The sequence below is a fragment of the Fodinicola acaciae genome, from assembly GCF_010993745.1.
Lineage (GTDB): Bacteria > Actinomycetota > Actinomycetes > Mycobacteriales > HKI-0501 > Fodinicola > Fodinicola acaciae.
In genome coordinates this window covers 2,529,211-2,584,178 of record NZ_WOTN01000001.1, presented here as the reverse complement: position 1 = coordinate 2,584,178, position 54,968 = coordinate 2,529,211, and the positions used below count along the sequence as shown (strand labels likewise).

At 67.9% G+C, this 54,968-nt stretch carries 59 protein-coding genes and 1 pseudogene (2 of these 60 only partly in view); 40 read left to right on the top strand and 20 right to left on the bottom strand.

Features of this window, described 5'->3' with window-relative positions:
• A protein-coding gene (ppsA, locus tag GNX95_RS12050; RefSeq protein WP_163507175.1) for a phosphoenolpyruvate synthase crosses the window boundary here: on the bottom strand, positions 1-1,663 show its 5' portion. The gene continues 608 nt to the left of window position 1, outside the view; the window shows 1,663 of its 2,271 coding nt (coding positions 1-1,663); the start codon lies at positions 1,661-1,663; the stop codon falls past the left edge of the window.
• A 191-nt stretch (positions 1,664-1,854) separates the two neighbouring features.
• Here ppsA and GNX95_RS12045 point away from each other — a divergent pair, with 191 nt between their 5' ends.
• The 13 genes from GNX95_RS12045 (at position 1,855) to GNX95_RS11985 (ending at position 12,206) form a co-directional block, all read left to right on the top strand.
• Positions 1,855-2,445, top strand: coding sequence for a 2-oxoacid:acceptor oxidoreductase family protein (locus tag GNX95_RS12045; RefSeq protein WP_163507174.1), 591 nt, complete (start codon positions 1,855-1,857; stop codon positions 2,443-2,445).
• Complete coding sequence (locus GNX95_RS12040; RefSeq protein WP_163507173.1) at positions 2,429-3,679, top strand: transketolase C-terminal domain-containing protein; 1,251 nt, start codon at positions 2,429-2,431, stop codon at positions 3,677-3,679. The genes GNX95_RS12045 and GNX95_RS12040 overlap by 17 nt, the downstream gene beginning before the upstream one ends.
• A 4-nt stretch (positions 3,680-3,683) precedes the next feature.
• Positions 3,684-4,685, top strand: a complete 1,002-nt coding sequence (locus GNX95_RS12035) for a thiamine pyrophosphate-dependent enzyme (RefSeq protein WP_163507172.1) — start codon at positions 3,684-3,686, stop codon at positions 4,683-4,685.
• The gene (locus GNX95_RS12030) at positions 4,682-6,310 is read left to right on the top strand and encodes an NAD(P)-binding protein (protein ID WP_163507171.1); all 1,629 of its coding nucleotides are present in this window, start codon (positions 4,682-4,684) and stop codon (positions 6,308-6,310) included. The genes GNX95_RS12035 and GNX95_RS12030 overlap by 4 nt, the downstream gene beginning before the upstream one ends.
• A 10-nt stretch (positions 6,311-6,320) precedes the next feature.
• Positions 6,321-6,953: a CBS domain-containing protein gene (locus tag GNX95_RS12025; protein ID WP_163507170.1), complete on the top strand. Its 633-nt coding sequence runs from the start codon at positions 6,321-6,323 to the stop codon at positions 6,951-6,953.
• A gap of 123 nt (positions 6,954-7,076) precedes the next feature.
• Positions 7,077-8,315 (top strand): type III sulfide quinone reductase, selenoprotein subtype, encoded by a 1,239-nt coding sequence (gene sqr / locus GNX95_RS12020; protein WP_163507169.1) that lies wholly within the window; start codon positions 7,077-7,079, stop codon positions 8,313-8,315.
• Between the two features lie 2 nt (positions 8,316-8,317).
• A complete protein-coding gene (locus GNX95_RS12015) occupies positions 8,318-8,632 on the top strand; it encodes a TusE/DsrC/DsvC family sulfur relay protein (RefSeq protein WP_163507168.1) in 315 nt (104 codons plus the stop codon).
• A 14-nt stretch (positions 8,633-8,646) separates the two neighbouring features.
• Positions 8,647-9,165, top strand: coding sequence for a DsrE/DsrF/DrsH-like family protein (locus GNX95_RS12010; RefSeq protein WP_163507167.1), 519 nt, complete (start codon positions 8,647-8,649; stop codon positions 9,163-9,165).
• 70 nt (positions 9,166-9,235) lie between these two features.
• Positions 9,236-10,423 carry a site-2 protease family protein gene (locus tag GNX95_RS12005; protein WP_163507166.1) on the top strand — a complete coding sequence of 396 codons (1,188 nt, stop codon included), beginning with the start codon at positions 9,236-9,238 and terminating at the stop codon, positions 10,421-10,423.
• A gap of 6 nt (positions 10,424-10,429) precedes the next feature.
• A complete protein-coding gene (locus GNX95_RS12000; protein ID WP_163507165.1) occupies positions 10,430-10,765 on the top strand; it encodes a polyphosphate kinase 2 family protein in 336 nt (111 codons plus the stop codon).
• 10 nt (positions 10,766-10,775) lie between these two features.
• Positions 10,776-11,240, top strand: a complete 465-nt coding sequence (locus tag GNX95_RS11995) for a TIR domain-containing protein (RefSeq protein WP_163507164.1) — start codon at positions 10,776-10,778, stop codon at positions 11,238-11,240.
• A gap of 9 nt (positions 11,241-11,249) precedes the next feature.
• Positions 11,250-11,669 (top strand): DUF2267 domain-containing protein, encoded by a 420-nt coding sequence (locus GNX95_RS11990; protein WP_163507163.1) that lies wholly within the window; start codon positions 11,250-11,252, stop codon positions 11,667-11,669.
• A gap of 15 nt (positions 11,670-11,684) precedes the next feature.
• Complete coding sequence (locus GNX95_RS11985) at positions 11,685-12,206, top strand: flavodoxin family protein (protein WP_163507162.1); 522 nt, start codon at positions 11,685-11,687, stop codon at positions 12,204-12,206.
• 495 nt (positions 12,207-12,701) lie between these two features.
• Here GNX95_RS11985 and GNX95_RS11980 read toward each other — a convergent pair whose 3' ends face one another.
• Complete coding sequence (locus tag GNX95_RS11980) at positions 12,702-13,346, bottom strand: CBS domain-containing protein (RefSeq protein WP_222853531.1); 645 nt, start codon at positions 13,344-13,346, stop codon at positions 12,702-12,704.
• Positions 13,347-13,395: 49 nt separating this feature from the next.
• Positions 13,396-14,274, bottom strand: a complete 879-nt coding sequence (locus GNX95_RS11975) for a universal stress protein (RefSeq protein WP_163507160.1) — start codon at positions 14,272-14,274, stop codon at positions 13,396-13,398.
• 183 nt (positions 14,275-14,457) lie between these two features.
• On the opposite strand from GNX95_RS11975, the gene GNX95_RS11970 reads away from it, so the two are divergent.
• The 3 genes from GNX95_RS11970 to GNX95_RS11960 are packed head-to-tail and all read left to right on the top strand — an operon-like array spanning position 14,458 to position 16,545.
• A complete protein-coding gene (locus GNX95_RS11970; protein WP_163507159.1) occupies positions 14,458-15,168 on the top strand; it encodes a DUF4389 domain-containing protein in 711 nt (236 codons plus the stop codon).
• Positions 15,146-15,640, top strand: coding sequence for a universal stress protein (locus GNX95_RS11965; protein WP_163507158.1), 495 nt, complete (start codon positions 15,146-15,148; stop codon positions 15,638-15,640). The genes GNX95_RS11970 and GNX95_RS11965 overlap by 23 nt, the downstream gene beginning before the upstream one ends.
• Before the next feature lie 11 nt (positions 15,641-15,651).
• Positions 15,652-16,545, top strand: a complete 894-nt coding sequence (locus GNX95_RS11960; RefSeq protein WP_163507157.1) for a class I fructose-bisphosphate aldolase — start codon at positions 15,652-15,654, stop codon at positions 16,543-16,545.
• Positions 16,546-16,575: 30 nt separating this feature from the next.
• On the opposite strand, the gene GNX95_RS11955 is transcribed toward GNX95_RS11960, so the two are convergent.
• From GNX95_RS11955 to GNX95_RS11945, 3 genes are all read right to left on the bottom strand, one after another.
• Positions 16,576-17,106, bottom strand: a complete 531-nt coding sequence (locus GNX95_RS11955; RefSeq protein ID WP_163507156.1) for a DUF2231 domain-containing protein — start codon at positions 17,104-17,106, stop codon at positions 16,576-16,578.
• A gap of 127 nt (positions 17,107-17,233) precedes the next feature.
• Complete coding sequence (locus GNX95_RS11950; protein WP_163507155.1) at positions 17,234-18,439, bottom strand: sensor histidine kinase; 1,206 nt, start codon at positions 18,437-18,439, stop codon at positions 17,234-17,236.
• Positions 18,436-19,104: a response regulator transcription factor gene (locus GNX95_RS11945; RefSeq protein WP_163507154.1), complete on the bottom strand. Its 669-nt coding sequence runs from the start codon at positions 19,102-19,104 to the stop codon at positions 18,436-18,438. The genes GNX95_RS11950 and GNX95_RS11945 overlap by 4 nt, the downstream gene beginning before the upstream one ends.
• 114 nt (positions 19,105-19,218) lie before the next feature.
• On the opposite strand from GNX95_RS11945, the gene GNX95_RS11940 reads away from it, so the two are divergent.
• Genes GNX95_RS11940 through GNX95_RS11920 form a run of 5 tightly spaced genes read left to right on the top strand, consistent with a single transcriptional unit; the run spans position 19,219 to position 22,427 of the window.
• A complete protein-coding gene (locus tag GNX95_RS11940; protein ID WP_163507153.1) occupies positions 19,219-19,509 on the top strand; it encodes a hypothetical protein in 291 nt (96 codons plus the stop codon).
• Complete coding sequence (locus GNX95_RS11935; RefSeq protein WP_163507152.1) at positions 19,506-20,423, top strand: FAD:protein FMN transferase; 918 nt, start codon at positions 19,506-19,508, stop codon at positions 20,421-20,423. The genes GNX95_RS11940 and GNX95_RS11935 overlap by 4 nt, the downstream gene beginning before the upstream one ends.
• The gene (locus GNX95_RS11930; RefSeq protein WP_163507151.1) at positions 20,420-20,986 is read left to right on the top strand and encodes a ferric reductase-like transmembrane domain-containing protein; all 567 of its coding nucleotides are present in this window, start codon (positions 20,420-20,422) and stop codon (positions 20,984-20,986) included. The genes GNX95_RS11935 and GNX95_RS11930 overlap by 4 nt, the downstream gene beginning before the upstream one ends.
• Positions 20,983-22,227 carry an NADH-ubiquinone oxidoreductase-F iron-sulfur binding region domain-containing protein gene (locus GNX95_RS11925; protein ID WP_222853530.1) on the top strand — a complete coding sequence of 415 codons (1,245 nt, stop codon included), beginning with the start codon at positions 20,983-20,985 and terminating at the stop codon, positions 22,225-22,227. The genes GNX95_RS11930 and GNX95_RS11925 overlap by 4 nt, the downstream gene beginning before the upstream one ends.
• On the top strand, positions 22,224-22,427 hold the full coding sequence (locus tag GNX95_RS11920) for a ferredoxin (RefSeq protein WP_163507149.1): 204 nt from the start codon (positions 22,224-22,226) through the stop codon (positions 22,425-22,427). The genes GNX95_RS11925 and GNX95_RS11920 overlap by 4 nt, the downstream gene beginning before the upstream one ends.
• Positions 22,428-22,474: 47 nt before the next feature.
• Here the strand turns inward: GNX95_RS11920 and GNX95_RS11915 are convergent, their stop codons facing one another.
• Positions 22,475-23,467 (bottom strand): Acg family FMN-binding oxidoreductase, encoded by a 993-nt coding sequence (locus GNX95_RS11915; protein WP_163507148.1) that lies wholly within the window; start codon positions 23,465-23,467, stop codon positions 22,475-22,477.
• A gap of 255 nt (positions 23,468-23,722) precedes the next feature.
• Here GNX95_RS11915 and GNX95_RS11910 point away from each other — a divergent pair, with 255 nt between their 5' ends.
• Positions 23,723-24,142: a tautomerase family protein gene (locus GNX95_RS11910; protein ID WP_163507147.1), complete on the top strand. Its 420-nt coding sequence runs from the start codon at positions 23,723-23,725 to the stop codon at positions 24,140-24,142.
• Between the two features lie 49 nt (positions 24,143-24,191).
• Here GNX95_RS11910 and GNX95_RS11905 read toward each other — a convergent pair whose 3' ends face one another.
• Positions 24,192-24,836, bottom strand: coding sequence for a TetR/AcrR family transcriptional regulator (locus GNX95_RS11905; protein ID WP_163507146.1), 645 nt, complete (start codon positions 24,834-24,836; stop codon positions 24,192-24,194).
• A gap of 92 nt (positions 24,837-24,928) precedes the next feature.
• On the opposite strand from GNX95_RS11905, the gene GNX95_RS44015 reads away from it, so the two are divergent.
• From GNX95_RS44015 to GNX95_RS11865, 8 genes are all read left to right on the top strand, one after another.
• On the top strand, positions 24,929-26,011 hold the full coding sequence (locus GNX95_RS44015; RefSeq protein WP_163507145.1) for an FAD-dependent monooxygenase: 1,083 nt from the start codon (positions 24,929-24,931) through the stop codon (positions 26,009-26,011).
• Positions 26,008-26,925, top strand: coding sequence for an ATP-binding cassette domain-containing protein (locus GNX95_RS11895; protein ID WP_222853529.1), 918 nt, complete (start codon positions 26,008-26,010; stop codon positions 26,923-26,925). The genes GNX95_RS44015 and GNX95_RS11895 overlap by 4 nt, the downstream gene beginning before the upstream one ends.
• The gene (locus tag GNX95_RS11890; RefSeq protein WP_163507144.1) at positions 26,922-27,680 is read left to right on the top strand and encodes a hypothetical protein; all 759 of its coding nucleotides are present in this window, start codon (positions 26,922-26,924) and stop codon (positions 27,678-27,680) included. The genes GNX95_RS11895 and GNX95_RS11890 overlap by 4 nt, the downstream gene beginning before the upstream one ends.
• A gap of 312 nt (positions 27,681-27,992) precedes the next feature.
• Positions 27,993-28,433 carry a signal peptidase I gene (lepB, locus tag GNX95_RS11885; protein WP_163507143.1) on the top strand — a complete coding sequence of 147 codons (441 nt, stop codon included), beginning with the start codon at positions 27,993-27,995 and terminating at the stop codon, positions 28,431-28,433.
• Positions 28,434-28,610: 177 nt separating this feature from the next.
• Positions 28,611-28,799 (top strand): hypothetical protein, encoded by a 189-nt coding sequence (locus tag GNX95_RS11880; RefSeq protein ID WP_163507142.1) that lies wholly within the window; start codon positions 28,611-28,613, stop codon positions 28,797-28,799.
• A gap of 70 nt (positions 28,800-28,869) precedes the next feature.
• Entirely contained in the window at positions 28,870-29,370 is a 501-nt protein-coding gene (locus GNX95_RS11875) for a TlpA family protein disulfide reductase (RefSeq protein ID WP_163507141.1), read from the top strand.
• Positions 29,367-31,277: an ABC transporter ATP-binding protein gene (locus GNX95_RS11870; protein WP_222853528.1), complete on the top strand. Its 1,911-nt coding sequence runs from the start codon at positions 29,367-29,369 to the stop codon at positions 31,275-31,277. The genes GNX95_RS11875 and GNX95_RS11870 overlap by 4 nt, the downstream gene beginning before the upstream one ends.
• 200 nt (positions 31,278-31,477) lie before the next feature.
• Positions 31,478-31,714: a hypothetical protein gene (locus GNX95_RS11865; RefSeq protein ID WP_163507140.1), complete on the top strand. Its 237-nt coding sequence runs from the start codon at positions 31,478-31,480 to the stop codon at positions 31,712-31,714.
• 488 nt (positions 31,715-32,202) lie between these two features.
• On the opposite strand, the gene GNX95_RS11860 is transcribed toward GNX95_RS11865, so the two are convergent.
• The 4 genes from GNX95_RS11860 to GNX95_RS11845 all read right to left on the bottom strand — a co-directional run bounded on the left by GNX95_RS11860 (position 32,203) and on the right by GNX95_RS11845 (position 35,328).
• The gene (locus tag GNX95_RS11860) at positions 32,203-32,418 is read right to left on the bottom strand and encodes a dihydrofolate reductase family protein (RefSeq protein WP_163507139.1); all 216 of its coding nucleotides are present in this window, start codon (positions 32,416-32,418) and stop codon (positions 32,203-32,205) included.
• 66 nt (positions 32,419-32,484) lie between these two features.
• Positions 32,485-33,915, bottom strand: a complete 1,431-nt coding sequence (locus GNX95_RS11855; protein WP_163507138.1) for a M1 family metallopeptidase — start codon at positions 33,913-33,915, stop codon at positions 32,485-32,487.
• Between the two features lie 73 nt (positions 33,916-33,988).
• Complete coding sequence (locus GNX95_RS11850) at positions 33,989-34,567, bottom strand: methyltransferase family protein (protein WP_163507137.1); 579 nt, start codon at positions 34,565-34,567, stop codon at positions 33,989-33,991.
• Between the two features lie 131 nt (positions 34,568-34,698).
• The gene (locus GNX95_RS11845; RefSeq protein ID WP_163507136.1) at positions 34,699-35,328 is read right to left on the bottom strand and encodes a hypothetical protein; all 630 of its coding nucleotides are present in this window, start codon (positions 35,326-35,328) and stop codon (positions 34,699-34,701) included.
• An 87-nt stretch (positions 35,329-35,415) separates the two neighbouring features.
• Between GNX95_RS11845 and GNX95_RS43110 the strand changes: the two are divergent.
• From GNX95_RS43110 to GNX95_RS11830, 3 genes and pseudogenes are all read left to right on the top strand, one after another.
• Positions 35,416-35,553, top strand: a pseudogene (locus tag GNX95_RS43110) (hypothetical protein); the annotation flags it as partial.
• A 34-nt stretch (positions 35,554-35,587) separates the two neighbouring features.
• Positions 35,588-36,151: a histidine kinase gene (locus GNX95_RS11835; RefSeq protein WP_246281575.1), complete on the top strand. Its 564-nt coding sequence runs from the start codon at positions 35,588-35,590 to the stop codon at positions 36,149-36,151.
• 272 nt (positions 36,152-36,423) lie between these two features.
• Positions 36,424-37,539, top strand: coding sequence for an alpha/beta hydrolase (locus tag GNX95_RS11830; protein ID WP_163507133.1), 1,116 nt, complete (start codon positions 36,424-36,426; stop codon positions 37,537-37,539).
• Here GNX95_RS11830 and GNX95_RS11825 read toward each other — a convergent pair.
• The 5 genes from GNX95_RS11825 to GNX95_RS11805 all read right to left on the bottom strand — a co-directional run bounded on the left by GNX95_RS11825 (position 37,529) and on the right by GNX95_RS11805 (position 43,707).
• On the bottom strand, positions 37,529-37,726 hold the full coding sequence (locus GNX95_RS11825) for a hypothetical protein (protein WP_222853527.1): 198 nt from the start codon (positions 37,724-37,726) through the stop codon (positions 37,529-37,531). The genes GNX95_RS11830 and GNX95_RS11825 overlap by 11 nt on opposite strands.
• A 116-nt stretch (positions 37,727-37,842) precedes the next feature.
• Complete coding sequence (locus tag GNX95_RS11820) at positions 37,843-39,099, bottom strand: HNH endonuclease signature motif containing protein (RefSeq protein WP_163507132.1); 1,257 nt, start codon at positions 39,097-39,099, stop codon at positions 37,843-37,845.
• Positions 39,100-40,694: 1,595 nt separating this feature from the next.
• Positions 40,695-41,282: a hypothetical protein gene (locus GNX95_RS42470; protein WP_222853526.1), complete on the bottom strand. Its 588-nt coding sequence runs from the start codon at positions 41,280-41,282 to the stop codon at positions 40,695-40,697.
• Positions 41,283-41,310: 28 nt separating this feature from the next.
• The gene (locus tag GNX95_RS11810) at positions 41,311-42,525 is read right to left on the bottom strand and encodes an aminopeptidase (protein WP_163507131.1); all 1,215 of its coding nucleotides are present in this window, start codon (positions 42,523-42,525) and stop codon (positions 41,311-41,313) included.
• 12 nt (positions 42,526-42,537) lie between these two features.
• On the bottom strand, positions 42,538-43,707 hold the full coding sequence (locus GNX95_RS11805; protein WP_163507130.1) for an MFS transporter: 1,170 nt from the start codon (positions 43,705-43,707) through the stop codon (positions 42,538-42,540).
• A 70-nt stretch (positions 43,708-43,777) separates the two neighbouring features.
• Here GNX95_RS11805 and GNX95_RS11800 point away from each other — a divergent pair, with 70 nt between their 5' ends.
• Both GNX95_RS11800 and GNX95_RS11795 read left to right on the top strand, forming a co-directional pair.
• On the top strand, positions 43,778-44,734 hold the full coding sequence (locus GNX95_RS11800) for an ArsR/SmtB family transcription factor (protein WP_222853525.1): 957 nt from the start codon (positions 43,778-43,780) through the stop codon (positions 44,732-44,734).
• A gap of 173 nt (positions 44,735-44,907) precedes the next feature.
• A complete protein-coding gene (locus tag GNX95_RS11795) occupies positions 44,908-46,389 on the top strand; it encodes an amino acid permease (protein ID WP_163507128.1) in 1,482 nt (493 codons plus the stop codon).
• A 49-nt stretch (positions 46,390-46,438) separates the two neighbouring features.
• Here GNX95_RS11795 and GNX95_RS11790 read toward each other — a convergent pair whose 3' ends face one another.
• Positions 46,439-47,119 carry an iron-dependent transcriptional repressor DtxR gene (locus GNX95_RS11790; RefSeq protein ID WP_163507127.1) on the bottom strand — a complete coding sequence of 227 codons (681 nt, stop codon included), beginning with the start codon at positions 47,117-47,119 and terminating at the stop codon, positions 46,439-46,441.
• Between the two features lie 59 nt (positions 47,120-47,178).
• On the opposite strand from GNX95_RS11790, the gene GNX95_RS11785 reads away from it, so the two are divergent.
• The 4 genes from GNX95_RS11785 to GNX95_RS11770 all read left to right on the top strand — a co-directional run bounded on the left by GNX95_RS11785 (position 47,179) and on the right by GNX95_RS11770 (position 52,689).
• Positions 47,179-48,015 (top strand): sulfurtransferase, encoded by an 837-nt coding sequence (locus tag GNX95_RS11785; RefSeq protein ID WP_163507126.1) that lies wholly within the window; start codon positions 47,179-47,181, stop codon positions 48,013-48,015.
• A 94-nt stretch (positions 48,016-48,109) separates the two neighbouring features.
• Positions 48,110-49,279, top strand: a complete 1,170-nt coding sequence (locus GNX95_RS11780) for an acetoin utilization protein AcuC (RefSeq protein WP_163507125.1) — start codon at positions 48,110-48,112, stop codon at positions 49,277-49,279.
• A gap of 7 nt (positions 49,280-49,286) precedes the next feature.
• Entirely contained in the window at positions 49,287-51,950 is a 2,664-nt protein-coding gene (locus GNX95_RS11775) for a bifunctional acetate--CoA ligase family protein/GNAT family N-acetyltransferase (protein ID WP_163507124.1), read from the top strand.
• A 199-nt stretch (positions 51,951-52,149) separates the two neighbouring features.
• Positions 52,150-52,689: a hypothetical protein gene (locus GNX95_RS11770; protein ID WP_163507123.1), complete on the top strand. Its 540-nt coding sequence runs from the start codon at positions 52,150-52,152 to the stop codon at positions 52,687-52,689.
• Between the two features lie 42 nt (positions 52,690-52,731).
• Here the strand turns inward: GNX95_RS11770 and GNX95_RS11765 are convergent, their stop codons facing one another.
• A complete protein-coding gene (locus GNX95_RS11765; RefSeq protein WP_163507122.1) occupies positions 52,732-53,118 on the bottom strand; it encodes a RidA family protein in 387 nt (128 codons plus the stop codon).
• 27 nt (positions 53,119-53,145) lie between these two features.
• Here GNX95_RS11765 and GNX95_RS11760 point away from each other — a divergent pair, with 27 nt between their 5' ends.
• Positions 53,146-54,033: an NAD-dependent epimerase/dehydratase family protein gene (locus GNX95_RS11760; protein WP_163507121.1), complete on the top strand. Its 888-nt coding sequence runs from the start codon at positions 53,146-53,148 to the stop codon at positions 54,031-54,033.
• A 62-nt stretch (positions 54,034-54,095) separates the two neighbouring features.
• Here the strand turns inward: GNX95_RS11760 and sigB are convergent, their stop codons facing one another.
• Positions 54,096-54,968, bottom strand: the 3' portion of a protein-coding gene (gene sigB / locus GNX95_RS11755; protein ID WP_163507120.1) for an RNA polymerase sigma factor SigB. 81 nt of this gene lie beyond the right edge of the window; the window shows 873 of its 954 coding nt (coding positions 82-954); its start codon lies beyond the right edge, outside the window; the stop codon is at positions 54,096-54,098.

Genomic DNA, 54,968 nt, shown 5'->3' with positions numbered 1-54,968 from the left:
GCTCGTAGTCGGCTCCGCCGGTCAGGCCGCGGAACTCGTTGGTGCGAAAGTCCATCGTCCGGTAGATCACCGGCCGCGGCGCGAACGGCCGGGTGATCCGCAGGATCGACTCGACCATGGCCGAGACGAACTTGTCCCGGCCGCCGTGCGCGAGGACGTATCGCGGATGCTGTCCACCGAGGGCCTCGGTCAGCATGAACTCGGCACGCAGCAGGCCGACGCCGTCCACCGGCATCGCCGCGGCCTCCACGGCGTGCTCCGGGATGGCGAGGTTCACGTACAACCGAGTGCCGAGCGTCTCCGGTGCGGCCTGGATCGTCGGCTCCGGCGTGCGTTCGCGGGTACGCACCGGCGCCGTTCCGCTGAGGACGCGGCCGCCGGTGCCGTCGACAGTGATCAGCTCGCCGTCGCGAAGCACCGTCGTGGCGTTGCGCGTACCGACGACACACGGCACACCAAGCTCGCGTGCCACGATCGCGGCATGGCAGGTCATGCCGCCGCCGTCGGTGACCAGCGCGGCGGCGCGGCGGATCGTCGGCACCCAGTCGGGGTTGGTCATGGTGGCGACGAGTACGTCGCCGTCGCGCAGCCGTGGGCCGTCGGCCGGTGACTCCAGGATCGCCGCCGCGCCGCCGGCCGTACCGGGTGAGGCCGACAGCCCCTGCACCAACACCTCGCCGGCCGGCTCGTCGGCCGGCGGCGCGATCCGCTCGAGAGTGGTGATCGGCCGCGACTGCACCAGCCAGGTTTTTCCTTCCGCCACGGCCCATTCCAGGTCCTGCGGCGAGCCGTAGTGCTGCTCCACCCGGATCGCGAGGCGGGCCAGGTCGAGAGCCTCATCGTCGGTGAGGACACGCTCGCCGCCGGTCTGCGGATCCAGGCGTACGGTCTGGTTGCCGCCGCTCGGCGCTCGTACGATCTTGTGCGTCTGGTGGCCGATCCGCGTCTGGAGCAGTCGCGGGCCGGCCTTGTCGATCACGTACGTGTCCGGTTCGACCGCGCCGCTGACGACGACCTCGCCGAGGCCGAACGCCGCCTCGATCACGATGTGACCGCGGTCGCCGGTCGAGGGGTCGGCGGTGAAGGCCACGCCGGAGCGCTCCGAGTCGACCATTTTCTGGACGACCACGGCGATCGCCGGTTCGGCGCTGATGCCTTTGCCGGCGCGGTAGGACACCACTCGCGGCGTGAACAGCGAGGCCCAGCAGTCCACCAGCCGCTCAAGGATGTCGTCGGTGCCGGCGACGTTCGTGAAGGTCGAGTTCATGCCGGCGAACGACGCACCGGCGGTGTCCTCCAGCGTGGCCGACGACCGGACCGCGACCGTCACGTTGGAGCCGAGTTCGTGGTAGGCGTGCACGATCGACTTCGCCACCTCCGGCGCCACACCGGCTGCGCGTACGGCCGTCTGCATGCGTTCGCACAGCGATGCCAGCTCGTCCGGCCGGTCCACGGCCTCGGTCGCCGATTCCAGCGTTTTCCGTATCTCCTCGCGCATTCCGCCGCGGTCCATGGAGTCCAGGTAGGCGCCGGCGAGCAGCACGAAACCGCTCGGCACCGGCAGGCCGGCCCCGGTCAGCTCACCGAGGTTGGCACCTTTTCCGCCGGCGGTTTCGGTGTCGTCCTTGCCAAGTTCGCCGAAGCGGCGGGTGTAGCGGTCCATGGTGGCTCCGGGGGTCGGGTCGGATCGGTGATCCCACCTTCGAATTGGCGGCCGGCCGCCAGGTAGGGACCAAAGGCCTTGCCGGGGCCGGCAAAAGCCTGCGCACCCGGCGGCTACCGACCTACGGCGTACGCACCTCGGGACCTCCGTCCCTGTCCAGCCGCCGGGGTGCTGCGCCGAGGATTGGTCACATGTTCGAGATACGGTTGCACGGCCGCGGCGGCCAAGGCGTCGTGACGACCGCCGAGTTGTTGTCGGTGGCCGCGTTCCGCGACGGCCGGCACGCTCAGGCGTTTCCGAGTTTCGGGCCGGAACGCACCGGTGCGCCGGTCACCGCGTTCTGCCGGATCGGTGAGCGGCCCATCCGCGGCCGGGATCCGGTGACCCATCCGGACGCGCTGATCGTCCAGGACGCCAGCCTGCTTCACCAGGTGGACCTGTTCGCCGGCCTGGAAGACGACGCGTACCTGCTGATCAACTCCAGCCGCGGCCTCGGTGACCTTGGCCTGGCCGACTTCGCCGCCGGTCGCCGGCCTGACCGGCTGCTGGTCGTGCCGGCGACGACCATCGCGTTGGACACCCTCGGCCGGCCGTTGCCCGGCACCGCGCTGCTCGGTGGTTTCACCGCCGTTACCGGCGAAATCTCGTTGTCGGCCGTACACGCGGCGATCGCCGACCGGTTCGCCGGCGCGGTCGCCGAGGCCAATCACGCGGCCGCGGAACGCGCGTACGCGTTCGGATGCGAGGAACAGGAGAAACTGCGTCATGTTGCGGCAGATTGAGGGGTCCCGGGCCGTCGCCGACACGGTCGCGCTGTGCCGGCCGGAAGTCATCTGCGCCTATCCGATCTCGCCGCAGACCCACATCGTCGAGGCGTTGAGCGCGCACGTGAAGGAAAAGGCGCTGACGCCCTGCGAGTTTGTCAACGTGGAGTCGGAATTCGCCGCGATGTCGGTGGCGATCGGTGCTTCGGCCGCCGGTGCGCGTGCATACACGGCGACTGCCAGCCAGGGCCTGCTCTACATGGCCGAGGCGCTGTTCAACGCCTCCGGCCTCGGCCTGCCGATCGTGATGACGGTGGCCAACCGCGCCATCGGAGCGCCTATCAACATCTGGAACGACCACAGCGACTCCATGTCGCAGCGCGACTCCGGCTGGATCCAGTTGTACGCGGCGACCAACCAGGAGGCGGCCGACCTGCACGTGCAGGCGTTCCGGATCGCCGAGGACCTGTCCACGCCGGTGATGGTGTGCATGGACGGCTTCGTCCTCACGCACGCGTACGAGGAGGTCGATCTGCTCGACCAGCCGGCGGTCGACGGTTTCCTGCCACCGTACGAGCCGCGGCAGATCCTCGATCCGGCCGAGCCGGTCTCCATCGGCGCGATGGTCGGGCCGGAGGCCTTCACCGAGGTCCGTTATCTGGCTCATCTCAAGCAAATCCAGGCGCTGGAGCTGATTCCCGCGGTCGCCGATGAATTCCGCACCTCGTTCGGCCGCGATGCCGGCGGTCTGGTCCGGCCGTACCGGACCGAGGACGCCGAGACGATCGTCGTCGCACTCGGATCCGTGCTCGGCACCATCCAGGACGCGATCGACGATCTGCGAGCCGAAGGCCAGAGAATCGGCGCGCTCGGCCTCACCACTTTCCGGCCTTTTCCGGCTGAGCGGCTGCGCCAGCAGGTCCGTGGTGCGCGACGCCTGATCGTGCTGGAGAAGGCGTTTTCGGTCGGCGTCGGGGGAGCGGTGACCGCCGACGTCGTGACAGCGCTGAATGGCGCGGTCCCGGTCCAGACGGTGGTCGCCGGTCTCGGTGGCCGCGCCGTCACCCGAGCCTCCGTGCGCGGGATGTTGCTGGACGCGGCCGCCGGACGGCTCGATCCGCTCACGTTCCTGGATCTGGACGACAGTCTCATCGAACGCGAACTGGCGCGGCTGGCGCGCCGCCGCAGATCCGGTCCCACCGCGGAAAACCTGCTCCGCGACCTCGGCGTCGTGGCCTCCCGGATCGGATGAACAGATGGCCAGCCAGGAAATAAAGTTCTACCAGGTCGGCAGCCACGCGGTCGGCAACCGGCTGCTGGACATGTCGCGCCGGTCGATCCAGGCCGACATGCACCGGACGAACTCGCTGAACAGCGGCCATCGCGCGTGCCGCGGCTGCGGCGAGGCGCTCGGCGCGCGATACGCGTTGGACGCCGCGATGCGCGCCGCCGCCGGCCGGGTCGTCGCGGTGAACGCAACCGGCTGTCTGGAGGTCTTTTCCACCCCGTATCCGGAAACCTCCTGGCAGATTCCGTGGCTGCACTCGCTGTTCGGCAACTCCGCCGCGGTCGCCACCGGCGTCGCGGCGGCACTGCGCGCCAAGGGTCGCGAGGACGTACGGGTGGTCGCACAAGGTGGCGACGGCGGCACCGTCGACATTGGACTTTCCTGTCTTTCCGGGATGTTCGAGCGAAACGACGACGTGCTCTACATCTGCTACGACAACGAGGCGTATATGAACACCGGAGTCCAGCGCTCCGGCTCGACGCCACCGGCGGCGCGTACGTCCACCACACCGGCGGTCGGTGACGAGCCGGGAAACGCCTTCGGACAGGGGAAAAACCTGCCGATGATCGCGATGGCGCACGAGATCCCATACGTCGCAACCGCGACCGTCGCGCAGTTGCGCGACCTCGAAGACAAGGTGCGGCGGGCGATGGAGTTTCGCGGCGCGCGTTACCTGCACATCCTGGTGCCGTGTCCGTTGGGCTGGGTCAGCGCGGCCGAGCACACCGTACGCGTCGCTCGCCTCGCCGTGGAGAGCGGACTTTTTCCCGTCTTCGAGGCCAAACATGGCGAGATCACGGACGTGACGAGGATCCGCCGCCAGGTGCCGGTGGAGGACTATCTCAAGCTGCAGGGCCGCTACGCGCATCTGTTCAAGCCGCAGCCGCGGACCAACACCATCGCGCGCATCCAGGCCATCGCCGACCGCAACATCCGCAGGTTCGGCCTGTTGACAGGGGACACGCGATGAGAGAGAAACCGTTCGCGATCACTCTGGACGTCGGTTCCAGCAAGGCCAACCACACCGGCTCGTGGCGCACCGAACGGCCCGTCTATCACGACTTTCTGCCGCCGTGCAACGACGCCTGCCCGGCCGGCGAGAACATCCAGCAGTGGCTGTATCACGCGGAGGCCGGCGGCTACGAGGCCGCGTGGCGGCAGATCATGGCCGACAACCCGTTTCCCGCTGTGATGGGGCGCGTCTGTTACCGGCCCTGCGAGACGGCTTGCAATCGCGCGCAGCTGGACCAGGCGGTCGGCATCAACTCGGTCGAGAGGTTTCTCGGTGACGAGGCGATCCGGGAAAACTGGAGAGTCGAGGTGCCGTCGCCGCCGTCCGGCCGCCGGGTCCTGGTCGTCGGCTCCGGACCGGCCGGCCTGTCCGCCGCCTACCAGCTGACGTTACTCGGCCACCAGGTGACGGTTCACGACGCGAACCCGTTGCCTGGCGGCATGATGCGCTATGGCATTCCGGAATACCGGCTGCCGCGTACGGTGCTGGACGCGGAGATCCAGCGGATTGTCGATCTCGGCGTGGAAATGCGGATGGCGGAGGCGATCTTCGACATCGGCGGTGCGATGTCCGACGGCCAATACGACGCGGCATTCCTTGCGCTCGGCGCACAACTCGGCCGCCGCACCTATCTCCCGGCTGGCGACTCGGCGCGGATCCTCGATGCCATCTCGATGTTGCGTGACGTCGAAACGCACCACCCGCCTGAGCTCGGCCGCCGAGTTGTCGTGTACGGCGGCGGAAACACGGCGATGGACGCGGCGCGTACGGCTCGGCGGCTTGGCGCCGCCGACGCGGTCGTCGTCTATCGGCGTACGCGTGATCGGATGCCGGCCGAACCGGCCGAAATCGAGGACGCGGTGGCCGAAGGCGTGCAGCTGCGCTGGCTGTCCACGATCGCTCAGGCCGACGAAGGCAGGGTCGTGGTGGAGAAGATGCGGCTGGACGATTCCGGATTCCCGCAGCCGACCGGCGAATACGACGAACTCGGCGCGGACACGGTCATCCTGGCCATCGGCCAGCGCGCGGACCTGTCACTGGTCGAGCGGCTGGCCGACGTGGAATGGAAAAACGACCAGCTGACCGTCGGAGCCGACCTGATGACCGGCCACCCCGGAGTGTTCGCCGGTGGCGACGTCGTGCCGACGAGTCGCACCGTCACCAGCGCCATCGGACACGGCAAGAAGGCCGCACGGCACATCGATGCGTGGTTGCGTGGCCAGCGGTTGGAGCTGTCGGCGCGGCATCCGATCGCCGCGTCCGAGCGGATCAACTCCTGGTATTTCTCCGACGCGCCGGCCACCGTACGACCGAAGCTGGACCTGGCCCGCCGGATCTCGACCTTCGACGAGGTCGTCGGCGGTCTGGACACCGAAAGCGCGCTTTTCGAGGCGCGCAGGTGCCTGTCCTGCGGCAACTGCTTCGAATGCGACAACTGCTACGGCGTGTGTCCGGACAACGCGGTCGTCAAGCTCGGACCGGGCAGCCGCTACACGATCGATCTCGACTACTGCAAGGGCTGCGGAATCTGCGTCGAGGAATGTCCGTGTGGCGCTATTTCCATGGAACCGGAGGAAAACTGAGGAGGCAGTCATGCGCGGTCCAACCGTGGCGCAGCTGATGACCCGCGGTCCGGTGACGGTACGGCCGGACACGCCTGTCAAGGCGATCGTCGTTCTGCTGGTAGAGCGTGAAATCGGCGCGGTCGCCGTGCTTGACGACTCCGGTTCGCCGGTCGGCGTCGTCGCCGAGGGCGATCTGATTCCACGGCGAGAAAAGCGCCGGCGGCACCGGCGGCCGAGCGAGCCCGCGGTCGTACGGACGGCGGCGGACCTCATGACGACCCCGGTCGACACGATCACCGCCGACGTTTCGTACGCGGCCGCGGCACGGGAGTTGTGCCGCACCGGACGGCGCCGGCTTTTCGTAACGGACGACGAAAACCGGCTGATCGGCGTGCTCTCACGCGGCGATCTGTTGCGACTCTACGATCGCACCGACGAAGATGTCCGCGCCAATGTGCTGCACGAAGTCTTCGAGCGGACGCTGTGGGCCGATCTGCGCGACGTCCATGTCGCCGTTGTCGATGGCCTGGTGACGCTGGAAGGACACCTGGACCGCGAAAGCGAGGTCGAGATCGCCGGCCGGCTGACGGCCGCCGTTCCAGGTGTTGTCGCCGTACGCAACAAGTTGCGTTATCTGTCCGGCCGGGCGTCCGCCAGCTGACGATGCGCCGTGCGACCAGCGTCACCGACCGTCGGCCTTGGCGGCCGGGGACCTCCGTCCCTGCGCGGCGTGTCCGTCGCGCAATAGCGTCGGAAACACAGGACAGAGCGCGAGGAGACGACGATGAAACGGCTGCTCATCCTCGGCGCCGGCACGGCCGGCACGATGGCCGCGAACAAGCTCCGGCGGCGTCTGCATCCGGACGAGTGGCGGCTGTCGGTCGTCGACCAGAGCGAGACCCACTTCTACCAGCCGGGTTATTTGTTCATCCCATTCGGCCGGTATCGGCCCGACGAGGTTTCCAGGCCGAGCCGCCGGCTGCTTCGTGACGACGTGGATCTGATCCACGGCGAGATCGCGTTGGTCGAGCCGGACCATAACCGCGTGCTGCTGACCGACGGCCGCGCGTTGGCGTACGACTACCTGGTCATCGCGACCGGGACGACGCCGCGACCGGACCAGACACCTGGAATGGCCGACGGGCGGCTGTGGCGCAGCAGCGTTTTCGACTTCTACACCTACGATGGCGCCGTCGCGCTGGCATCGGCGTTGGGTGACTTCCGCGGCGGCCGGATGGTGGTGCATGTCGTGGACATGCCGATCAAATGTCCGGTGGCGCCGCTGGAATTCACCTTTCTCGCGGACGCGTACTTCCGCGAGTGCGGCATTCGCGACGACGTCGAGCTCGTCTACGTCACGCCGTTGCCCGGAGCGTTCACCAAACCGATCGCGTCCCACCGGCTCGGTTCGATGCTGGAGGAACGCAAGATCGTGCTGGAAACCGACTTCATGGTCGAGAGCGTCGACCCGGACACCAAGACGCTGGTTTCCTATGACGAACGCGAAATACCGTTCGATCTGTTGGTCACCGTGCCGCTGAACATGGGAGCTGACTACGTCGCGAAGTCCGGCCTGGGAAACGAGCTCAATTACGTCGCGGTGGACAAGCACACCATGCTTTCCAAGCAGTTCCCCAACATCTTCGCGATCGGCGACGCCAACGACCTGCCGGCTTCCAAGGCCGGCTCGGTCGCGCACTTCTCGGTGGAGGTGTTCGCCGACAACTTCGTACGGTATGTCGGCGGCAAGCCGATGCTGAGGCGGTTCGACGGCCACGCCAACTGCTTTGTCGAGTCCGGCGCCGGAAAGGGCCTGCTGATCGACTTCAACTACGACACCGAGCCGTTGCCGGGGCGCTATCCGCTGCCGTGGCTGGGTCCGTGCCGCCTGCTGGCCGAGTCGCCGGTGAACCACTGGGGAAAGCTCGCCTTCCGGTGGATCTACTGGCACGTACTGCTTCCCGGCCTGCCTGTCCCGCTGCCGTCGCATCTGACGATGGCCGGAAAACACCCAGAGGAGTGACCATGTCAACGACCATGATCGGCGGCCGCGAGGTCCATGTCGACGAGGAAGGTTTCCTCACCCAGTACGACGAATGGGACGAGGACCTGGCCAAACAGTTGGCGGCGCTGATCGGTGTCGATCTGACCGACCGCCACTGGACGGCGATCCGTTTCCTGCGCCGCGACTACCGGAGTCAGGGTGAGACCGCCACGCTCCGCCGCGCCGCACAGCTTTGCGGCATCCCGATCAAGGAACTGTTCCAGCTTTTTCCGAAAAAACCGGCCAAGAAGATGGCCTACATCGCCGGCCTGCCAAAGCCGCACGGCTGTGTGTGAGAAAAGGAGCCGACATGACCACCACCGCTGAGACGGCGCCTGCGCGAGTCCCCAGTTTCGACGACGAGTCGACGATCGGCCGCAAGCTGGCGATCATCTGTTCCAAGGGAAACCTCGACATGGCATATCCCGGCCTGGTGCTCGCCAACGCGGCCCTCGGCGAAGGCGTCGAAACCCATTTGTTCTTCACCTTCTGGGGTTTCGACATCATCACCAAAGCGCGGATGGACGGCCTGAAGTTCACCGTGCTGGGGAACACCGCGACGCATTTGCCACAGGGCCTCGGCGGACTGCCGGGGATGACCGCGATGGCCACTCACATGATGAAAAACCAGATCGCCGACGTCGGCGTCCCCGAGGTGCCGGAGTTCCTCGACCAGATCGTGGCCTCCGGCGGTCACCTCTGGGGATGCCGGATGTCGGCGGACATGATGCACCTGTCCCTGGAGGACCTGTACGACGGCGTCGAAGACATCATCAGCGCCGCCGATTTCATCGAGAAGACCGACGGCGCGCAGCTGCTGTTCATCTGAGCACGTCGTGAGTCGATGACGGTGACATCCGCGTGGAGAGCGCGATCCCTCCACTGTCGAAAGGCCGAGGATGAAGGCGACGATATCCATCGGAAGATGGGCCGGGATTCCGCTGCGGGCTCATTGGACCGTACTCGTGACCGCCGTCCTGGTGGCCTGGATCCTGGCGAGTAGCGCACTGCCGGCGGCGGTCGCCGGCTATCCGGTGACGGCGTACTGGACGGCCGGTCTGCTGGCCGCGGCGGCATTCATCTTTTCCCTACTGGCGCACGAGATCGCGCACGCTGCCACCGCTCGACACCACGGCGGTCGGGTACGGTCGATCACGCTGTGGTTGCTCGGCGGCGTGACGGAGATCAGGGACGAGCCGGCGTCGCCAGGATCGGATCTGCTGATCGCCGCGGCCGGTCCGCTCACCAGTCTGGCGGCCGCTGTGGTGTTCGCGGCATCCGCGTTCGTCGCGGCGGCGGCACACCTTCCGGCGATCGTGTTGGTCACGTTGTTCTGGCTCGCCGCGTCCAACCTGATTTTGGCCGTGTTCAACCTGTTGCCAGGCGCTCCGCTGGACGGTGGACGTGTTCTCCGAGCGATCGTCTGGAAAGTCACCGGTGACCGCGACCGAGCCGAGGCCGTCGCGGCCGGCGCCGGCAGGATTCTCGGACTCGCGATGATCGCGTTCGGACTGACCGGCGCGTTCCTTTCCGGATGGCTCGGCGGTCTGTGGCTGGCCGCGGTCGGCTGGTTCCTGGTCGTTGCCGCCAGCGCCGAGCGCAACCTGCCGGTCGTACGGAAACTCCGTGACATAACGGCGAACGACGTGATGTCGAGCCGGCCGGTCGTCGTGCCCGCCTGGTGGACCGTCGACGCGTTCGTCGACCGGCTCGCCGGCAGCGGACTGGGTCACCGGACGTTTCCGGTGGTGGACTTCGACGGCCGACCGGTGGGTCTGGTCAGCCTCGGCGACCTGGTGGCCGGCCAACGCGTACGCCGGCCGGATCTGTGCGTACGCGACATCGCGCGCCCGCTCGGCGCGGGACACAGCGTGCCGTCGGGGGAGGCGCTGTCGGACGTGACCCAATCCGGCGTCCTGCGTGATCCCGCGGACGCGGTATTGGTGGTCGACGACGGCAGGCTGGTCGGCATTCTCACGGCGGCCGACCTTTCCCGCGCGGTCCAACTCGTACAGCTGGGAAAGCGTCCGGCGCACCCAAACCCGGCCGACCAGCCGACGCCTCGCGAGCTCAGCGGCAAGGAGTGATCCCGGATGGGTAGGCGAACGTCGGAGACCGGCGGCGCGCAGTTGTCGCGTGAGGCGTACGAACGCGAGCTCGACCGGTTGCGGAACAAGCTGATGGCGTTGCGGGGATGGATCCGGTACGAACCGGCCCGACTGGTGATCGTCTTCGAGGCCCGTGATGGCGCTGGAAAAGGGAGCGCGATCAAACGGCTCACCGAATATCTGAATCCGCGAGTGGTCCGTACGGTGGCGTTGCCGGCGCCGACCAGCCCTGAGCGTACGCAACGGTATTTCCAGCGATACGTGGACCATCTGCCGACCGAGCCGCAGACGTACGTCCGGGATGCCGCGGCCGGTGGATGAGGCGGTCGCGATGCCGACGGGAGCGTACTTTTCCTACCACCACGGCCACGACGCGGACCGCGCGGCGCAGGTCCTGCGTTATGCGCTGGAGGACGCCACGATCAGGCCGACGTACGTGGAGCCGTGGGCCTGGCAGTATGAGAAACAGCAGGGGGACGGTGCCATCCGCAGGCTGTTGTACAACGCGATCCTGGACACCGTGGTCACCGTCATGTTGATCGGCAGCCGGACCAGCGCCAGGCCCTGGACGCCGTATGAGATAGCCAAAACCCTGGAACGCGGCAACAGCCTGATCGGCGTCCACATCCACGGGATCAAGGACCAGTGGGGTGTGGTCGAACCGCCTGGCGACAATCCGTTGCCGGAGTCCTGCCAGACCTATGACTGGGTCCGTGACGGCGGACCGGACAATCTCGGCCTGTGGATAGCCAAGGCCGCCGAACGATGCCGGCGCTGGACACCGCCAGAAGAATAGGAGACAAACATGTCGAGGACGACGGCGGCGCCGTTCGGACGAGCCACCCAGATCGCCGCGGAATGGCTTCGTGATGTCGCGAAGGCCTACGACACGCACGACGAACAATTCGCCTATCGGGTGCTGCGTGCCTGGTTGCACACCTTACGGGACCGGTTGACCGTCACCATGGCCGCACACTTCGCCGCACAGCTTCCCGAACTCTGGCGAGGGGTCTACTACGACGGCTGGAATCCCCACACGGTTCCGGTCAGCCACGACATCCTCGGCTATATCGAGGATTTCGCCGACCAGGCCGGAATTTCCGCCGGCGACGTACCGAAGGCCGCGGCCATCGTACGGACGGTCGTCGCCAGTCGCACCGGATCAGGTGTGGTGACGAAGGCACTTGACCAGTTTCCGCTCGAATTACGCGACATCTTCAGATAGTGGAAGGACACGACCATGCGCGCACTCGTCGTTTACGAGTCCATGTTCGGCAACACCCAGGTTGTCGCCAAGGCGATCGCCGCCGGCCTGTCCCGGCATCTCGATGTCGACACCGTGGAGGTTGGCGCGGCACCGACGCGGCTGCCGTCCGACCTCGACCTGCTGGTCGTCGGCGGACCGACACACGCATTCGGACTGAGCCGGGCCAGTACGCGCCGGGACGCGGCCAGACAGGCCGACCGGCCGCTGGTGTCGGCCGGCATCGGTCTGCGGGACTGGCTCGCCAAGCTGGAGCTTTCCGGCGGGCACACGGTTGCTGCGACCTTCGACACCCGAGTGCAACACGTACCCGGATCAGCCGCCAACGCGGCCGCGCGGCGGTTGGAACGACACGGCATCCTGCCGATCGCCGTGCCGACCTCCTTCTTCGTCAAAGGTACGCCGGGACCGCTGGAGGACGGCGAGCTCATGCGAGCACGTGAATGGGGTTCGATGCTCGGCACCCGTTTCCAGATCCGTGCGGGCCACCTCACCTGACATTTGTGTAGAGGTCGAGCCTGGAAGGTCCGGAGCGCCGATCGGTGGATCCTCGCCCCTTGGCCGCTTACCCTGTTCGACAGGCCGAGGCGCTGTCGCAGGCGCGGCAGCAGTTGGCTGCGGATCCCCGCCATCGCGCCCGAATACGCCCGGTATGAGGGCGCTTTTCCGGCGCGCTCAGTCACCGCCTGGATCCCCGAGCTAACCAACGAATTTCTGACCTAGACGGCTGCCGACAACACGACCAGGCCGCGTTTGGACTCCGGGAGGTCATTGCGTAGGTGCGCTACAAAACGTGCGGACCACGGAATCGGCCGCTGCCGATGCTGGTCCGGCGAGATTGCTCGGCGCGTTGCTGGAGGCGGCGCGCTCTCGCTGAAATCGTCCGGCCTCGACACAGGACGTCATATTGCCGGCTCGATGTGTGTCTGGATAGTGCGCGGCGTCAGCCTCGACTCCGACCCTGTCTGACGAACGCTGCCCACACCGGACGGTTCATCGTCGGCTGGTGTGAGCGTCGTTGACCGCGTAGCTCAGTTCGTTCACCACGTCGACGACTCCGTCCACGCGCCGCGTCAACGCGACCGCGTCAGGCACCAGGCTCTTGCGCTCAAGGCAGCCGCGCAGTGTGACGACACCGTCGCGAACGTCGATACGCAGTCCGGCCGTGTCCACGCAGAGAGCGCGCCGGAAGACCTCACGGCGTACGTCGGCGGCGACGGATTCGTCCGGACGAAGGAAAAGACGCAACAGATCCCGGCGAGCCACGATCCCGACCAAAACGCCGTCATCGCCCACGACAGGCAGCTGCTTGATCGCGTGTACGGTCATCAGCCGCGCGGCGTTGGCGATGCGGTCGTCCGCGGAAATCGTCACGACCGGCGTCGTCATCAGCTCGTCGGCCCGGGTGGCGGCCGCTTTCGCGGTTGTTGCCCGGTTGTGTCGGCGCAGCAGGTGATGTGCCGGAGAATCCGTCGTCTGCGCGGCTTCCTTGTGCAGCAGGTCGCTTTCCGAGACGATCCCGACCACCCGGCCGTCGTCCGCGGTCACCGGCACGGCGTTGATCCTGTTGCCCGCAAGCAGACGGACGATCTCCTTGTAACTCGTGCGCGTCGCGACGGACACGACGTTGTCGGTCATGACGTGACGCACTTTCACGTGCCGCATGCGAATCTCCGATCCATGGGAATCAGGCCGAGCCGGCCTCGACGACGGATCCGCGGCAAGGCGTACGAGCCTCCGCGACCGCCGGGTTGACGACAACCACCGGACAGTCCGCGAGATCGACGACGGACTGGCAGACCGGGCCGGCCGCGGTCGCCGTGGAATGTCCACGCGTACCAAGCACCAGCAGGCGTGATCGGCGGGACCGTTCGAGCAGCGCTGCGACCGCCGACGCCGGCCGGACCGTCGCGTGGATCGGCGGCAACGGCCCTCTCCGCAGCAATTGGCCGGCCAGGTCGGCGAGCATCAGTTCGGCGGCCACATGCTGAGCGTGTGCGTCGGCCGAACCGCCATCCACAGACGGTGTCGCGGACAGGAGCTCGATCGGCGCGGCGAGGATGCGCGCCAGGTCCGCGGCGAACTCGGCGGCGGCGTACGAGGCCGGCGATCCGTCGACGCCGACGGTAATCGGCGACCCGGGCCGTGACAGGCCGAACCCGGCGTTGATGACGGCGATCGGTGAGCCCTGTTGTCCGATGAGATTCGCCGCGGCAACGTTGGTCACCATGTGTTCGGCCGTCCAGCCGTTCTCCCGGCCGATGACGGTGATCCACGCATCGCGGCTTTGTTCCAGGAGCACGTCTACGGCGTTGCCGATCCGGAGTTCGGCACTGAGGCCAACGGCCGGCGCGATCTGGCGTACCAGCCGGGCCGCGGAGTCGACCATCCTGGCGGTGGTCGCCTGCGAGTCGGTCAACAGTTGGATGTCACCGTCCTCCGGCGACCAGATCGCGGCGACCAACCGCAGGCGGCGTCCGCTCACCACCGCTTGCCGCGCGGCCCAGCGGACCGCGTCGTCGTTGCTGTCGCGACCGTTCACACCTACGACAATGGGTGCAGTCATGTTCCGTAGTGTGTTCGACGGTCCGTACGCCAGGTAGCGGCAAACGACACTCCAGGCCGGGACTTTCGGCCCACCGCCAGGACTTTCGGGTCATCGGTCCCACCAACGCGGGACCTGTTGCTCTGCCCGCGTCGAGCCAGATTTTCGCAGGATGGAAGCGTTCTTCGACAGCAAGGAGGCCCGATGAGTACGGTTTCCTCTTCAGCCATCTATCCGGTACGCGTCGAGGCCAGCCAGGAGCACGCTCCGTCGCGTTGGCTCTGGTTGGTGAAATGGCTGCTCGCCGTTCCGCACTATGTCATTCTTTTCTTCCTGGGGATCGCGTTCGTCGCACTGACCGTGGTCGCGCTCTTCGCGATACTGTTCACGGGACGTTATCCTCGACCGCTTTTCGATTTCAACGTCGGTGTGCTGCGCTGGTACTGGCGCGTGCAGTTCTACGCCAACGGTGCGCTGGCGACGGACCGATATCCGCCGTTCACCCTCGCCGACGTCCCTGACTATCCAGCGCGTTTGCACGTCGACTATCCGGAGCGGCTGTCCCGCGGCCAGGTACTGGTGAAATGGTGGCTGCTGGCGATCCCGCATTACCTCGTCCTCGCGGTTTTCACAGGTGGGCTGGTGCTTTCCGGCACGGCTGGCGACGGCACGCGCACGTCCGGCCCGGTGACGTTCGGGCTCCTGCCACTGCTGGTGATATTCGTCGCGATCGCGCTGCTGTTCACCGGACGTTATCCGCGAGGGATTTTCGACCTGGTGCTTGGCGTCAACAGGTGGATTCTGCGCGTTGTCGCATACGCGGCGCTGATGACCGACCAATATCCGCCGTTCCGCCTCGCGCTCGGCGGTGACGACCCAGAAAGGACCGAAGATGAACGACAACTCGACCCGTAAACCGATCGTGGTTGGCATCGACGGCGAGGAGACGGGCCGCCGCGCGCTGGCTTTCGCCTTGGAGGAGGCGGCGATCCGCGGCTGTGCCGTGGAGGTCGTGTACGCGTGGGCGTACGCGCCGGAAGGTGCCTACATCACCAGGACTCGCAACGAGATGGAGGACGCGGCGGTCGACCTGCTTGACGATGAGGTCAACCGCGCGGTGAAAATGCGTGACGGGGAACCGGTCATCGCGAAGGTCGCGGTCGAAGGCGTGCCGTCACACGTGCTGTGCGAGGCCTCGCAGCGTGCCGCTTTGCTGGTCGTCGGACAGCACAGGGCCGGACCGCTGCGGCGCGCGATGCTCGGCTCGGTCAGCGCCGCCTGCACCCGCCACGCCGCCTGTCCCGTCGTCGTGATTCCCGCGCCGCTCAAGCAATCCGTCCCCGACGCGGTCGCGAATCCGTCGGTCGCGCCGGCGCCGGTGCTCTAGGGAGCCGGTCGATGAGCACACGAGCGGATCTGGCCGAACTCGGCCTCGGCGCCGGCAAGAAAGCCCGCCTGCACCGCATCCTGCACCAACACGGCCTTCGCAACGGGACCGCGCTTTTCCTGCCGTACGACCAGGGGCTGGAACACGGTCCGCGAGACTTCTTCGCCAATCCGGCCGCGAGCGACCCGAAATACATCATGCGACTCGCGCTCGCCGGCGGATTCAACGGCATCGCGATCCAGATCGGCCTCGCCGAGAAGTTCTACTGGGACTACGCCGGCGAGATCCCGCTGATCCTCAAGCTGAACGGCAAGACCGACATCCCGTCTTCTGATCGCGCACTGTCGCCGTTGCATGCGACCGTCGCCGACGCGGTACGGCTCGGCGCCGACGCGGTCGGCTACACGCTTTACGTCGGCACGCCGGCGCAGGAAGCGGATTTCGGTCAGTACCAACAGGTCCGGCGGGACGCTCAACGTTACGGCATGCCGCTGATCGTCTGGGCTTATCCGCGCGGCTCGGCCGTCGACGCGAAAGGCGGCAAGGACTCGTTTTATGCCGTCGACTACGCCGCGCGTACGGCCGCCGAGCTCGGCGCCGATCTGGTCAAGGTGAACTTTCCCCATCCGGAGAAGCGAACCGGCGTCCAACGCGCGTACGACACCGAGTTCACCAGCCAGCAGGCGATCGACTCGGTTGTCCGGTCGGCAAACCGTACGCTGCTGCTGGTTTCGGGTGGCGCGCGCAACGATGACGTGTCGATGCTGGAAAAAGCGCGTCAGTCGATGGAAGCCGGCGCGACCGGACTGATCTTCGGCCGCAACGTCTGGCAGCGAGACCACGACGAGTCGCTCCGTTTCGTCGAGCGTCTCCACGACATCCTGGCCAAATATCCCAGCCACTGACCGGAACGCGACGAGTGCGCGACGTGGTGGTCAGTCTCGTTGGCCCCGGTCGCTCGGTGCGGTGTACTGCGTGTCGCTCCATGCCGCGCGAGCGCCGGAGTCACCAACGCGGACCACCTGGACGCACGACAGTACGGCGAAAAGGACGACGAGTGCGGCCAATCCGATGGTGGCTGGCCGCATCCACCTGACCTGGACCCGGTTCGTCGCGTCGCCGGCATCGGTGATGGCACGTGTACGCAGCAGCTCGACGGTCACCAGGCCGGCCAACAACACCAACAGCGGTGCGACGTACACCAGCATCTGGTCGCCGAGCTCGGCGTGAGCACCGATGAGCGGATCGCGGGGGAGCCGGTCGCGCAGCGCCTCACCGCTGTTCGTAGCGATCGGAATCGCCGCCGTGGCAACGAACGTGACCGCGACGGCGAGCCATCCGTACCGCCGTCGCGCTGCCGGCCAGACGGCACAGACAGCGGCGCTCAGCGCGGCCAGTGGTACGAAGACCACGACCGCGTGGACGACGAGAACATGCAACGGCAACCCGCTGATGAAAGTCGGCATCGACCCACCTTGCTGTCGAGAGGTTGATAGATGGCTCTTAGGTGGCAGCTAGGGTCGAAACAGGCCCTAAGGCGCATACCACCGGACAAGACTGCCGGGTGATTTTTGGAGTTTGCTTGGAACCGCGCTACGACCGGTCGGCGAGCGGCAGGACGAGCGAGAAGACGGTCTGGCCGGGACGGCTGCGGGTGGAGACGGCGCCGCCGTGCCGGTGCGCGATGTCGCTGACGAGCGCGAGGCCGAGCCCGGACCGCCGGGTGGCGCCGGCGCCGGAAACGAACCGGCCGAACAGCCGCGGCAGCACCGCTGGGTCGATCCCCGGCCCGTCGTCTATGACCTCGACGACCGCATTCGTACGCTCGCGGCTCACTCTTACGACAACACTGCTGTCGGCGTGGCGTACGCCGTTGTGCACCAGCGCCGTGATCGCTCGGCGCAGCGCCACCGGGCCGCCGACGACCGGCACCGGACCGTCGGACTCGTCGCGGAGTGAGATCCGCCGGTCGTCGGCGAATCCCGCGCTGGCCGCCACGACGCTCGCGGCGATCAGGGCCAGATCGAGCCTGGCCGGTGGACCGGCGCCGCGTGGGTCGGCGGCGGCCAGCAGGTCGTCGAGTGTTCCGGCCAGCTGTCGCGCGTCATCGACCAGGCCGGCGACCTCGGCGCGGTAGGCGCTGCCGGTGTCCGCACCGGACAGCCGGTCGAGCAGCTGCGCGCGAGCGCTGAGCAGCGTCAACGGCGTACGCAGCTCGTGACTCGCATCGGCGACGAAACGGCGCTGCAGGTGTAGTGCGTCCGACAGCGGCTGGACCACCCGCCGGCTCACCCAGGCCGCGAGCAGGCTGGCCAGCAGCAGACCGGCGACGCCTGCGCCGACCAGAGCCGAGACCAGCTGCGTACGCACTTTGTGGTCGGCGGTCAGGTCCAGCACGGCCTGGACGGTCCGTCCAGGCCGGCGCACGGTGAACATCCGAAACTCTGTCCCGCTGGCGTGCCGATCGGCGAACTCGGCGGCACCGGTCGCTGACACGCGCGTGATCGCCGCCGTGTCGAACGCACCAGATGGCGTCCCCGGCGTACGCGCCAGTCCGTGCGGAGACCGGATCGCCAGATACATGCCGGCGGGTGGGTCGCCAACGTCGTCGGCGGTCGTCGCGGCGCGCTGCAACAGCGAGTCGGCCGCGGTGTGTTGCTCGCGTACGACGATCGACACCGCGACGCCGGTGAGCAGCACCACGACCACGGCGACCGTGCCGGCCACCTGGAGAGCGAGCCGGCGAGCCGCTCGGTGGACCAGCGAGGCCTCCGTCGCACCAGCCTGCCGGCGGATCATCCCGGTCCGAGCTGGAAGCCGCGGCCGCGGATCGTGCGCACCAGTCCGCGCCCGGCCTTGCGGCGCAGATAGTGCACATACGTGTCGACCACGACCTCACTGTCGGCGTCGGCGAACACCAGGCCGATCAGCTCGCGGCGACTGAAGACCCGCGCCGGCCGGCCGGCCAGGACCGACAGCAGCGCGCACTCTCGTTCGGAGAGCTGGACACCGGCGGTCGCGCCGCGTGGCCGCAACTGCCTGGTGTCCAGGTCGAGCAGCCGATCGCCGACCGGCAGCGTACGAGCGTCGTCCAGGTGACGGCGTCGCAGCGCGCGCAACCGGGCCAGCAGCTCGCCGAAGTCGAACGGCTTGGACAGGTAGTCCTCGGCCCCGGCGTCCAGGCCCTCGATCCGGTCCGCCGGATTACCCAGCGCGGACAGGATCAGCACCGGTGTCGTCACGCCTCGGCCGCGCCACCGTTGCAACAGGTCGACGCCTTCGATGGCCGGCAGTCCGCGGTCGAGGACGATGACGTCGTACGCACGCGTGAGCCCGGCGTGCAGGCCACGCTGGCCGTCGGCCGCGGCCTCGACCTGGTAGCCCTCGTCGGCGAGCACGGTCGTGAGGATCCGCACCAGCTCGGCGTTGTCCTCGACCACGAGGACCCGCGGCCGCTCACCCATGTCCCGCTCCAGTCGGCCGACGAACTCACCTCGGCCACAGTAACGACGCGCCGGCCAAAAAAGCTCCAAGGATTCGCGGCGAAGGTTGATCCCAGCCGTCGAAAGGAGTCTCGGATGCGTATGCGCGACCACCAGTCCGCTCGTCGCCACGCCAGGCGTGTCCGCACACTGGCCACCAGCGCGGCCGCACTGGCCAGCGCCACGCTGGCGGCGGGACTGAGCTTCGCGTTCGGTCAGGCCACGCAGGCCGCCGCGACGGTGCCGCACAGTGTCTCCAGTGGATCATCCACGCCGTCGGCACCTGCAGCCGTACCACCAGCCCCGCCGGCTCTCCAGCCGCCGGCCGTGCCACCCACGCCGAGTCCGTCTCATCCGCACCGGCACGCGACCTCACGCGCGTCATGACGGCCGTGTCACAACCGGCCGGCATCGAGATTTTCGGCACCACCGCGTCGATCGTGGTCACCGACCCGACCCGGCAGACGTTGGCGGAGGAGATCCTGCGGGTGGAGACAGCGGCGATCGACCAGGCCTGCAGCCGCTTTCGCGACGACTCGGAGCTCCGGGTCCTGTCCGCCAGGCCGGGCCGGGCCAGCGGACTGAGCCCGTTGCTCACCGGCCTGCTCGGCGGCGCGCTCCGGGTCGCCAGGGCCACCGGCGGGCTCGTCGACCCGACGGTCGGGGCCGCCGTCCGCGGTCTCGGTTACGACCGGGACTTCGCCGCGGTGCCAACCGACCGTACGCAGGCCACGGTCCGGCCGCGACCAGCGCCTGGCTGGTGGCAGATCCGGCTGGACGCAGACCGGCGCGAGGTCGTCATCCCGGCCGGAGTCGAGGTGGATCTCGGCGCGACGGCCAAGGCGTACGCGGCCGATCGGATCGCCGCGCGCGTCGCCGCCGAGGCCCGTTGCGGCGTCCTGGTGGACCTCGGCGGAGACATCGCGGTGGCCGGTGACGCGCCGGCTGGCGGCTGGCTGGTCGGCGTCGACGACGGTCCACCACACGGTGTCGGTGCGACCATCGCCATGTGGTCCGGTGGACTCGCGACCTCCAGCGTCCTGCGCCGCCGGTGGCGAATGGCTGGTCGCGAGTTGCACCACATCGTCGATCCCCGCACCGGGGACCTACCCGCTCCGGTGTGGGGCAATGTCAGCGTCGCGGCGGACAGCTGCCTCGACGCCAACGCGGCGAGTACGGCGGCGATCGTCCTCGGCGAGGCCGCGCCAGGTTGGCTGGAGACGCGCGGCCTGCCGGCTCGGCTGCGATCCCTGGCTGGACATTGCCTGTCGGTCGCCGACTGGCCGGACGGCCGGTCGTGACCCACGCGCTCTGGTACGCGAGCCGCGCCACCGGACTGGTGGCGCTCCTGCTGCTGACCGCGACCGTCACGGTCGGTGCGCTGCACACCGGCCGGCTGCGTGGCCCGCGCGGCGGCCGGCTCGTGTTGTCGACGCTGCACAGCGACCTCTCGTTGCTGATCCTGGTGTTTCTGGTGATCCACGCCGGCTCCGCCGTGCTGGATCCGTACGCCGGCATCCGCTGGGTCGACGCCGTCGTGCCGTTCGCGTCCGCCTATCAACCGATGCCGCTCGGCCTGGGCGCGGTTGCGTTCGACCTGCTGCTGGCATTGCTGGTCACGAGCCTGACACGGGCCCTGATCGGCCTTCGCGGCTGGCGGATCGTGCATTGGCTGGCGTACGTCTGTTGGCCGGTCGCGATCGTTCACGGACTGCTCATCGGTGGCGCCGACAGCCGACTCTGGTGGGTGCTGCTCGTCACCGCCGGATGCGCGGTCGCGGTCACCGTCGCGGTGTCCTGGCGGCTGGTCGTACGCCGTCAGGACGCTCGGGTCCGGCCGGCCGCGGCGCGGGATCGCCGGTGATCGCGGCGTCGCCTCGGCTGCTGTCCGGCTGGTCGGCCGCCGGTCCGATCCAGCTGAGCGCACATTTGCGTGAGCACGGTCCACTGCCGCTGTCCGGTCTCGACACCGCTGCCGGCGGCCGCCGGTGGATCGCCGAGGTCGCCGCATCGGGACTGCGCGGTCGCGGCGGCGCCGGATTTCCGACCGGACGCAAACTCCAGGCCGTCGTCGGTGAGCATCGCCGGCCGGTCGTCGTGGCCAATGGCTGTGAAGGCGATCCAGGCAGCAGCAAGGACGCCGCGCTGCTCGCCGTCGCACCGCACCTCGTTCTGGACGGCCTGATCGCGACCGCTGTGGCGACTCGTGCCTCACGGGTCGTGCTGTGTACGCACGATCGCGCGCCAGGGCTCCGATCAGTGCGTGCCGCGCTTTCCCAGCGCCGTGATCCGCTGCGGATCGAGCTCGCCGGCCTGCCGCCGCGCTATGTCGCCAGTGCCGAGTCGTCGCTGGTCAACTTCCTGAACACCGGCCGCGCCGTCCCCACCAGCGGTGGGACACGCGCGTACGAGCGCGGCGTCGACGGCCGGCCGACGTTGGTCTGCAATGTCGAGACCTTCGCGCACCTGGCCCTGCTGAGCCGTCACGGTGGACGCTGGTTCCGCGAACGCGGCACGGCCGACTCGCCCGGCACGACACTGGTGACGGTGTCCGGCGCCGTCGCCGCCGCCGGTGTGTACGAGACCGACTTCGGCACGACCATCGGCGACCTGGCCGCGCTCGCCGGCGGGCCGACCGGACCGATACGCGCGGTCCTCGTCGGCGGGTACGCCGGTTCCTGGCTGCCAGCCACGATCGCCGAATGCCTGCCGTTCACCCACGCGGACCTCGGCGCGGCCGGTGCGAGCCTCGGCATCGCCGCACTGGACTTCCTGCCTGTCGAGCGGTCCGGGCTGCGTACGACCGCGCGGATGCTGCGCTATCTGGCGGACGAGTCGGCCGGCCAATGCGGTCCGTGCAGGTTCGGATTGCCGGCCATCGCCGACGACTTCGCGAGATTGACGCGCGGCGTACCAGCGGCGCACACGCCACTGCATCGTCGTCTGCAGACGCTGACGCGCCGTGGTGCGTGTGCGCATCCCGATGGTGCGGTCAGGCTGGCAGCCAGCGCGCTCTCCACTTTCGCCGACGAGATTCCGGCGACGCACTCGGCCCGCGGCGACGCGGTCGGACGTGCGCGCGTGCCGAATGGCGGACGCCGATGACCAGTCACCGATCCCACCTGGCCGTCGATCCGATCGGCTGCCAGGGCCACGGTCTGTGCGCCGAGTTGCTTCCCGAGCTCATCGAGCTCGACGAATGGGGATATCCGATTCTGCGTCCCGGGCCGGTGCCGCGACACCTGCGCCGTGAGGCTCGTTCCGCCGTCCATCACTGTCCGAGCCTCGCATTGCGACTGCGGTGAGTGCGCCGACCGCGATTCAACCCAGCGAACCGAAGATCACCGTCCTGTCAGTACGCGGAAAGTGTGTTGGCGAAACTGCCGACCGGCCGCCGAGGCGTCACCGGCAGGGGCTCCTGTGTCGCTGCGGCCCAGCCGACTCGCACTACCAGCTGCGGACATTGCGCACCGTCGAGGACCTGGTCGCGCAGCCGGCGGCGGGTATCGGCGACCTCGAGCGGCTGGCTGAGCGGGCAGCTGGCCAGACCCAGGTCGGTCGCGCCGAGCAGGACGGCGCTGGTGGCCTCGCCGGCGCGCAGTTGCGAGGCAGGATCGTCCGAGGACGTACCAATGATCAGCAGTTCGCCGGCGTCCGGGTCGGCGGATTCGGTCTGCGCAAGGGTTCCGTCCGCGAACGTACGCCGCGGGTCGCTGGAGTAGTCGCCATAGCCGGATGGCGTGTTTGCCGACGGAACGCCGTCGGTGGAGCCGAAATGGCGTCCGGTCCAGACAGCGAGCTCGTCCGCGTACGCGGGATCGCCTTCCTGCAAGCGCGCGGCCTCCGCGAACAGGGACACGAGTGCGTAGTGCCCGCGCGAGTCCGTTGTCGCTGTGAGGATCGCGCCTTGCTTGGCTGCTCGATCGGCCAGCAGCTTGAGAAATGCCGACGGCACCTGCCAGGAGGAGTATCGGCGGCGGTCGGTACGTCGACGGGTGATCGCGCCGGCGAGAGCGATGTCCTTTTCGGTGGGAGATTTCGCGGTGAACTCGACGGCGGCGAGGTGGTCGACCTCCGCCGGGTTGGGAAACCGGTGAACGGTGGTCGACCAACCGGCAGCGGCGAGCGCCACGCGTACGTGGTGCAGCATCGCGCCGCAGCTGATGACCGCGTCGCGGCCGTCCGGGTCGGTGGCCGGCAGCCACCGGTCGCGATCCAGATAGAGATGAATGGAATGCTCGGCGATGCGCCAGATCCATGGTTGGCTGTTGTGAATGGACGGCGCTCGGCTGGCTAACGTCAGCAACGAAAGCAGCGTCTTCTCGTCCGGTCCGTCGTACGCCACGGCTTCCTCCTGGTGTCCTGGCTCGACGGTCGCACGAAGGCCGGACGCAGAGCAGGGACGTGCGTCCCCCAACCGCCAGGACGAGCAGCCCTGATCAGCCCAGGCCGGGCCGGCCGACGCTGCTTCGCCACGACCTGAGTCGTCGCGTCTCGTGAACGACACGGCGCTCGGTGGGCGTGTAGACGAGAGGCGGATCATCGCCTGACACTGAGGGCGTACGACAATCGGCGAAGTTCAACCACCGAAGGGATTCGCATGCCGTTCGTCCGGATCACGCTGAGTACGGACCGTCCCGAACCGATGCGCGCAGCCGTTGCCGAAGGTGTGCGCCGCGCGCTGGTCAGCGCCCTCGGCGTTCCACCGGACGATCGGTTCCAGATCGTCGATGCGCAGCCGGCTGCTGCCTTCCACGTAGACCGTCACTATCTCGACGGTGATCGGTGCGATCCGGTGGTGGTGGAGATCACGCTCACCCGCGGCCGGACCCGGGAGATGAAACTCGCGCTCTACCAGGCGATCGTGGCCAACCTGTCCGAAGTCGGCGTACGACCGGACGATGTGCTGATCCTGCTGCGGGAGTCCGAGCGGGAGGACTGGTCCCTCGGTGGCGGGAAGATGCAGTTGCTCGACGAGGACCTGATCCGCAAGTACGGCTGGTCGGCACCGGAGGCGTGAGCCCCACAGGCCCCTGTGGCAACGCATGTGCTGAACGCGTGGAGGCCTCTCATGCCAGCCGCTTGGCCTGCACCTGGATGCCGGTGATCAGCAGCTCGAGCTGATAACCGATGCCGGCTGCCGTTCCGGCGGCGCCGAAAGCGTTGTGGAGGTGCGGAAAGTCGTTTGCGGTGACCGTGTGCCGAAACCATTCGAGTTCGTCCCGGTCGGCCTGTGACGTGGTCTGTCGAGCCGGCCGCAACAGTACGGTGCCGAAGATCAGCGCGGTGAACGCCTCGGCCGTGACGGCGGCTCGCGCGGCGTCCAGGCCCGCGTCGTGCAGCGCGGCGAACATTTCCTCGATTGGCTGGAGTGCGGCGCGGTGCCGTGGCGCGGCGCGATCGGTCACGATGAGCGTGACGGCGACCGGATGCGCGGCGAGCTCTCGGTGCATGCTCAGGCCGAGGGCGCGCAGCCGGTCCGGCCACGGCGCGTCCCGTGGCGGGACGGTGATGCTGCCGAACACGTGCTCCAGCATGCCGGCGACCATCGCCGCCTTGTTGGGGACGTGGTTGTACAACGACATCGCCTCGACACCGAGCTGTTTGGCGACGCGCCGCATCGAGATCGCCTCCAGGCCGTGCTCGTCGCCGACCTGGAGCGCGGCGTCCAGGATGCGCTGCCGCGACAGCGGCTGACGTGGCACAGCGTTCACGGCCAAGAAATGTACGCCGTCACGCTTGCCACCCCAGACTTACATCTGTAAGTTAACCGTAACTTACGACTGTAAGTCCATGGAGGACGACAATGGATGTCTTTGTGGTGGGGGCTGGTCCGACCGGCCTCACGTTGGCGTGTGAGCTGGCGCGCGAGGTGCTCACCGCCTCCGGCTGGGACGCCGGGCCGACCGTGCCCTGTCCGGAGCTGCCGCTGTGGACGCCGCAGTGGCGCGTCGAGCAGGTGCTTCGCGGACTGCTGAGCCGGTCGGATGTCGAGGTCGAGCGCTCCAGTGAGGTCGTCGGGCTGGCACAGGACGGCGACGGCGTCACGGTGACGCTGGTACGCGACGGCCGCCAGATCGAGCTGCGTGCCGCGTACGTGGTCGGCTGCGACGGCGCGCGCAGCACTGTCCGGCGGTTGCTCGGTATCTCGTTCGACGGCGAGACGCTGGAGGAGGACCAGGGCCTGATCGCGGACGTACGCGTCGACGGCCTCGACCGCGACCGCAGCCACGTGTGGATTGATCCGGAGCGGGGGTTTCTCGGTCTCAGGCCGCTGCCGAGCACCGACGACTTCCAGTTCCAGTCGTCGGCCGTGGAAGGCGAGCTGACCGTGGCGACCCCTGCGGCGCGTGTTCGAGCAGGTGACCGGCCTTCCCGGCGACCGCCTCCGATCGGCGTCCTGGCTGTCGCGCTACCAGGCCAACGTAGGCATAGCCGGCGCGTGCTGGAGGATTCCGAGGTCCGCCGCCGGCGCTCGCACGGCGACGGCGCCGGCGGCCTGAAAGGCCTGTCCGACCGTGACACCTCCGGCCTGACCTTCACGTACGCGACCGAGCCGGGTGATCGCCTCGCCGCCGGTGACCGGGCGCCGGACGCCGTCAACGCGCACACCGGCGGCCGGCTGTTCGACCTGTTCCGCGGACCGCACTGGACGGTGCTCGCCTTCGGTTCCGCGTACGAGGAGACGCCGCGGTGGATCGCCGCGCGAGGTGGCTCGCTGGCATACCGGATCGACGCCGAGTGGAAGGCCGACGAGGCGTACGGCGTGGACACCGACCTGGGCGGTGACGCGCTGTTTGTCGTACGTCCAGATGCTCATCTCGGTTTCGTGTCGCGTGACGCCGACGACCGCCCGGTCATCGCCTACCTCGCGGCGCACACGCCGTGAGCGGCATCGCCGTCGACGGCCTGACCAGGCGGTTTGGCGCGGTCGCCGCGGTCACCGAGCTCAGCTTCACGGCCCGTCCCGGTCGGGTGACCGGCTTCCTCGGACCCAACGGCGCCGGCAAGACGACGACGCTGCGGATCCTGCTCGGCCTGGAGCACGCGGACGCAGGGACCGCGCGCATCGACGGCCGGCGCTATCGCGACCTGCGCCACCCGCTGCGACATGTCGGTGCGCTGTTGGACGCTCGATGGACGCATCCGCATCGCACCGCGCGAGCGCATCTGCGCTGGCTGGCCGCGTCCAACGGCCTCGACCACAAACGCGTGGACGAGGTGCTCGAACAGGTGGGCCTGAGCGGCGTACGGCATCGCCGGCCGGCCGGTTTCTCGCTCGGCATGGCGCAGCGGCTGGGCCTGGCCACCGCACTGCTGGGAGACCCATCGGTCGTACTGCTGGACGAACCGGTCAACGGCCTGGACCCGGAAGGCGTCCGGTGGATCCGCCGGCTGATGCGGCGGCTGGCCGCCGACGGCCGGACCGTACTGGTCTCCAGTCACCTGCTTGCCGAGATGGTCAACACGGCCGACGACCTGGTGGTGATCGGCCGCGGACGGCTGCTGGCGCAATGCACCGTCGACGAACTGATCGACAAGGCCGCGGTGGCGACCGTACGAGTTCGCTGCGCCGATGCCGGTCGTTTCGCCAATGCGCTGCGCCATCGCGGACTGCGTGTCGAGACCGATGGCGACGGCCTGCTCGTACACACCGGCGATGCCGCGCTGGTCGGCCACGTCGCCGCCGACAACGCCGTCGTCCTGCACGAGCTCACACCGCGGCGCGGCTCGCTCGAAGACGTGTTCCTGCGACTGACCAGTGGCGCCGTCGAATTCCATGGAATGGAGGCCCGCCGATGAACGTCCTGCACGCCGAAGGCATCAAGCTGACGACCCTGCGGTCGACCTGGTGGTGCCTGGCCGCGGCGCCGGTGTTGGCGCTGGTCTTCGCCGGCGGATTCACCGCGGCCGCCAGACAGTCCGGCACCGCCGTCACCATCGCGACCAGCCAGACCGGCCGGCCGACCGCGATGATGGCGATCCTGGTCCTGGCCGCGACGTTCGTGGCGAGCGAATACCGCTTTGGCACCATCAAAACCAGCTTCATCGCGGTCCCCGGCCGCGCTCCGGTGCTGATCGCCAAGGCCGCCATCACCGCGATCGCGGCCGGAGCGGCCGGCGTGGTGACGGCCTTCGCGGCGTGGGCCTTCGTCGCGGTGCTCGCACCTGGCGGCGCTCCGGCACTCGACACTGAGCCGGCATTGCGCGCGGTTGCTGGCACGGGCCTGGTTTTCGCCATTGCCGCGGTCATCGCGACCGCGGTGGCCGCTCTCGTACGCACCACCGCGGCCGCCGTCGCGATCGTTCTGCTGGAACCCATCCTGCTCGATCGCATCATCGGACTCATACCGATCGTCGGCCCGCGCATCCAACCCTGGATGCCCTTCACCGCGGCCGAGAACTTTCTCGCCGCCGGCAACCCAAAAGTCGACGGCGGCCAGTTCGACCCGGCCACGCTTCCCTACCATCCCTGGCTCGCCGCCGCGTACGCCGTCGCGGCCGCGATCGTGCTGCTGCTCCTCGCCATCAAGGTCACCCAAAGCCGTGACGCCTGACGTTCCTTGTTGAGGAAGTACGCGGAGGTTCGCGAGCCGTTCGCTCCGCCTGGATGCCGTGGCGTCGATAGTGTGCGCCGCTCAGGGCCGCACTGTCGATGGCCCGGCCGCCGGATTCCACCACGACCGACTCCTGAGCGTGAACCCGCCGCTGACGAGATTCTCCTCACCAAATACGGCGCTATCCGGTCGCCAGCCATGGGATGCTCGCACTGAATGCGTCCTCGCCAACAGCGTCGGCGTTTTGGGCTAGGCAATCGCGTGCCTGGGTCATTCAGCGGAATTCTCGGGACTTACGACTGAAAGGATGCCATGCGGCGGACCTGGGTGGCGGTTGCGGCGGTGGGCGTGCTGGCTGGCGCGGCCGGCGCCGCTCTGTGGGCGCGGCGGCAGTTGGTGCTGGTGACAGTCGAGGGCACCAGCATGACGCCCACGTTGCGACACGGCGACCGGGTGTTGGTACGCCGGCGTGGTCCGGAAAGGGTGCGGCACGGCGACATCGTCGTACTCGAGCCGCCGGTGACACTGACCAGTCCCGACGACAAAACCCGATGGAACGTCAAGCGCGTGGTGGCCATGCCGGGTGACCCGGTGACACCGGGGGACGTGCCGGCCGGCGGCCCGGACGTCGTGCCGCCGGGGAAACTTGTCGTACGCGGCGACGGTCAGGTCAGCTCCGATTCCCGGACATGGGGTTTCTATGCCGCGGACGCACTGCTTGGCGTCGTGATACGGCAGGTTGGGCAACGGTAAAGAAAGCGCCAAAAGGCGACGTTACGGAGGTAGTTCCGGCAATACGTGTGATCTATGCCACTTGGTGTTTTGGCGCTAAAACCGTGGTCTATCTGGACTTCTCCGGTGCGGCTATTTACGGTCTGTCGCTCGTGGGCGCCGGCTGTCGGCGTCCAGGGGAAGGGAGAAATTCTCGGTATGCGCAAAGTCATGAACCGGATCGGTGATCAGCTGCTGCAGCGTTTCGTACCCAAGGCGGAGGCGAAGGCGGGGGCTTATTACGCCTGCTACTGCGAAGACTTCGTGAACACCTGGGTTTACAAGTACTGCGACGACAGCGGCTGTACGGCCTGTGTTTATCACTCGAATGTGAACTGTCTGGTCTGACGGTGGCAACGCCGGGTGGGCAGGTTGGCCCACCCGGTGTCCTACGATCGGAAAGCGAGAGAGATAACCGATGCCCATCCTCGCGGCCGCGGTCACGCTGGTCGGAGTGCTCTGCCTGGTCCTGTTGGTGCTGGTTTTCGCTGTCCTGCGGCGATTGCGGGAGCAGCAGGCCGAACTGGAACAGCTGAGGAAGGCGGTTGGCATGCGGCTGACCGACTACGACGTGTCCGAGTTGCTGGGCCGGCGGATTCCGGATGTCACGGACACGTCGCCGACGCTAGTCGGGTTTTTTTCGGTGGACTGCGAAACCTGCCACGAGCAGGCGCCGATTTTCGCCGCGGCACTGCGCGGTCAACGTGCGCTGGCGGTGATATCCGGGCGGGACGCTGAAGACAACCTGCTGGCCCTGCAGTTCGGCGATGCGAGCGTTCTTGCCGGCGTGAGCGCCGGCGAATTCGCCCGCGGCCTTGGCATCCGCGCCTATCCGACATTCCTGCGGCTGGACGACACCGGTACGGTTGTGCAGGCGCAAACAGAAGCGGCGGGGCTGGCAGGCAAGGTGTCGGTGTGACGTTTGTCCGGCCGGGAGAACAACCCCGTCCCCGGCGCGGCCGCCAGGCGGCCGCGATGCTCCGGCTCTGCTGGGCGGCCGGCTGGCCGCTTTTGTTCCTGGCCCTGATCGTCAACCTGGTCAGCGGTCTGCTGCCGACCGCGACGGCCTGGCTGACCAAGGTCGTCGTTGACGGAATTGTCGCGCACCGCACCGAAATCACCCTGCTCGCGATGGCGGCGGCACTCGCGGTCATTGGTGTGGCGACCGGCGTGCTGCCGCAGGTGACGACGTACGTACAGGGCGAGTTGCGGCGGCGGATCGACCGTACGATGCAGGATCGGCTCTACAGTGCGGTTATCCGCTTCCAGGGCCTGTCGCGCTTCGAAAATCCCGCCATACTTGACAAACTGCAGATGGCCGCGCACGTCAACGGTACGTCGATGATGCCGGCGATGACGGGGATGTTCACCGCCGGCCGCAGCGCTGTCACCTTGCTGAGCATGCTCGTCACACTCTGGATCCTGAGTCCGGTGATGGCCGTTCTGGTCGTTGCCGCGGCCGTGCCGTCGCTGATCGCCCGGCTGATGCTGTCGAAGCGGCGGACCCGGATGATCGCCGATCTGGCGAGTACGGCCCGTCGCCAGTCGCTTTACGGATCGCTCATCACCGACGTGCGGGCGGCCAAGGAAGTGCGGCTGCTCGGGCTCGGCGACTTCCTGAAGAACCGGCTTTTCGGCGAACTGGCAAGGACACAGGCCGCCGAGCGTGGCCTCGACCGGCGAAGCGCGCTGGTCCAGTCCGCGCTGGTCGGGCTCGGTGCGACTGTCGCCGGCGGCGGCCTGCTCTGGGCCGTACATTCTGCCGCGAACAACGGTCTCAGCCTCGGCGACGTGACCGCTTTCGTCGCGGCGGTGGCAGGTACGCAGGCGGCCATGGCCGGCTTGGTCGACAGCCTCGCGATCGGACACGAGGCGCTGCTGTTTTTCCAATATCACGACGACATCGTGGCGCTTCCGCAGGACCTGCCGGTGACCGACGGCGGGAAACTGCCGGCATTGCGGCAGGGGATCCAGTTGCGGGACGTTTGGTTCCGGTACGACGAAAACCTGCCGTGGGTGCTGCGGGGCGTCGACCTGACAATTCCAGCGGGCGCGGCGATCGCGCTGGTGGGACTGAACGGCGCCGGCAAGAGCACGCTCGTCAAACTTCTGTGCCGTTTCTACGATCCGACCCGTGGCTCGATCCAGTGGGACGGCGTCGATCTGCGGGACGTTGCGCCGGCCGAGCTGCGTCGGCGAATGGGTGTGCTCTTCCAGGATTTCATGTCGTATGATCTCACCGCGGCGGAGAACATCGGGCTCGGCGATCTGGACGCCGATCGCGACCAGATCCGGAGAGCGGCCGAAAGAGCCGGCGTCGACGAGCCGATCGCCGCCCTTCCGGCCGGCTACGACACGATGCTCAGCCGCAGTTTTCTCGGAGTCAACGAGGATGGGCCGGGCGTCGTCTTTTCCGGCGGGCAATGGCAACGCCTCGCGCTGGCGCGTACTTTGTTGCGTGACGGCCGTGACCTGCTGATCCTGGACGAGCCGAGCTCGGGTCTGGACGCGAGAGCCGAGCATGACATTCATCAACGGCTGCGCCAGCATCGGCAGGATCGTACGAGCCTTCTGGTGTCACATCGGCTGGGGGCGGTCCGCGAGGCCGACGAGATTGTCGTGCTGGACGGCGGAAAGATCGTCGAAAAAGGCAGCCACGACGAGCTGATCGCCTACGGCGGCCATTACGCCGAGCTTTTCGCCGTACAGGCCCGCGGTTATCAGGAAAAGCTCGACCTCGGCGAGGACACCCTCGCGGCACGAGACGCGCCCATCGCAAATGTGGGCGCCCGGCCCGGCGATCAGTTTTTCTCAATTCACCTCTGATCAGGTCGGCTTGCGCGACGGCGCCCGTTTAATGCGAGATTCGACCTGCGGGCCGCGGTCGCCATCGACGGATATCCTAAGTCCGGCTCGCTGAGTCCGATTCTCCGGAAGGCCGCCGCGATGTTGGCCGCGGCGGCAGCGGCCACCGTCGCCAGTCCGCCAGCCCCGCGTACGCGGTCGATCGGAAGGCCGATGGCAGCGTGATCGTGACGATCAACAAGCTGAGTGACGCCGACGGGCTGGGTCGCAAGCTGACCGAGGCCGGATATCCGTCGGTCGTCAACTACCTCCAGCCGGGACAGTGGTGCGGCGAGAACTGGCCGAGTCCTCGCCTGGACGACCCGGTGAGGCTGCGGGAAATGACCGAGCACCCGACGGGTCGACCTCGTTCAGGCTCACTGGGAAGGTGGCGCCCGGGCATCAGCTGGCATTCGTGATCTCCCAGAACAATCCCGCGCCCGCGGGTCCCGAATCGGGCAACAAGGCGCGTTATCTCGATGCGGTCATGTGGTTCACCACCACAAATCCAGCACCGCCGTGCCATTCGTCGGCGGCGCCGAAATCCCAACGATAGTACGGATCTCCGCGTCGGATATGCCGGGAGTTGGTTGTTGATCATGGGATTTCCCGCATGTCGGGACCAAAAGTGCGGGACAATCCCGTGATCAACAACTCGGGCACACTGTCAGTCGCATCCGACGGACGACGGGCTCACGCTCGGCCGGTATGGCGGCAAAAGTGTCCGCCGGATCGGCGCCGAGGATCGGCACGGCCAACTCGTCGGGTGACCAGTCTCCACATGCTCGACAATATGCGGTGCGCACCGCGCCTGGTGGCGGTTGTTTCAGTCAGTCTCCTGCGCCGGTCGCGTCATAGCGTAGCTCGACCAGCCGCGAATCGGGGCGTACGCGGGCGGTGAGCAGTTTCAGGCCTGCCCGCGATCCCGAATACAGCTTGGATCCGTCACCGAGGAGAGCCGACCGACGAGGACGATCAACTCATCGACCAGCCCCTCCGCGAGCAGCGGATTCCAGGTCGTCGCACTACCGAACATGAGCAGGTCGCCGCCGCTGCCTTGCTTGAGCCGCGCGATCTCCTTCGGAGCTTCCGCGCGCGACACCCCCGCGTCGTCGACGCCCACGGGGCGCCAGGTTCGACGGTCATCGAGTCGCTGATGACGACAGCGTCCAGGGACTGATCCTGGCGCTTAGCCGACCGGGATGCCGTTCTCCGGAGTGGGATCGGGGCGGCGCGGAGTATAGAGCCACGCCTGGAAAAAGCCGGTCAGGTCCTGCCCGCTGATCCGCTCGGCCAACGTGGTGAACTGCGTGGTGGTGACATTTCCGTTGCGATGTAAGGCAACCCAACCGCGCATGAGGCGGAAGAAGGTCGCGTCGCCGAGTCGTACGCGTAGCGCTTGGAGCGCCATGGCGCCACGGAAGTACGCGGCGCCGCTGGCCCACTCCGGATAGTCGCGGAGCGCGCCTATGTGAATCGTCCACAATGGACTGCCAGCTGGGAATCTGCTCCACATCTGGGCAAAAGCGGTCGCGGCGCTGTCATTTCCGTGCTGTTCGGACCACAGCCATTCACTGTAGGTGGCGAAGCCCTCGGACAGCCAGAAATATCGCCAGTCCGCCGGCGTCACGCTGTCGCCGAACCACTGGTGCGCGTTCTCGTGCACCACGACGTTCCACTGTGGGAATGGCTTCTTGAACTTGTCGGTCCACACATAGTCGCCGTAGATCGGATGGGTCGCGGTCTCCAGGCCGGCCCAGGTGTTGTCGGTCAGTACGCCGCCGCCGGACGCGTACGGATAAGGGCCCCACTGCCTGACGAGCCAGTCGAGCACGTCACCGGTATGCAGGATGTCGCGTTTGGCGGCCTCCCCGCCGGGGCCGGGGTTGGCGGATATCGCGTACATCAACGGGATCCCGGTCGCACTGTGACCGGTGATGATCCGATAGTTGCCGAATGCGGCGAAGACCTGGTAGGTCGCGATTGGTGCGGTCTCCCGCCATCGGCGCGTGGTCCAGCCATTCGTGGTCCGCTGACTGACAAGACTGCCGGTGGAGACACCGACCAGGTCGCTCGGCGCGGTCAGCGAGACGGAATAGTCGGCCTTGTCGCCGAGGTGGTCGTTGCTCGGAAACCACCAGGCCGCGGCCTCCGGCGCACCCTCCACGACGGCGCCACTGGGCGTCCGATACCAGGGATTCGTGCCGTCGATCGTCAGTTTTTCCGGCGTGCCGGCATATCGCACGACGACGGTCATGGCGGCATGTCGCCGTATCGACCGCGCCGGAGTGACCTCCAACTTCCCGCCATGCTGGCCATTGCCGGAAATCACGTACTGGCGGAACCGCGCCGGCTGTCCGTCGACCGTCACCGACGTCGCCGTCAACACCAGATCCAGGTCGAATCGCGACAGAGATTCCGTTGCGTACGCCTGTATCGCGGTGACGCCGGTCAGCAGGCCGTCAGCCGGCCGATACGTCACGTCGATGGCGTAATGCCGCGCCTGATATCCATTGTTGCCGTACGACGGAAAAACCGGGTCGCCGACCCCGGCCGGACTTGGCAGCAGCGCCAGCACCACCGCGCTGGAGACGCCACCGTACGCGAGCCAAGAAAACATGACGGCCAGCCTATGCCGTGCGTGGATTTTCCGCGATAGCAGGATGTTGGCGGTGAAACGGGTGCCGGCGCGGTTACCAGATGCCGGGAATGAGCCGTGACCGTTGTGCGGCGTAGTCCGCGTACGGCTGGCCGAGTTCCCGCAGCAGAGTCCGTTCCTCGACATGGATGCGATAGAGCAGGGCGGCGACTACGACCAGGAAGACGACCAGGAAAACGGCGACATTGTCGGCGGCCAGGCAGACGCCGATGATGGCGAGCAGGAGGCCGGTGTAGGACGGATGCCGGAGGATCCTGTACGGCCCCGCCTCCACGACCTGGTGGTCCTCCTGAATATGGACGACACCGCGGAAAAACCGGCCCAGTGTCCGGATTGCCCACAGCCGGAACGCGATCCCACCCCAGAAAACCGGCAGCGCCAGCGCCAACGCGACCGTACGCGTCGGGAAAATCGGCAGTCGTACGTGCCGTGCCAGCAGGTTGGCCGCGATCGCCGCGATGACACCGGCGACGGTGAGGACGGCGAAGCTGCGCCACTCGGTGGTCTTCACCCGCCCGCCACGGAAATACTGGACGATCTGCAGGCCCGCCTCGCCGACCAGCCAGACCAATGCGCTGGCGGTAAACAACAGGCCGAGGATACGGATCGTCATGTCACTGTCCCGATGACGAGAAACACGGACGACCTGACCGTACGCGCGGCGGTCGGGTGACACATCAACCGGTGGCTCGAACCGTGGCCTCAACCCGTGGATGGACCAGCGTCGAATGTGCCGACCGGCGGTCAGTCGGGTAGGGCGGGCAGCGTCGGGCGGTTGCGATAGCGGCGGCGTTGGTAGAGGTAGAACGCGGTGAGGTGGAGGATCGCGGCAAGCAGGCCGAGGACCAGCGCCGCGACGAGCGGAAGCGCTTGGGCCGCGAGCAGGGTGACGCCCGCGCCGGTGACGATGCTGTTGATGGCGGCGACCATCGTGGCGATGGTGAAGAAGCCGACGAGCCAGTCGCGCCGCCGGCCGATGCCGAGGGTGGCCGCGGCTGCCGCGACCGGGTCGTCTTCGGCGGAGCCGGCCCAGGCGATGATGTAGGCGTCGGCTTGTGGAGACAGGGTGCGGTAATAGCGCCGGATGCGTGCCATCGAGCTGCGGCACAGGATGTTCTGTACGCCGGTGTCGACCAGCCGCACGCTGGTGAACAGGCCGAGAATCACCAGCGCCGGCAGGATGGTCGCCGCGAGCGGCGTGAACGCCGGCGACGGTGGCGCCGTGAAGCCGAGGGCCACCAGCGAGCTGGACAACGCCATCACGTACAAGGTGGCTCTTGTCGACTCCTCGCTGGAAGCCGTGCTCGCGGCGGTCTGAAGGACGAAATGCTCGGTGGTGAGAGCGGACATGAACGCGGGATCGTCGTCGGTCATGTCCTTATATTGCCGGCAGCTTGCCGTGGTCACGTACACGACGCCGGCCTTTTGGCGGCCGCTTCCCGACGACGGTAGAGACCGGAGATGGACCCAGCGCGGTCACCCAAACTGAATTCGGCGGCGCTGGGGTCGACCGCGGAGTCGCCGTACGCGTTGACAGCCCGCGAGAAGGACGTGCTCCGCCTGGTGGTCCTGGGACTGCCGAAGCCGGAGATCGCCCGCAGGCTGGGATTGTCCACGCCGACGGTGAAGGAGTATGTCAGCGCGATCCTGGCCAAGCTGGCTTCGGCCGGCGCTGGTGGTTGTTGGTCGGCTGTTGGCGCGTACTCGCCGGCAGTTGGCGGCCCAGTTGGTACGCGTCCGCCAAGCGGCGCAACGAGAACGCGAGCTGCTCACGGCCGCCGCTCGTACGCAGGAACGTGCCGCGTTGGCGAGGGAAATGCACGACGTGGTGTCGCACCAGGTCAGCCTGATCGCGATCGACCCGGCACCGGCGTCGCGGCTGGCTGACCTGTCATCGTTGGTTGAGCACAGCGGAATGTCGGCCAGTTTGGACGTGGCCGACGCCATCGCCACCCGCACGTGGCCGGAAACGCTGGAACGCGCGGCGGACCGGACCGTGCAGGAAGCCCTGACCAACGCACGGAAGTACGCGCCAGACGCGACGGCGGGTATGGGCTCGTCGGCCTGCGCGAGCGCGTCGAGTTGCTCGGTGGCAGCCTGTCCGCCGGCCCGACGACCGAGGGTGGCTTCGAGCTCCGCGCCAGCCTGCCAGCCAGCGTGGGACATCCGACCGGCCGGCGCACCCCTACGGCGGTAGGGCCGTACAGCAGCAGTTCGGTCAGCAGCCCGTCCAGCGACCGGCGCCATGGTCGAACGGCAACGCCGAGCCAGCACAGAAAAATCCGCAGACCGGGCTGAAGATCGCTGGCGCCGCCGTCGCCGGCCCGGTGATGAGCTGACGGGTTCGATCGGTCGTACGGCGGATACGACCCCCGCCAGCCGGTTGGATCATGACCGTCCGCCGACGTAGGCATCCCGCACCGGATCGAGGCAGGCTGGACTGATCCGTGGAGGTGGGATGGCGCTGGGATGATCGGGCCGAGCAGCTGGGTTTTCCTTGCGATCGTGCTCAACCTGACCGTGATCGCGACGGCCGTCGCCGCCGTGACCTGGCAGGTGCGACGTTGGCGGCTCGCCCGCCGCCTCGTCGCCACCTTCACCATCGAGCTGCTGGTGCTGGTCAGCCTCGGGGCCGTGATCAACGTCAACCAGCAGTTCTACACCACCTGGCCGGCGCTGTTCGGAGTCCAGGACCGCTCGGAGCACGTGCAGGTGGTCGTCGACCAGTCGGCCCGGCCGACACGGCCGGGGCCGGCGCCGACCGGCAGTGCGGCGCGTACGGCCGCCATCGACAGGACCGAAGCCGGCCGGAGTCGCATCGTCAACGTCACGCTGGTCGGCCGGCGTACCGGCTATCGGCTCGCCGGCGTCGCGTACGTTCCGGGTTCCTACTTCCACCCCGACCAGGCGCAGCGGCGTTTTCCGGTCGTCATGCTGCTCACCGGTTATCCCGGCACGCCACGGATCTGGCCGGACCGGCTGCGGCTCAAGGAGGTCCTGGACAGGCAGATCCGCACTGGACGGATGCCGGCCGTTCTCGCGGTGATGCCGCGCCAGGACCCCGACCATCCGCGGGACAGCGAGTGCGTGGACGCGGTCGGCGGCGCGCGCGCCGGCACCTACCTCGGCGAGGACGTCCCGGACGCCGTGGCCGCGCGGTTCCGCGTACGGACCGACCGCGACGGCTGGGCGGTGATGGGTTATTCGACCGGTGGGTTCTGCGCGGCGAACCTGGCGATCGGCCACCCGCGGCGTTTCTCCAAGGCGATCAGCCTCTCCGGATATTTCACCGCCATCACCGACGCGTCCACCGGCGACCTCTACCACGGCGACGCCGCGGCGCGGCGGCTGAACAGCCCGCTCTGGTCGGTCGCACACCGGCCGCACGCACCGCTGACGTTCTTCGTCTCCGCGGCCAAGGACCACCACGGTGACCTGACCGCCGCGCTCGCCTTCGCCAAAGCCGTACGCGCACCGGACGGCGTGACCGTCGCTCTCATCGCGACCGGCGGGCACAGCACGGCCGCCTGGCAGAACATGGCCCCACACGCGTTCGGCTGGCTCGGCCAACACCTCACCTCCTGATGGCGATTGGCACGAGTCCCGCGACCAGCTCGTCCGCGCTGAGCACGTCGTACGCCGGCGCCGCCAGCTCCTCGGTGAGCGTCTCGATCCGCTCCCTGGTCTGCCGGGTCCACCACGCCACGGTCGTGCAGGCCCTCGACGACAGCTGCCATCCGCGCCTTCGGAATGTGGCGGGCCACCTCGCCATCGGCGAAGTTGTAGAACATCGCATGCATGCGGGGGAGGAGCAGGTAACGAAGGAAGCGCTGTTTTCGTTACCTGACTCGATGATCTGGTTTGGGGGTGAGGGGCCACCTGTTCTGTTCAGTTGAACAGGTGGTAGGTATTTCGCAGCGGCTTTTGCTCGAAGTCCACATACTGCGGTGGAATGAATTCCGGCACGCCGTCGACGATCTGGACTTGCCAGTCGCCGTGGTGGATCTGTCGGTGGTGAAATTCGCACAGCAGCACGCAATTGTCGATGGAGGTTTCACCTCCGTCGGCCCAGTGCCGCACGTGGTGGGCTTTCGTCCAGCGTACGGGTCGGGTGCAGCCGATCATCGCGCAGCCGCGGTCACGCGCGATCAACGCTTTGCGCAGCTCGTCGGTGACCAGCCGTTCGGTGCGGCCGACGTCCAATGCTTCGCTTTGGGTGCCGAGCACCAGTGGAGTGATGTCGCAGTCGCACGCTAGCCGGCGGGCGGCTTCGGGGCTGAGGACGGTGTTTTCGTACGCGCGGACCTGCCCGAGCTTCTCTCTGAGCATGTCCCAGGACAAGGTGATGGTCAGGTGCGGGCGCTCGCGGCCCTGGATCGGCAGCTTCTCACTGTCCGCGATCAGGTTCAGCGCATCGGCCAACGCGTCGCCGTTGCGCTCGGCGGCCGAGCGGCGGTCTTTGGTTTTGCCTTTGTCGTCGGTGCGTGGCTTGGCCAGCGGTGACAGGATTTCCTGCATCAGGCTGCCGGTCTCGGCATCGAGGCTGCCGCGGAAGGCGAGCCGACCATCGGTGCCGGTGCGCAAATACAATTCTCGGCGCGGCTTGGCGTTCTCCTCTTCCGACGGCATGGTGCCGTCCGGGTCGAGGTGGCCGTGGACGCGGTTGCCGAGCTGGTGCAACTCACGCACACGCAACTGCGATGCCGCGTCGACCAACGTTTTCTCGGCGAACCGCCGCTCCTGGATACCGACCCGGCGCGGCAACTTGGTGATAATCGTGCGGATCGCGTCCAACTGCGAATCGGCAAGCTCGCCGCGGCGCATCGCTTCGCCGGCGTATTCCAACTGTGGCGCCAGCTTCTCACCGGTGGCCAGTGCGCGGCTGCCGCAGAATGTCCGTGCGCGCTGCACGCATCGGCTGGCCTCGGTGGGGGAGAACTTCATGAAATCCTCCAGGAACGCGGCCGTGTCGGCGTGCCCGAACTTCGTCGTGATCGTCTGGTCATCGGCGGCTTTCACCACCGCCAGAAGCGCGGCTTTGGCCGTACGCACCGCCTGCTCCGCATACCGCAACGCGGCCGCGAACTCCTCCTTGCCGGACAGCAACGACGGATCACCCGCCGGCTGAAATGAAGGAGTGGTCATGCCACCAACAATACCAAACCGACCGACAAACCGGATCGCCAGGGTCGTGCGTTTCCGTTGCCGTGCAACGCAAATCGCAGCGCGCGCGTTGGATTGCAATAGACTCTACTGCTATCTCTTCAGGGTGACCCCGCTAGCCTCACTTTTTCGTACGACCAGCAGGCTGGAGGTGGCCTTGTGTAGGTGATTTCTGGTTGTCAGCTCGTTGTCGCTTGCCGGTGTGAGTCCGGTCCGGGTAGCTGTCAGGAGGGCCCGGTAGCAGACTGGCGGCTTGGTCTGGAAACGGGTCGGGTTGAAGCCCGGTGTCGAAAGCCCTGTTGGGGGAGCGACTGAGTGGTCCGTGGCATGACGCGAAACTTGCGGCGTCGTTAGGGGCCTGCCTTTTGGGGTGGGTAGAGGGAGTGCCGAGCCCCCGAAATCAGGGTGAAGGCCATGGAAGGTGCTGAAGACCTGGATGTGCAGGCGCTGAAGAACTCCTCGGCGTATGAGGTGCGGAACGTTCAGATAGTGGCGGCGGGAACTGGTGAGGCCCTCCCCGGCCCGGTGATCTGCGGATGGTTCTCGCCGGAGCGGGGCGCTCTATAACCGATGATCTCGGGAAGTGAGTTGCTAGCCGGGTGGGCGTCGGAGGCGGTCGTAGTACTGCTTGAGCCGGGTGGACAACATAACCACCGGTGAGGGAAGGGCCGCTGCTTCGTCGATGCGTTGTGTCTGATCAAGGAGGAGCCCGGTGAGTGCCGTTTCGGCTAGTCCCACCGCGCAGGGATGTTCTGTGGCGGGCGTGGTTTGTGGTGCGCCGCAACGGCGGCGCGCCGGGCGTCGACAGGACCACGTTGGCTGCTGTCGAGGAGTACGGCGTGGACCGTTTTCTTGACGAGCTGACAAGTGATCTGAGGGAGGGTGTGTATCGGCCGTTGCCGGCTCGTCGGGTGTTCATTCCTAAACCTGGCAGGTCGGATGAGCAGCGGCCGTTGTCGATTCCTTCGATTCGTGACCGGATCCCGGCGGTGAACGGCGTCGGTGAGCCTTGTGCGGGAGAACCGCACGCACGGTTCGATGGGCGGGGACTGGAATCGGCGCACCCTGGCAACGGACACGAAGAAGAACAACCAGCAGGAAACTGCATGGTGCCAATGGCTTCGTGACCTACCGCCAACGACTGCGACCGCGCCAGTCCTCGACCCTACATGCGGATGGTAGTTGATCTTGTGGTGGTGTGTTTGGGGCTTTGATGGAATTTTCGTGGTTGCGGCTCTGTGAAGGCCCGGTTGTCGCACCGGGTAGCGGGTTCCGCGTCCTCTTGGTTGGAGGGGCGTTGGTTTTGGGTTAGGTGTGACCGAATGCGGCGCGTTGGCGGGTGAACGCTGCCACCAGGGCGGTTGTCCATCGCCAGTCGCGGTTCAGGCGTAGATGGCATCCGCGTCAATGATCAACTCCTTCGTCAGATCCGGACCCGCGCCGGCTTGCTACGCTCCACCTGCGGAGTGCCTTCCCGTCAGCGAACACTGGACCTTCGACAAGCCCAGTTTCTCTTACAGGACAGGCACTCTCGCCCATCTCAAGCCCGTGTCACCCAAATCCGTGAAACACCTGGGCTAGATAGCCCGATGGCCCGGTGGCGTGGCGTCCTGGTCGAGGGTGACTTGCCGGGACAGCGACCGCAGCTCCGGGTGGCTGGTCAGCGCGTCGACCAGCGCGGCGCTGCCGCCGACGCAGGTCCAGTCGTCGTCCCACAGAGTGGAGAGCAGCCAGCCGCGGTCGGCCGGAAACATCAGGTTGGGTAGATGTCCCAACCAGAACGAGCCACAGTCCCACCGCCGCCAGGTCGCCGCCTGGTCCGGTCCGGCCATGACCAGCACGTACGGCCACTCAGCGTAGAGGTTCACCCGCGGTGCGTCGGCGAACACGACCTCGTCGGCGCCGGTGTCCAGGTAGCCGAGCCACCATGGCTGGTCCGCGGAATGCTCGCGCAACACCGACAACAGTGCGGATTCGTGGCGTTCCACCTGATTGTCGACCGCCTCGGGAATCAGGATGGTCGCGTACGCCTCGAACACGGGAGGGATCGCCGAGGTGATCGCCAGGCCGACCGCCGTGCCGGCCTCGATCCACGCCACCTCCGCCGGCGTGCCGAGCCGCCAATGCCGGCCGTCGCGGACGACCTGAGGGATGTCGGAGACCATGCCAAGAATGGTCGCATCGCGGCCAAACTCACCTAGCCCTCGGTTGCCATTGTTCGCCGCGGAGCAGCTCGGTCGTGCTGCCGTCGTGGTGGATGCCGGTGACGGTCAGATCGGGGCCGCCGACCATGAAGTCGATGTGCGTACGGGACAGGTTGACGCCGCGGTCCTGTCGTTGCTCGCTGGTCAGGTCTCTCCAGCCGGGCAGGACGCTCGGGATGCCGGCTCCCCAGGCGAGGTGGCAGGTGGCGTTCTCGTCCAGCAGTGTCTCCAGGAAGGTGACTCCGGACTGGCCGATCGGGGAGCTGGCGTCCACGAGCGCGAGTTCGCCGAGTCGCCTGGCGCCGTCGTCGACGGCGAGTTCGGCGCGTACGACGTCGGCGCCCGTCGAGGCGGACACGTCGGTGATGACGCCGTCGGTCAGCGTCAGCCGGAGGTCGCGGACGATCGTGCCGTGTAAGGCCAGCGGCCGGGTGCAGGTGATGTGGCCGTCGGCCCGGCGGCGGTCGGGAGTGGTGTAGACCTCCTCGGTGGGAAGGTTGACCACGTTCGGTTCACCGGTCGGGCCGGTCAGTTCCGAGATTTCCCAATGTGCGCCGGGGATCAGGCCGACGGTCAGATCCGTGCCGTCTCCGCGGTAGTGGATGGCGTCCAGGCGCAGCGCGGTCAGTTGCTTGGCCCTTGTCCGCAGTGTGTCCAGTCGCTGCCGCAGCGCGGTGACCGGATCGGGCTGGTCCAGGCGAAGAAACCGCTCGAGGTAGGTCCACAGCCGTTCGGTGTCTCTGGTGCCGAACACCGCCTTGGCCCACGCTGGCGTCGGATAGCAGGCGATGGTCCAGGACACCTCGGCGAGCTGTTGTACGCGGAAGCGGGAGGCCAGTGCCGGCATCCGGTCGAGTCCGGCGCGGCGGCCGTCCAGGCCGGTCAGCAGGTCGGGCTCGGGGTCGCCGGCGATGATGGCCAGCGCGCCGCCGTCGGCGGCCAGTTGCTCGTACCGGTGATCCAGCCAGGGCGGTGTCCAGGCCAGCGTTTCCTCGGGTGCGTGGCGGATTCGCGACCGTTTGGCGTACGGATCCCAATACCAGATGTCGACGTAGTGGGCGCCGCGACGGTACGCGCCGTCGGCCAGCGCGCGAGCCAGCGGCGCGTGCTCGATGTGGGCGTTGACGGCCAGTCGCTGGCCGGGTCGCAGTCCCAACCCGACGTCCAGCACAGCCGCCGCATAGCGGTCCAGTCGGTCGGTCATTCTGATCTCCTCCTACGTTCGTACGCGGCGAAAACTGGACAGGGTGAGCGCGACCAGGCCGGCCGCGCCGATGCCGGCACAGGTCAGGAAGGCGGCGCCGAAGCCGGCCACCTGCACGATCGGACCGAGGGTGAGTCCAGCGAAGCCGAAGGTGGCGCTGTTGCATGCCGTCGCGACCGCGATGACGAGCGTCCGCTGGCCCGCGGCGGTCCGGCCTGCGGCCAGGTGCAGCAGTGCGGGGAAGCCGAGTGCCTGGCCGCAGCCGAGCAGGATCGTGCCCGCCAGCAGGCCCGCCGGACTGACCGCGACCGCCACGACGAGCAGGCCGCCGGTGATGGCGGCCAACGCCAGGAAACTGGTCGGCTCCGGCCGCGATCGGTCCAGCCAGCGAGCCGCGCCCGGCCGCAGCAGCAGCGTCGAACCGATCAGCGCGACGAAATAGACGGTCGCATCGGGTTGGCCGAGACTTTCGGCATAGAGCGGGACGAACAAGAGATAGCCGTCGGTGCCGTACGTGCAGACAACGAAAAGAAAAGCCAGCAACGCCAGCTGTGCCGACATTCCCGTACGCCACGCCACTTTCTCGACCGGTCCGGTGACTGCTGCCGCCGGTGTGGCCGGCCCTCGGCCGACCAGGACCGCCGAGCCCGCCGCCACCAGCGCCGCCACCGTCCAGACCGCGTCGAACCCCAACCGCACCCGGATCGCCTCGCCGGCGACCGGCCCGGCCAGCAAGCCGACGTACACGGTCAGGCTCAGGTAGCTGACCGCCGAGGCTCGCCGGATCCGCGGCGCCAGCCGGTAGGCGCTGTCGACCGAGGTGGTGTAGAAGGCCGCGTCGGCGGCGCCGATCAGCAGCCGCGAGCCGAACACCGCCGGCAGTACGGGCACCAGGAGCAGGAGGCTTCCCGCCACCAGCAACAGGCATCCGGCGGTCAGTACGGAACGCTCGGACCAGCGCGCCGCCAGCCGCACCATCGGGATCCGGGCCGCCAGTGTCGCCACGCCAAACGTCAACGCGGCCGCACCCACGTCCACCGCGGACCCGTGCAGCGGCCCGACGACGAGCCGCGGCAACACCGGCATCATCATCCCGCTGGCGGTGAAATACCCGAGGGTCGCCACACACAGCACCGCGTACGGCGCGGTCCACAGTCGCTCGCCGGTGTCGGTTGGGTGCATGCCGGCACTATCGGCAACAGCGCCGCAGGTAGGCCAAAGATTCGAGCGGTGTCGAATGTTACGGTCGGCTGTGCCGATCACGCTCACCATCGCAACGGCCGACCTGATGCGCTGCCGATTCGCGATCTCGCCACTCTGGGAGACGCTGGCGGCGGTGCGTACGCTGCTGCTGCCGGAGCGGCACACCGTCCACCTGCCGTGGCTGCCGGCAGCCTCCCGTCACCTCGCCGGGATACGAACCGGTGTCCTGCCGCTGCTCATGCCGCGGCGCGGCTACACCCCCGATTTCCTGACGCCGCCACCGGAACGTCCGGCCACCGACATCGACCAGGAGCTCGACCGCGTACGGAAAACGCCTCCGGACCGGGTGGGCGCCGAGCTCCGCCGGGTCGCCGCCGGACAACCGGCGCTCGACCACCTCGTCGACGACCCGGCCCGCGCGGTCGCCGCACTCATCGAGGAAATCCGCACCTGCTGGCACCTGCTGGTCGAACCCGACTGGCCGCGGATCCGGGAAACCCTCGACCGCGACATCGCCTACCGCGCCGACCGGCTCACCCGCGGCGGCATCGAACTCCTCATCGCCGACCTGCACCCGGCCGTACGGTGGACCGGAGGTCGACTGGTGATCGACGGCGTCGACGACGAACGCACACTGGCCGGGCGCGGACTCGTGATGGTGCCGAGCGTCTTCGCCTGGCCGGCCGTCTCGGTCATCACCGACATCTCGTGGCAGCCGACGCTCGTCTATCCCACCCGCGGCATCGCAAACCTCTGGCAACGACCGGAAAACAGTGCACCAGCGGCCCTCGCGGCGCTGCTTGGCCGTACGCGCGCAAGCGTCCTGTGCACATTGACCGAGCCGGTGACCACCACCGCTTTGGCCGCGCGACTGGGAATGAGCCCGGCCACCATCTCCGCGCACCTGACGATCCTGCGCGACGCCCGGCTGGCCACGAGCCGGCGTAAGGGCCATCGGATGCTCTACACACTCACCTCCCTGGGCCGCGCACTCACCAAACCCTGACCTGGGTCGAATGTCCGCTTTGGTGCACTCGGTCACCGGCCGACCGCTTCCCCGTCGATACGTTGCCATTTCGTTACAGAGGCTTTGTCCTTTTCGTCGGACGTCTACGTGCGTCGAGTCGGCGGATTTGCGATAGTGCGTCCACAAGTTCCCCACGAAAGAGGGCGACACATATGAATCTCCTGCGCACGAAGACGATCGAGCAATGCGTCTCGGACACCGACGAGCCGGAGACGCGGCTACGGAAGAGCCTGAGCGCGCTGGATCTCACCGTCTTCGGTGTCGCGGTCATGATCGGCGCCGGCATCTTCATCCTGACCGGCCGGGCCGCGGCGACCACGTCGGGTCCGGCGATCGTGGTGTCGTTCGTGCTTGCGGCGATCGCGTGCGGCTTCGCCGGGCTGTGCTACGCGGAGTTCGCCTCGACGGTCCCGGTGGCCGGCAGCGCGTACACCTACTCGTACGCCACCCTCGGCGAGTTCGTCGCCTGGATCATCGGCTGGGACCTGGCGCTGGAGCTGGCGCTCGGCGCGGCGACCGTGTCCAAGGGCTGGTCGAGCTATCTGCTCAACACGCTGCAGGGCTTCGGCATCCCGGTGCCGGACTGGTTCGCCGGACCCAAGGCGACCATCGACTTCGGTGCGTTCCTGCTGGTCGCGGTGCTGACCACGCTGCTGGCGTTGGGGACCAAGCTGTCCAGCCGGGTGTCGCTGGTGATCACCTCGATCAAGGTCGCGGTGGTGTTGCTGGTGATCGTCGCCGGCCTGTTCTACATCGTGCCGTCCAACTACGTGCCGTTTTTGCCGCCGACCCAGGCGGTCCCGGCCGGCACCACCGACCTGTTCCACAGCACGCTCGTACAGGTCGCGACCGGCGGCGCCGGCACGGCGTTCGGCCTGTTCGGCGTCTTCGCCGGCGCGTCGCTGGTGTTCTTCGCGTTCATCGGCTTCGACGTGGTGGCGACCGCGGCCGAGGAGACCCGCAACCCGCAGCGTGACGTACCGCGCGGCATCATCGGCTCGCTGCTGATCTGTACGGTCCTCTACTGCGCCGTCTCGCTGGTCGTCACCGGCATGCAGAACTACACCAAGATCGACCCCAAGTCGGCGGCGCCGCTGGCCGACGCGTTCAAGGCACACGGCGTCACCTGGACCAGCCAGATCATCTCGGTCGGCGCGCTCTGCGGCCTGACCACCGTGGTGATGGTGCTGCTGCTCGGCCAGAGCCGCGTGCTGTTCGCCATGAGCCGCGACAACCTGCTGCCGCGTACGTTCGCCAGGACCAACCCCAAGACCAACACGCCGGTCTACATCACCATCACCATCGGCGTGATCGTCGCGATCTTCGCGGCCGCGATCCCGATCTCCGACCTGGAGGAAATGGTCAACATCGGTACGCTGTTCGCGTTCATCGTGGTGTCGGCCGGTGTCTGGGTCCTGCGCAAGAAACGGCCCGAGCTGCCGCGCAAGTTCAAGGTGCCGGCGGTCAGCGTGGTCGCCACCCTGGCGATCCTGTTCTGCCTCTGGCTGATGCTCAACCTGCAGGTGTGGACCTGGCTGCGGTTCCTGATCTGGATGGTCGCCGGCCTGGTGCTCTACTTCGCCTACGGCGCACGCAAATCGCGGCTCGCCGTCGCGGAGAAGGTGTCGCGGTAAGCAAAAAGCGGGCCGCCGGGTTTCCGGCGGCCCGCTTTTCTTTGCTGTGTCAGGAAGCGCCGACGAACACCAGGTTGGCGACCTCGCGCGGCAGCGCCACCGTACGGTCGCCGTTGGCGACCTGCATGCCGCCGTCGATCCGCGACACCGTGACGGTCGCGCCAGGCGCCACACCGGCGCTGTGCAGCTGCTCCATCATCCGCTCGTCGGCCTGCAGCAGCTCGGAGATCCGCCGCACGATGACCGGATTCTCGTCGCGTACGCTGTCCAGGCTGACCGCCGGCTCCGGCTCGACCGGGTCGGTGATCAGCTCGTCCAGCTCGTCCAGGCCGGGGATCCGGTTGCCGTACGGCGACACCTTTGGCCGGCCGAGCAGCTCGTACACCTTGCGCTCCACCGCGTCGCTCATCACGTGTTCCCACCGGCACGCCTCGCCGTGCGCGGCCTCGTACTCCAGGCCGATCACGTTCACCAGCAGCAGCTCGGCCAGCCGGTGCTTGCGCATCACCGAGATGGCCCGGCGGCGGCCCTCGTCGGTCAGCTCCAGGTGCCGGTCGCCGGAAACCCGGACCAGCCCGTCGCGCTCCATCCGCGCCACGGTCTGGCTGACCGTCGGTCCGCTCTGGTGCAAACGCTCGGCGATCCGCGCGCGCAGCGGCGTGATGCCTTCCTCCTCGAGGTCGAGGACGGTGCGCAAATACATCTCAGTGGTGTCAATAAGGTCGTTCACCGCGTGCCTCCTCCCGCCCCGCCAAGCCTACCCGTACCAGCTTGGTCGAGACTGATCCCATGTCCCGTTCCCCGATCGTCTCGACACCCGCGCTGCAGGCCATGCTGGCAGGCCCGAAGCCGCCGCGGTTGCTCGACGTCCGCTGGCATCTCGGCGGTCCGGACGGCCGGCCGGAGTACGCCGCCGGGCACCTCCCCGGTGCCGTTTACGTGGACCTGGAAACGGTGTTCTCCGGACCCGCGACAGGCTCCGGCGGCCGGCATCCGCTGCCGGAGATTTCGGCTCTGCAACAGGGATTACGCGAGGCTGGCGTGTCCGTGGACCGGCCGATCGTCTGTTACGACGCCGGCGACGGACTGGCCGCCGGGCGCGCGTGGTGGATGCTGCGGTGGGCCGGTCATCCGGAGGTGTACGTGCTCGACGGCGGCTGGTCGGCGTGGACCGGCGAGACGAGCGACGAGCCGGTGAGCGTCGAGCCGTCGGACTTCGTCGTACGTCCAGGCGGCATGCCTTTGGTCGACGCCGACGGCGCGGCGGCCGCGGCCCGCGACGGCGTGTTGATGGACGTACGCGCGCACAACCGCTACACCGGCGAGTTCGAGCCGCTCGACCCGGTCGCCGGCCACATCCCCGGTGCCGTCAACGTGCCCGGGCAGGACGACTACACCGCCGACGGACTCCTCCGCGAGCCGGCTGAGCTGGCCAAACGCTACACGCGGGCCGGTGTCGACGGGTCCGCGCCGGTGGCCGTCTCGTGCGGCTCCGGCATCACCGCCGCGCGTACGATCCTGGCCATCCACGCCGCCGGCCTGGCCGACACCGCGCCCGCGCTCTACGCCGGCTCGTTCAGCGACTGGATCTCCGAACCCTCGCGCCCGGTCGCCACCGGCGACTGACTGGCCGCATGGCCACCATGCGTGCGTCCAGCGCAAGCATGGTGGCCATGCGACCTTGCGTGCGCTGGACGGCGCGGCGTGGTGGGATACGGGCATGCAGACCGCGCTGGTGTGGGACCCGGCCCTGCTCGGCTACGACCTCGGCGAGCATCCGCTCGATCCGGTGCGGGTGGAGCTGACGGTCGCGCTGGCGCGTGAGCTCGGCGTGCTGGACCGCGACGGCGTCGAGCTGGTGGTCCCCGAGCCGGCGACGGAGGAGGCCCTGCTCAGGGTCCACTCCGCCGAGTATCTGCGGGCCGTGCGGGCGGCGCCGTACGACCCGTTCTGGACCGGCTATGGCCTCAACACGCCCGACAACCCCGTCTTCGACCACATGCACGAGGCGTCCGCGCTGGTCTGCGGTGGCAGCCTGGCCGCGGTGGAGGCGGTGTGGTCCGGCCGTACGCTGCGCGCCGCCAACATCGCCGGCGGCCTGCACCACGCGATGCGCTCGTCGGCCTCCGGATTCTGCGTCTACAACGACGTGGCGGTGGGGATCGCGCGGCTGCTCGACCTCGGCGCCGAGCGGGTCGCATACGTCGACCTCGACGTGCATCATGGCGACGGCGTGCAGGCCGCGTTCTACAGCGACCCGCGCGTACTCACGATCAGCCTGCACGAGACACCGCTCGCGCTTTTCCCCGGCACCGGTTTCTCCGAGGAGGTCGGGGCCGGCGGCGCGGAGGGGATGGCCGTCAACGTGCCGCTGCCGCCTGGCGTCGGCGACACCGAGTGGCTGCGGGCGTTCCACGCGGTCGTGCCGAGCCTGCTGCGGGCTTTCCGGCCGCAAATCCTGCTCACCCAGTGCGGCTGCGACACGCACGCCGTCGATCCGCTGGCCGACCTGCGTCTCACCGTCGACGGACAGCGCGCTTCCTATCTGGCGATGGAAAAACTCGCCGAGGAGCTGACCGGCGGGAAATGGGTGTGTTTTGGTGGCGGTGGATACGGCATCGTCGGCGTCGTGCCGCGCGCGTGGACGCATCTGCTCGCCACGGTCACCGGGAAGCCGCTGGACGGGCAGATCCAGACGCCGGACAAATGGCGTGAGCTGGCCGCCGAAAGGCGGCCGTCGGCGCGGGTGCCGCTCACGATGACCGACGGTGGCAACACGGAGTTCACGCCGTGGCAGCGCGGCGGTGACAGCGTGGACCGTGCCGTACTGGCGACCCGCCGCGCCGTCTATCCGCTGCACGGCCTCGACCCGGACGACCCGAGGGACTGAGGACATCATGGCCGGTTATCCCGACCACCGCGCCGCCGACGTGCTGCTGTCCGACGGCGGCACCGTCCACATCAGACCGATCCGGGAGTCGGACGCCGACCAGGTGGTCGCGTTGCACTCGCGGTTCAGCGACCGTACGCGCTATCTGCGTTACTTTTCACCGTATCCAAGGATCCCCGAGCGCGACCTGAAGCGTTTCGTGACCGTCGACCACGTCGACCGCGAGGCTTTCGTCGTGGAGCTGGGCGACGACCTGATCGCGATCGGCCGCTATGACCGGATCTCCGCCGACGACGCCGAGGTCGCTTTCGTCGTCGAGGACACGCACCAGGGCCGCGGCATCGGATCCGTGCTGTTGGAGCATCTTGCCGCCGCCGCGCAGGAAAACCACATCCGGCGGTTCGTCGCCGAGGTGCTGCCGACCAACTACACGATGATGCGCGTCTTCAGCGACGCCGGCTACACGGTGGCGCGGTCGTACGACGACGGCGTCGTGCACCTGGAGTGGGATGTCGGCGAGACCTCGAAATCCATCGACGTGTCGCGGCAGCGCGAGCAGCGCAGCGAGGCGGCGTCGATCACCAGACTGCTCGCGCCGCGGTCGGTGGCGGTGATCGGCGCCAGCTCGACCGAGGCGGTCGCCGGCCGGGTATTGCTGGAAAACCTGCGCGAGGCCGGCTTCGCCGGCCCGGTGTACGCGGTCAACCCGCGCCGCAGCCAGGTCGCCGGCCAGGCGTCTTTCGCCGCTGTCACGGACATCCCCGGCGGCGTCGACCTGGCCGTGGTGGCCGTGCCGGCCGCGGCGGTGCCGGAGGTCGTACGCCAGTGCGGCCGCGCCGGCGTACGCGGGCTGGTGATCGTCTCGGGTGGCTTTGCCGAAATCGGCCCGGAAGGGCGGAAAGCCGAGCGGGAGATCGTGCTTTCCGCACGGTCCAACGGAATGCGAGTGGTCGGGCCCAACTGTCTCGGTGTTCTCAACACCCATCCGGACGTACGGCTGAACGCGTCGCTGGCGCCGACTCTGCCGTTGCGCGGGCGCGTCGGCTTCTTCTGCCAGTCCGGTGCGCTTGGCATCGCGTTGCTCGACCAGGCGGAGCAGCGCGGCATCGGACTGTCCACTGTGGTCAGTGCCGGCAACCGCGCGGACGTCAGCGGCAACGACCTGATGCAATACTGGCTCGACGATCCGAGCACCGACGTGGTGCTGCTTTACCTGGAATCCTTCGGAAATCCGCGGAAGTTCGCGCGCGTCGCGCGGCGGCTGGCGCGCCGTAAGCCGGTCGTCGCGGTGAAAAGCTCCACGCCGCCGCCGGCGCTGGCCGGTCTCGGTCCGAGCGTCAGCGACGGCGGCATCGAGGCACTTTTCGCGCAGTCCGGCGTGATCCGGGTCAACACCGTGTCGCAACTGTTCGACGTGGCGCAGATCCTGGCATACCAGCCGCTGCCCGCCGGCCGTACGGTCGCGATCGTCGGCAACTCGGCGGCGCTCGGCGTGCTCGCCGCAGACGCCTGCGCGGCCGAGTCGCTGCGGGTCGCCGACGGCTCGCCGGTCGACATCGGACCGGAGGCGTCGGCGGAGGACTTCGCCGCGGCGCTGCGGACGGCGGTGGCCGACGAAAACGTCCACGCGCTGGTCGCGGTTTTCGTGCCCGCGCTGGCGACGTCGGCAGAGGCTTACGCGAACGTGCTCAAGGAAACCGTCGGAGACTGCGGAAAACCGGTCGTGTCGACGTTCCTGGCCGCCGAAGGCGTGCCGGAGCGGCTGCGCTATCGCGGCCGCGGCGGACACACAGACCGAGGCTCGGTGCCGTCGTACGCCTCACCGGAGGAGGCCGTGCACGCGCTCGGCCTGGTCGCCAACTACGCCGACTGGCGGCGAGCGCCGGCCGGAACGCTGCCGGGCCGGTCCGGTGTCGACGTCGCTGGCGCGCGGGTCGTGGTGCACAAATGGGATGCGCGGCACCATCTCTCCGAACATCCCGATGGCATCCAGATGAGCGACCAGGCCGCGGCGGATCTGCTTGGCGCGTATGGGATATCCGTGCAACCGTCGGTGCGTTGCGGCAGTTTGGAGGAGGCGCTGGCGGCGGCCGACTCGCTCGGCTATCCGGTGGCGTTGAAGGCGTCCAACGACGAGCTGCGACACCGCATCGACCTCGGCATGGTCCGGCTGGACATCGGCGGACCCGGTGAGCTTTCCGCGGCATATCCGCGAATCCGGGACGTGTTGGCCGCCTCCGGCGCCGATCCGGCGGTTTTGCTGCAGGGCATGGTGGATCCAGGCGTCGCGTGCCTGGTCGAGGTGGTCGACGACCCGTCTTTCGGCCTGGTGCTTGGCTTTGGTCTGGCCGGCGTGGCGACCGAGCTGCTCGGCGACCTGGCCTGGCGCGCCATCCCGGTCACCGACGTCGACGCCGCCAACCTGGTCCGCGCGCCGCTCGCCGCGCCGCTGCTTTTCGGTCACCGCGGCGCGACACCGGTCGACGCGGACGCCCTTTCCGACCTCATGCTGCGGATCGGCATGCTGGCCGACGACACACCGGAGATCCGCCACCTCACCCTGCGTCCGGTGTTGGCGAGGCCGGACGGATTTTCCGTGCTGCACGCGTCCGTACGCCTCGGTCCGCCGGCTGCGCGGCCCGACCACGGCCCGCGCAAGCTCTGGTCGTAACCGGCAACCGACGGCCGTTCGATGGAAATGCCCTCGTTTTCCATTCCCATGGCCGTCCGCGCCGCCGGTAAACATCCGGCAATTTATTGACGTTTAGCACGATCGACTCGTTACTTCTGTGAATTGCCCCGATATTCCGGATGAGTACATTTACCAAGGTCCAGTTCTCGTACCCAGCTACTCAGAGGGATGAGGTCAGATGGCAAGAATCCTCAGACGACTGCTGTTCCTCGTCGCCGCGATCGTCGGTGTCGTCGCGGTGACGGCACCGTCGTACGCGTCCTTTGTGACGTACTCTCCGACGTACTGTGCCGCGGTCATCTCGAAATCCGGCCCCAACGGCCAGGTGTCCCGGGTCATCAGGAAACAATGCTCGACCGATCGCGCCGACCTGGCTTCGATCGAGCTCGCCGGGACCCGGCTCATCCGGGTCTACGTCAACGCGAACTACGCCGGATGTCCGGCCAGCAGCCCGAACCCCGCCTTCTGCACGGACATTCTCGGCAACGACGGGCCGTGCGACGCGGCCGGCTACCGGATCGCGAACATCGACGGCATCCTGCCGTCGAACTGGGGATACCTGATCTCGGCCTTCCAGACCTTTGGCAACTGTTTCCGGGTCACCGGCTACTGGAACGTCGACTATGGCGAGCCGCACCAGGACTATCTGGGAAACACACCGTACGTCGGTGACACCCTGAACGACCATTTCCTGTCGGCGCATCTCGCGGCCGCGTAACGGAAATCCGTCGGCTCGCCGCTCGATGACGCGCGGCGAGCCTCACAGCGCGGCGATCGCCTCGACCTCGACGCGAAACCGCGGGTCGACCAGGCCGGCGACTCGCACCAGCGAGCTGGCCGGGGGATTGTCCAGCGAGACGTGCCGGTCGCGTACGGCCCGGAACACCGGGAGATCGGCGAGGTCGGTCAGGAACACGGTGATCTTCACGATGTCGGCCATCGTGCCGCCGGCGGCCTCCACGGCTTTCCTGATATTGCCGAAAACCTGCTCGATCTGCGCCTCGGGGTCGTCGGCGCCGACCAGGTTTCCGCCGGCGTCCAACGGCACCTGGCCGGAGATCACCACCGTCCGGCCGTCGTACGCGACGGCGTGGCTGTATCCGTTGACCGGCGGCATGCCGTCGGGACGTACGTGATGCTGCTGCATGTCACCGAGGTTAGTACGGTCGTGATCATGCGGATTCTGGTGCTGGGTGGGACGGCGTTCGTCGGGCGAGCGATCGTCGAGGAGGCGTTGCGCAACGGCGACGAGGTCACGATCTTCGGCCGGGGAAGGACCGGCACCGAGCTTTTCCCCGGCGTGGAGCGCAGGATCGGCGACCGTGACACGGATGACTACGCGTCATTGGAAAACGACGGCTGGGACGCGGTCGTCGATGTCAGCGGATACGTCACGCGGCACGTGGACAGGGCGATGGAGGTGCTCGGCGACCGCGTCGGCCGCTATCTATTCGTCTCCAGCCACGCGGTTTACCAGCGCGAGGGGATCGGACCGGACAACGACGAGGACACGCCGCGGCGCGTGCCGGTCCGCGATCCGGAGCTGCTGACCGAGGACACCTACGGTCCGGCGAAGGTCGCCTGTGAGGACGACATCGTTGCCAGATATGGCGATCGCGCCACCATAGTGCGTCCGTGCAAGGTCGCCGGCCCGCACGACGAGTCGCGTTCGTTTCCGCACTGGGTCCGGGAGGCGGCCCGTGGCGGCCGGGTGGAGCTGCCCGGTGACCCCGACCAGCCGTCCCAGATCGTCGATGTGCGCGATGTGGCCGTGCTCGTACGGAAACTGTTGGCCGACGGCCGGCCCGGCGCGTACAACGCGGCCGGACCCGCGGATCCGGTGACGCTGGCCGGTCTCATCCAGGTCTGCGCCGAGGTCGCCGGCACGACCGTCGAGATCGTGCCGGTGGCGGAACGGCCAGGTCCGCCGTACTTCCCGCTCGTACGGCCGAAGTCGATGTGGTCGACTCAGCAGCGGTCGATGGTCAAAGCGCGCGCGGCCGGCCTGCCCGCCACGCCGCTCGCCGTCACCGCCAAGGACGTGCTCGCGTCGCTGGCGTAAGGCCGCATGGCCCCCATGCTTGCGTCCAACGCAAGCATGGGGGCCATGCGATCCTTCCGACGCTAGCTGGCGAAGGCCCGCAGCCGGTCGCAGCGGGACGGGTCGCGCAGCTTGCTCATGCACGACTTCTCGATCTGCCGGATCCGCTCGCGGGACAGGCCGAACTCGCGGCCGATCTCCTCCAGCGTACGAGTGCGTCCGTCGCCGAGACCGAAGCGCAGCACCACCACGTCGCGCTCGCGCTGCGTCAGCGACTCCAGGACGCTGCGCACCTCGTTCTTCAGCAGGCCGTAGGCCATGCCGTCGCCAGGCAGGTAGGGGTCGCTGTCGGCGATGAAGTCGCCGAGCAGCGTCTCGCCGTCGTCGCCGACGGTCTGGTCCAGGCTGACCGGCTCGCGGTCATAGCCGAGCAGCTCGACGACCCGCGCCGGCTCCACCTCGAGCTTGGCCGCGATCTCCTCGATGCTGGCGTCCCGGCCGAGCTCGACGGACAGCTCGCGGCGGGCCCGTACCAGCCGGTTGACCTGCTCCACCAGGTGGACCGGCAGCCGGATGGTGCGCGACTGGTCGGCCATCGCCCGGGTGATCGCCTGGCGGATCCACCAGGTGGCGTACGTGGAGAACTTGAAGCCCTTGGTGTAGTCGAACTTCTCCACCGCGCGGATCAGGCCGAGGTTGCCTTCCTGGATCAGGTCCAGCAGCGCCATGCCGCGACCGGTGTAGCGCTTGGCGATGCTCACCACGAGCCGAAGGTTGGCCTCCAGCAGCCGGGCCTTGGCCGCCGCGCCTTCGCCGACGATGGTCCGCAGGTCGGCGACCAGCTGCGGGTCGCTGTCGCGTCCCTGGTCGAGTCGTTCCTCGGCGTACAGACCCGCCTCGATGGCCTTGGAGAGCTCGACTTCCTCGGCCGCGGTGAGCAGCTTGGTCTTGCCGAT

Excerpts from the sequence above, each read along its gene's own strand:
- GNX95_RS12045 (WP_163507174.1), top strand. The coding sequence starts at position 1,855 with ATGTTCGAGATACGGTTGCACGGCCGCGGCGGCCAAGGCGTCGTGACG.
- GNX95_RS12040 (WP_163507173.1), top strand. The coding sequence starts at position 2,429 with ATGTTGCGGCAGATTGAGGGGTCCCGGGCCGTCGCCGACACGGTCGCG.
- GNX95_RS12035 (WP_163507172.1), top strand. The coding sequence starts at position 3,684 with ATGGCCAGCCAGGAAATAAAGTTCTACCAGGTCGGCAGCCACGCGGTC.
- GNX95_RS12030 (WP_163507171.1), top strand. The coding sequence starts at position 4,682 with ATGAGAGAGAAACCGTTCGCGATCACTCTGGACGTCGGTTCCAGCAAG.
- GNX95_RS12025 (WP_163507170.1), top strand. The coding sequence starts at position 6,321 with ATGCGCGGTCCAACCGTGGCGCAGCTGATGACCCGCGGTCCGGTGACG.
- sqr (WP_163507169.1), top strand. The coding sequence starts at position 7,077 with ATGAAACGGCTGCTCATCCTCGGCGCCGGCACGGCCGGCACGATGGCC.
- GNX95_RS12015 (WP_163507168.1), top strand. The coding sequence starts at position 8,318 with ATGTCAACGACCATGATCGGCGGCCGCGAGGTCCATGTCGACGAGGAA.
- GNX95_RS12010 (WP_163507167.1), top strand. The coding sequence starts at position 8,647 with ATGACCACCACCGCTGAGACGGCGCCTGCGCGAGTCCCCAGTTTCGAC.
- GNX95_RS12005 (WP_163507166.1), top strand. The coding sequence starts at position 9,236 with ATGAAGGCGACGATATCCATCGGAAGATGGGCCGGGATTCCGCTGCGG.
- GNX95_RS12000 (WP_163507165.1), top strand. The coding sequence starts at position 10,430 with ATGGGTAGGCGAACGTCGGAGACCGGCGGCGCGCAGTTGTCGCGTGAG.
- GNX95_RS11995 (WP_163507164.1), top strand. The coding sequence starts at position 10,776 with ATGCCGACGGGAGCGTACTTTTCCTACCACCACGGCCACGACGCGGAC.
- GNX95_RS11990 (WP_163507163.1), top strand. The coding sequence starts at position 11,250 with ATGTCGAGGACGACGGCGGCGCCGTTCGGACGAGCCACCCAGATCGCC.
- GNX95_RS11985 (WP_163507162.1), top strand. The coding sequence starts at position 11,685 with ATGCGCGCACTCGTCGTTTACGAGTCCATGTTCGGCAACACCCAGGTT.
- GNX95_RS11980 (WP_222853531.1), bottom strand. The coding sequence starts at position 13,346 with ATGACCGACAACGTCGTGTCCGTCGCGACGCGCACGAGTTACAAGGAG.
- GNX95_RS11975 (WP_163507160.1), bottom strand. The coding sequence starts at position 14,274 with ATGACTGCACCCATTGTCGTAGGTGTGAACGGTCGCGACAGCAACGAC.
- GNX95_RS11970 (WP_163507159.1), top strand. The coding sequence starts at position 14,458 with ATGAGTACGGTTTCCTCTTCAGCCATCTATCCGGTACGCGTCGAGGCC.
- GNX95_RS11965 (WP_163507158.1), top strand. The coding sequence starts at position 15,146 with ATGAACGACAACTCGACCCGTAAACCGATCGTGGTTGGCATCGACGGC.
- GNX95_RS11960 (WP_163507157.1), top strand. The coding sequence starts at position 15,652 with ATGAGCACACGAGCGGATCTGGCCGAACTCGGCCTCGGCGCCGGCAAG.
- GNX95_RS11955 (WP_163507156.1), bottom strand. The coding sequence starts at position 17,106 with ATGCCGACTTTCATCAGCGGGTTGCCGTTGCATGTTCTCGTCGTCCAC.
- GNX95_RS11950 (WP_163507155.1), bottom strand. The coding sequence starts at position 18,439 with ATGATCCGCCGGCAGGCTGGTGCGACGGAGGCCTCGCTGGTCCACCGA.
- GNX95_RS11945 (WP_163507154.1), bottom strand. The coding sequence starts at position 19,104 with ATGGGTGAGCGGCCGCGGGTCCTCGTGGTCGAGGACAACGCCGAGCTG.
- GNX95_RS11940 (WP_163507153.1), top strand. The coding sequence starts at position 19,219 with ATGCGTATGCGCGACCACCAGTCCGCTCGTCGCCACGCCAGGCGTGTC.
- GNX95_RS11935 (WP_163507152.1), top strand. The coding sequence starts at position 19,506 with ATGACGGCCGTGTCACAACCGGCCGGCATCGAGATTTTCGGCACCACC.
- GNX95_RS11920 (WP_163507149.1), top strand. The coding sequence starts at position 22,224 with ATGACCAGTCACCGATCCCACCTGGCCGTCGATCCGATCGGCTGCCAG.
- GNX95_RS11910 (WP_163507147.1), top strand. The coding sequence starts at position 23,723 with ATGCCGTTCGTCCGGATCACGCTGAGTACGGACCGTCCCGAACCGATG.
- GNX95_RS44015 (WP_163507145.1), top strand. The coding sequence starts at position 24,929 with ATGGATGTCTTTGTGGTGGGGGCTGGTCCGACCGGCCTCACGTTGGCG.
- GNX95_RS11890 (WP_163507144.1), top strand. The coding sequence starts at position 26,922 with ATGAACGTCCTGCACGCCGAAGGCATCAAGCTGACGACCCTGCGGTCG.
- lepB (WP_163507143.1), top strand. The coding sequence starts at position 27,993 with ATGCGGCGGACCTGGGTGGCGGTTGCGGCGGTGGGCGTGCTGGCTGGC.
- GNX95_RS11880 (WP_163507142.1), top strand. The coding sequence starts at position 28,611 with ATGCGCAAAGTCATGAACCGGATCGGTGATCAGCTGCTGCAGCGTTTC.
- GNX95_RS11875 (WP_163507141.1), top strand. The coding sequence starts at position 28,870 with ATGCCCATCCTCGCGGCCGCGGTCACGCTGGTCGGAGTGCTCTGCCTG.
- GNX95_RS11855 (WP_163507138.1), bottom strand. The coding sequence starts at position 33,915 with ATGTTTTCTTGGCTCGCGTACGGTGGCGTCTCCAGCGCGGTGGTGCTG.
- GNX95_RS11850 (WP_163507137.1), bottom strand. The coding sequence starts at position 34,567 with ATGACGATCCGTATCCTCGGCCTGTTGTTTACCGCCAGCGCATTGGTC.
- GNX95_RS11845 (WP_163507136.1), bottom strand. The coding sequence starts at position 35,328 with ATGACCGACGACGATCCCGCGTTCATGTCCGCTCTCACCACCGAGCAT.
- GNX95_RS11835 (WP_246281575.1), top strand. The coding sequence starts at position 35,588 with ATGTCAGCGCGATCCTGGCCAAGCTGGCTTCGGCCGGCGCTGGTGGTT.
- GNX95_RS11830 (WP_163507133.1), top strand. The coding sequence starts at position 36,424 with ATGATCGGGCCGAGCAGCTGGGTTTTCCTTGCGATCGTGCTCAACCTG.
- GNX95_RS11825 (WP_222853527.1), bottom strand. The coding sequence starts at position 37,726 with ATGGCGAGGTGGCCCGCCACATTCCGAAGGCGCGGATGGCAGCTGTCG.
- GNX95_RS11820 (WP_163507132.1), bottom strand. The coding sequence starts at position 39,099 with ATGACCACTCCTTCATTTCAGCCGGCGGGTGATCCGTCGTTGCTGTCC.
- GNX95_RS42470 (WP_222853526.1), bottom strand. The coding sequence starts at position 41,282 with ATGGTCTCCGACATCCCTCAGGTCGTCCGCGACGGCCGGCATTGGCGG.
- GNX95_RS11810 (WP_163507131.1), bottom strand. The coding sequence starts at position 42,525 with ATGACCGACCGACTGGACCGCTATGCGGCGGCTGTGCTGGACGTCGGG.
- GNX95_RS11805 (WP_163507130.1), bottom strand. The coding sequence starts at position 43,707 with ATGCACCCAACCGACACCGGCGAGCGACTGTGGACCGCGCCGTACGCG.
- GNX95_RS11795 (WP_163507128.1), top strand. The coding sequence starts at position 44,908 with ATGAATCTCCTGCGCACGAAGACGATCGAGCAATGCGTCTCGGACACC.
- GNX95_RS11785 (WP_163507126.1), top strand. The coding sequence starts at position 47,179 with ATGTCCCGTTCCCCGATCGTCTCGACACCCGCGCTGCAGGCCATGCTG.
- GNX95_RS11780 (WP_163507125.1), top strand. The coding sequence starts at position 48,110 with ATGCAGACCGCGCTGGTGTGGGACCCGGCCCTGCTCGGCTACGACCTC.
- GNX95_RS11775 (WP_163507124.1), top strand. The coding sequence starts at position 49,287 with ATGGCCGGTTATCCCGACCACCGCGCCGCCGACGTGCTGCTGTCCGAC.
- GNX95_RS11770 (WP_163507123.1), top strand. The coding sequence starts at position 52,150 with ATGGCAAGAATCCTCAGACGACTGCTGTTCCTCGTCGCCGCGATCGTC.
- GNX95_RS11765 (WP_163507122.1), bottom strand. The coding sequence starts at position 53,118 with ATGCAGCAGCATCACGTACGTCCCGACGGCATGCCGCCGGTCAACGGA.
- GNX95_RS11760 (WP_163507121.1), top strand. The coding sequence starts at position 53,146 with ATGCGGATTCTGGTGCTGGGTGGGACGGCGTTCGTCGGGCGAGCGATC.